The sequence below is a fragment of the Corallincola spongiicola genome (genome assembly GCF_004284785.1).
In the GTDB taxonomy this organism is placed as follows: domain Bacteria; phylum Pseudomonadota; class Gammaproteobacteria; order Enterobacterales; family Neiellaceae; genus Corallincola; species Corallincola holothuriorum.
Map to the genome: position 1 here is coordinate 173015 of NZ_SHLY01000004.1, position 57671 is coordinate 230685.

Consider the following 57671-nt stretch of genomic DNA (forward strand, 5'->3'; position numbering starts at 1 on the left):
AAACCTGAGCCCGCAGGGAACGAGATACCGATTGGGAAACGGGTGTGAGAGTCACCACCCGTACCCACGGTATCAGGCAGCAACATACGGTTCAGCCAACTGTGGATCACGCCATCACCTGGACGCAGTGCGACACCACCACGATTCATAATAAAATCAGGCAGGGTATGATGAGTCGTGACATCCACCGGCTTAGGATAAGCCGACGTATGACAGAATGACTGCATGGTGAGATCGGCTGAGAAGCCTAAACACGCCAGATCTTTTAGCTCATCACGGGTCATAGGACCGGTGGTGTCCTGAGATCCCACGGTGGTCATCTTAGGTTCGCAGTATTGGCCTGGACGAATACCGTCTACGCCACACGCCTTACCCACCATTTTCTGGGCTAAGGAGTAGCCTTTGCCTGTATCAGCCACAACCGCTGGGCGGTTAAAGACTTCTGACGCTGGCAAACCAAGGGCTTCACGGGCACGGTCGGTTAAACCACGGCCAATGATCAATGGAATACGGCCACCGGCACGCACTTCATCAAGCAACACATCGGTTTTCAGTTCAAACTCAGAAACCACTTCACCGTTCTTTTCGACCTTGCCAGCGTGAGGATAGATAACGATCTCGTCACCCATCTCCAACTTAGAAACGTCCAGCTCGATAGGTAATGCACCTGCATCTTCCATGGTATTGAAGAAGATAGGCGCAATCTTTCCGCCTAAACAGAAGCCACCACCGCGCTTATTCGGCACGTATGGGATATCGTCACCCATCAACCACAACACTGAGTTGGTGGCTGACTTACGGCTTGAGCCTGTACCAACAACATCACCCACATAAACTAAAGGATTACCTTTAGCCTGAAGCGCTTCAATCTGCTTCATTGGGCCAATGCTACCTGGCTCATCAGGGTTGATCCCTTCACGGGCGTTTTTCAGCATAGCTAACGCGTGCAGAGGGATATCAGGACGGCTCCATGCATCAGGAGCCGGAGACAGGTCATCGGTATTAGTTTCGCCGGTGACTTTAAATACAGTTAGCTTCGCAGACTCAGGGACTTCTGGCTTGCTCAAATACCACTCAGCATCTGCCCAAGACTCCATCACCTGCTTCGCGAAAGCATTACCTGCTTTGGCTTTCTCTTCCACGTCGTAGAACGCATCAAACACCAATAAAGTGTGAGACAACGCCGTCGCAGCCAGCGGAGCCAGTGCATCGACATCCAACAGATCAACTAACGGTTGTACGTTATAACCACCCTGCATGGTACCTAGCAGGTGAGTGGCTTTCTCGGCATCAACAATAGGAGAGCTAACTTCGCCTTTAGCGACGGCAGCTAGAAAACCGGCTTTTACATACGCCGCTTCATCAACACCTGGGGGGATACGGTTTTCCAGCAGGTCCAGTAAAATTGCATCTTCACCTGCAGGTGGATTCTTTAGTAATTCAACCAACTGTGCTGTTTGTTCAGCATTCAGTGGCTTGGGAACAACGCCTTGAGCAGCTCGCTCTTCAACGTGTTTACGGTAGGCTTCTAACACGGTGAGTTCCTCTTGTTAGCTTTAAGTTGCTAGTTGCAGCAACAATCCCTGACGGTTTTGTTATTTTTCCCTCTTATGGGGTGCGGGCAGTATATAGAGTTTTGGTTGAAGAGTGAACTTTCAAACATGCGTTTGAATTGTAGGGTGTGTTCTTAAAAAAGATCGAACAAGTAGGCTAACCGTACAAGTTACCCCAACAGTAGTTTTCACTCGACTTGATATCGACGATATAATTGCTTCACGGCGGGAAATATTTAAACGGTACGACAGTATAAAAATACGGAGCCAGACGATGATGTCGAAAGTGTACTTACCATATTGCCTGCTGACATGGCTAATGCTGAGTTTCGCATCAAATAGTACGACGCTTTACCAATGCGCAGATGGCACATTCAGCGACAAACCCTGCCCTGGCAGCAAGATCATCGAAATACCAGAAACGAATACGGCAAAGTCTGTTAAGCCACTTCCAAGCGTACCTGACGAAACCAGCAGTATCGACGTGAAACAGCCTGTGGACCACAGCGTGCCAGTGATCTGCCGTGATCTCTCAATCAAGCAGCGCCAGCAGATAAAGCAGAGTCTACGTTTTTTAGAGATAGTGCCCTGTATGACGGAGGCACAAGCCAAGCGCATCATTGGTAACAAACAGCACAGTGAAACCATCTACCCAGCGGGTGGGGATAACGTCACCAAAGAGTGGATCTTTACCCCAGCGACGCCACGTTTTCCCAACCGTATCATTCTGGAAAACGGCTACGTCACGCAAACCCAATAAAATCGTGAAGCAAAGATGAAATTGGTCGCAAGCCAGCCTAAGTTTGACTAGGATCCTATGTGTCTGTGCGAGGGAACTGTACCCTGCGCGCCCAACCTTTCAAGATTGCGAGCCCAAGTATGAAACGAGAATTGGCGATTGAGTTTTCCCGCGTAACCGAAGCAGCAGCCCTGGCTGGCCATAAGTGGCTTGGCCGCGGTGACAAGAACGCTGCTGACGGTGCCGCCGTTGAAGTAATGCGCGCTATGTTGAACAAGGTTGAGATCTCCGGCGAAATCGTTATCGGTGAAGGTGAAATCGATGAAGCCCCTATGCTCTATATCGGCGAAAAAGTAGGTCGCGGTGGCGATAAAGTGGATATCGCAGTAGATCCAATCGAAGGGACCCGCATGACCGCGATGGGCCAGTCAAACGCTATCGCTGTATTGGCCGTCGGCGACAAAGACACCTTCCTCAAAGCGCCTGATATGTACATGGAAAAACTGGTTGTTGGCCCCGCTGCCAAAGGGCATATCGATCTTGAGAAGTCGTTAAGTGAAAACATCCAAGCAGTGGCCAAGGCGGTAGGTAAAGAGATTGCTGATCTAACCGTGATCACCTTAGCCAAGCCGCGCCACGATGAAGTCATTGCAGAGATGCAAAAGATGGGCGTACGAGTATTTGCTATTCCGGATGGTGACGTTGCCATGTCTATCCTCACCTGCATGCCCAGCAGTGAAGTTGACATGATGTACTGTATCGGTGGCGCTCCAGAGGGCGTTATCTCGGCAGCGGTGATCCGTGCTTTGGACGGTGATATGCAAGGTCGCCTACTGCCACGCTGCCAAGTGAAAGGCGACAATGAGGAAAATCGGCGACTATCAGCGATAGAAATACAGCGTTGTGAGGAGATGAACATCGAGGTCAATGCCGTGCTGCATCTTGATCAACTGGCTCATAACGACAATGTGATATTTTCTGCCACTGGCGTTACCAAAGGGGATCTGCTTGAAGGGGTGACCCGTCAGGGGAATCTGGCGACGACAGAAACCTTGGTTATTCGCGGTAAGTCACGGACGGTACGTAAGATCCAATCCACGCACTACCTGGATCGTAAAGATCCAGAGATCCGCTCGGTGATCTGCTAGCCCCCTACAGCACAACACTCTGTTTGGTCGGAGCAAGCACAGTTTGCTTCGGCCAGCCAAGCATTTGCGTCAAATTCGTTAGTAAAATAACGCGTCGCAACAAGGTGTTCTTCAGGACGGGCTTTCTTTGAAATACTTTCCATTAACGCATGAGAGACGATGACGGCTTCGTGAGTTAAGCCATTGGCATGGCACCACAGGTTAATCTCCTGCGCCAATACTAAACACTCTGGCGTAAACAGCTCCCATTCGCGAATATCCGACACACAGCACCAAGTTTGCCCGCCTAACTGCGCAACCAATTGCTTAAAAGCATCAAAGCTGTGCTGAACGGTTTGCAGATTCAGGGCACCTTTCACCCTAAACCTGAGTAACCTGCCCTGCCGGGTTAAATTAAACTCACCGTGCTCGCGCATAAATACCACTCCCTATATAAAGCTTAACTATATGAAGCGTCCATCGAATAAAAAACATACAAAAGCCGCTAGCGCGAACGATAGCGGCCTTGGTTAGACCAGTCAATTGAAAATGGTCCTTTCTCACTGAAAAATAACGAAATTTAACAGTGCAACAACCTATGACTTACCAGATTTTCACACGCTTCTCGGGGGCTATATACATCTGATCGGTTTCAGCAACATTGAACGCTTCATAGTACTGAGGCATGTTCGACACGATACCGATCACCCGATAGTGAGAAGGTGAATGTGGATCAGACTTCAAGCGGCTCAACAGCTCTTCTTCGCGATATTTCCGGCGCCAGATCTGTGACCAGCCCATAAAGAAGCGTTGATCGGCTGTTAGCTCATCGATAACCTCAGCATCAGCGCCCGCCAGTGACATCTGGTATGCCTTGTAGGCCACCTGCAAACCACTTAAGTCACCGATATTCTCACCCAAGGTCAATTCACCGTTAACGAAATGCCCTGGCAACGGTTCGTATTGGCTGTATTGCGCAACCAGTTGCTTACCCAGCTTATCAAACGCAGCACGGTCAGCATCTGTCCACCAGTTAGACAAATTGCCATCACCATCATACTTGCTACCTTGGTCATCAAAGCCGTGGCTGATCTCATGCCCAATCACTGCGCCAATCGAGGCGTAGTTCACTGCATCATCGGCATCCATATCGAAAAACGGTGGCTGTAAAATCGCCGCAGGGAACACAATCTCGTTCATCACAGGGTTGTAATAAGCATTAACCGTCTGTGGTGTCATGTGCCATTCGGTATCATCGATCGGCTGACCCAGCTTCGCCAGCATACGCTGGTATTCCCAATTAGCAGCGCGACGGTAGTTCCCCAACAGATCATCGGCTTTCACCTCTAATGTGGCATAGTCTTTCCACTTTTCTGGATAACCGATTTTTGGCGAAAACTTGGAAAGCTTTTCCAACGCTTTAACTTTGGTCTCTTCCGTCATCCATGCGAGATCTTTAATCGAGACTTCAAACGCACCGAGTAGGTTGGTGATCAGCTGCTCCATCCGCGCTTTCGCCTCAGGCTTAAAGGCTTCGGCAACATAAGCCTTACCTAACAGATCGCCAATCTGTTCATCTGCAGCGATCACAGCCTTCTTCCAACGCGGCTTCTGCTCAGTAACACCTTTCAGTTCTGTACCGTAGAAAGCAAATGCACGATCAGAAACCGACTGGGGCAAGTAATCAGAGTAGGCACTCACCAACTGGTGGCGCATATAAGCTTTCCAAGCAGCCACAGGCGTCTTAGCAAACAGCTCGGCAAAGCCAGTCATATAGCTCGGCTGACGCACAATCACTGAGTCCACATCACCTAAACCAGCGGCTTTTGCATACGCAGGCCAATCAAATCCCGGCATGAGTGCCGCTAATTCAGCCAAGTTCATCTTGTTGTAGGTCTTATTCGCGTCACGGCTTTCAACCCGGCTCCACTGTGCACTGGCAATGGCTGTTTCAATGGCTAACACCGAATCAGCCGCAGCCTCTGGCTGCGCTACGCCACTTTGCGCCTGCAGATCCGCAGCTAACAGGCGTAAGCTTTCCCGCAACTTGACGAACTTTTCATCTTCATTGAGGTAGTAGTCACGGTCAGGCATGCTGATACCCGCCTGATACAAATACACGGCATATTGATCTGATTGCTTAGCGTCATTATTGACGTAAAAACCAAACGGCCCAGACACACCGTCAACCAACAATTGTCCCATCAACGCAGCGATCTGCTCATGGGTTTTAGCATTTTCAATGGCATCAAACTGCGCCTGCAATGCTGCCATACCCACATTTTCAACCCGCTCACTGTCCATGTAAGCTTTCCAGAAATCAGCGAGTTTTTGCACATCAGAGCCCGGCGTTGAAGACTGCAACGCAGCGTCTTCCATGATGGTTTTCAACATGGTTTCGCTTTTCTCAAATAGCTCGGTGAATGAGCCATAGTTAGAGCGATCCGCAGGGATCTCGGTGCGCGCTAACCAGCTACCATTAACAGACAGGAAGAAGTCATCCTGATGACGGATATGTTCGTCAAAATTACCTTTATCGATACCGGAAGTCAGTACTTTTGGCGCAACGGGCTTCACTTCGGTCACGGTGGGTACAGGCGCTTCACTCGTCGCAGCTGGTGCTGCTGGTGCAGCCGCTTTATCTTCTGGGGCGTCCTGGCAGGCTGTTAAGCCAAGGCCAAACGCCACGGCTAATGCGGTGGTTGTCAGACGGTTCATCTATTTATCCTCTGGAGTGTACTGGCACGTGGTCGTGCTCTGTTATCAAAACGTTAAACGCATCGATATTACCCAGCTAAGACAAAACTGACCAGTCAGGAGGTAGAAAGTTGCGGGTTCTGAAACCTCTGGTTACAAAACAGCGACTAAAGGCAAGCTTTAGCAGGAGCAAACAGCAAAGAAACCAAATATTGCCTAGTTTTTGCAGCAAGCACAGTGAGAGGAAAACCGCCATGGATGGCGGGAATATCGAAAATGCATGGAGTATTTTTCGACCGTTCGTCCTGAACACAGCGTGCCCCGCGTAGCATTGTGGGTATCGCCACTCCTGTGCATCCGCACACTCCACGAAGTGTATTGGGTGTACGACCGCCATGGATGGCGGGAATGTCGAAAATGCATGGAGCATTTTTCGACCCTTCGTCCTGAACATAAAAAGCCCCGCATTGGCGGGGCTTCGTAATGATAAAATCAACTTACCGACGCATTATTTGCGCTTCTTTGCCTTTGGGTTTGGCAAATCGGTGATTGAGCCTTCGAAGATCTCTGCCGCCAAGCCAACCGATTCGTGCAAAGTTGGGTGAGCGTGAACCGTCAACGCGATATCTTCTGCGTCACAGCCCATCTCAATTGCTAAACAGATCTCGCCAAGCAACTCACCACCATTGGTACCCACGATAGCGCCACCGAGAATACGACCGCTGTCTTTATCAAAGATCAGTTTAGTCATACCGGTATCGGCGTCAGAAGCGATAGCACGGCCGCTGGCCGCCCATGGGAATACTGATGTCTCGTAGTTAATGCCCTGCTCTTTTGCTTCTTTCTCAGTCAGACCCGCCCATGCGACTTCCGGATGGGTATAAGCAATCGATGGGATCACCTTAGGTTCGAAGTAATGCTTCTTACCACCAATCACTTCGGCAGCGACATGGCCTTCATGCACACCTTTGTGAGCCAACATTGGCTGGCCGACGATATCGCCGATAGCATGGATATGAGGCACGTTAGTACGCATCTGGGTATCTGTTGTAATGAAACCACGCTCATCTACCGCGATACCAGCTTTCTCAGCTTCCAGCAGTTTACCGTTAGGCACACGACCAACAGCCACCAATACGGCGTCATAACGGATCGCAGCATTGGGTGCTTTTTTGCCTTCAAATGAGACATAAATACCGTCTTCTTTGGCTTCAACCGCTGTCACTTTGGTTTCCAGCATCAAAGTAAACTTGTCTTTGATTTCGCGGGTGTAGACTTTCACGACATCTTTATCGGCTGCTGGGATCAACTGGTCCATAAACTCGACCACTTCGATCTTCGAGCCTAAAGAGTGATAAACGGTACCCATCTCCAGGCCGATAATACCGCCACCCAAAATCAACATCTTCTCTGGCACAGTTTCCAGTTTCAGCGCATCAGTTGAATCCCAAACACGAGGGTCATCATGGGGAATAAATGGCAACGTCACCGGACGTGAGCCTGCTGCAATAATAGCGTTATCGAAGTTAACGGTGGTGACACCGTCTGACCCTTCTACTGCCAGAGTATTGGCACCGGTGAATTTACCGTAGCCATTGACCACCTTCACTTTACGCATCTTGGCCATACCTGCCAGGCCGCCAGTCAACTTAGTGATAACTTTGTCTTTCCAGATACGGATCTTGTCGATATCTGTGGTGGGTTCGTTGAATACCACACCGTGGGCGCCAAGATGTTTGGCATCTTCGATCACCTGCGCCACGTGCAACAAGGCTTTTGATGGGATACAGCCAACGTTCAAGCAAACGCCGCCTAAGGTATCAAAACGTTCAATCAGAACCGTTTCCAAGCCCATATCTGCTGCACGAAACGCTGCTGAGTAGCCAGCAGGGCCGGCACCGAGTACCACTACCTGTGTTTTGATCTCGTTGCTCATTATGTCCTCTTTAATCCTGTGTGTTCTTTAGCCGGAACATTTGCACTTGTTTCAACAAGTGTCTGCTATATCTTTTGTCCGGTCAGTCTACCTGCCTTACGGCAAGACGAAAACAAGTGATACGAAAAGGGGCGTTACCTTAGTGGCACGCCCCTTTGTCAGCCTATGATTACAGCACTAACCTACGGATGTCAGATAAGACACCGCTGAGTGTTGTAATAAAGCGTGCTCCGTCAGCACCATCAATCACCCGGTGGTCATATGACAATGCTAATGGCAACGTCAGTTGTGGGACGAACTCTTTGCCGTTCCACTTTGGCTTCATCTCAGAACGAGATACGCCAAGAATAGCCACTTCTGGTGCATTGACAATTGGCGTGAACTGCGTGCCACCGATACCACCAAGGCTAGAGATAGTAAAACATCCGCCCTGCATATCTTTGGCCGTCAGCTTGCCTTCGCGTGCCTTGGCGCTGACTTCAAGCAGCTCTTTCGACAACTCAAACACGCCTTTCTTGTTGACGTCGCGGAACACTGGAACCACCAGGCCGTTAGGCGTATCCACTGCCACACCGATATGAATATATTTCTTCATCACCAGTGACTCGCCATCTTCCGACAGTGAGCTGCAGAATTTAGGATGCGCTTCTAATGCCTTCGCTGCGGCTTTCATGATGAATACCAGCGGTGTGATCTTGAAGCCCAACTTCTGCTTCTCTGCGATCACATTCTGCTCTTTACGGAACGCTTCTACAGAGCTGATATCCGCTTCATCAAACTGGGTAACATGAGGAATGCTCACCCAGTTGCGATGCAGTGCCGGGCCAGAAATTTTCTGGATCCGCGACAGTGCAACCTCTTCAATCTCACCAAACTTGGAGAAATCTACTTTTGGTTGTGCCGCAACGGCCAGCCCAGACCCTGTCACTGCACCCGAGGTTTTAGGACGAGACAGTTCGAACTTCACAAACGCCTGAATATCTTCTTTCAAGATCCGGCCTTTGCGACCCGAGCCCTTCACCTTACTCAGGTCAACACCGAACTCGCGAGCAATACGGCGCACCGAAGGCGTCGCATGTGCCGCACCTTTACCCTGCGTCTTCGCCGCATGGGGATGATGTGGCACAGGGTCAGCTTTCGCAGCAGGCGCTGGCGTAGCTGCCGGAGCAGGTGCAGACGCCGGTGCTGCAGCGGGTGCTGGGGCAGCAGCTGATGCTACCGTCTCAATCAAAGCAATGAGCGTACCTTGCGACACCTTATCGCCGGCAGCAATCTTGATCTCTTTCACCACACCAGCAAACGGTGCTGGCACATCCATCGCCGCTTTGTCGCCTTCGATAGTCAACAGACCTTGATCGGCTTCAACGGTGTCTCCTACCGCAATCAATACGTCGGTGACATCGGCGCTATCAGCACCGATATCCGGCACGGTGACTTCTTTTACTTCTGCCGCAGCGGCAGGTGCAGGAGCAGCAACCGGTGCTGCCGCAGTGACTGGCGCCTCAGCAGCAGGGGCCGCACCCGATTCAACCAGCAGGATCAAAGTACCTTCCGACACTTTGTCACCCACGGCAATCTTGATCTCTTTTACCACACCAGCAAACGGCGCAGGTACATCCATCGCCGCTTTATCGCCTTCAATGGTGATTAAGCCTTGATCCGCTTCAATGCTGTCGCCTACGGCAACTAACAGATCGGTAACATCGGCGCTGTCTGCGCCAATATCAGGCACGGTCACTTCCTGCACCGCACCACCGCCAGCAGGCGCGGGGGCCGCAACGGGGGCAGGAGCAGCTACTGGTGCAGGAGCCGCCGCGGGCGCTGCCGCAGCTGGTACTTCTGCTACTGGCGCATCAGCGCCTACAGCTTCCACTACCAAAATCAAAGTGCCTTCAGACACTTTGTCGTCCACAGCGATTTTTATCTCTTTCACCACACCGGCAAACGGTGCAGGTACATCCATCGCGGCCTTATCGCCTTCGATGGAGATCAAACCCTGTTCAGGTTCGATAGTGTCACCCACAGCCACCAGGATCTCGGTGACGTCGGCGGAATCGGCACCAATATCCGGTACCAGAATCTCTTTGATGTCGGCCATCAGTCTCTATCCTCTATCAAGCGAACAGTGGGTTAACTTTGTCAGCATTGATCTCGAACTTGGCAATTGCTTCCGCAACCACTTTCTTGTCCAGATCACCTTTTTGCGCCAACTCAGTTAAAGCAGCCAATACCACATAGCGATGGTCGACTTCGAAGTGTGCACGCAAGTTTTCACGGCTGTCAGAGCGACCGAAACCATCGGTACCTAACACACGGTATGATGCCGGAATGAAGTTACGCAGTTGATCCGCATGCACCTTCATGTAGTCAGTCGCCACAACCACTGGCACGTCAGCTTCAAGTGTCTTAGTGACGTATGCCACTTTCTGCTCAGCTTCCGGGTGCAACAGGTTGTAACGGTCAACATCCAGACCATCACGGGCCAACTCGTTGAATGAAGTCACAGAGTAAACATCAGAATCGACACCGTACTCTTCAGCCAACACTTTTGCTGCTTTTTGTACTTCCAGCAAAATCGTACCGGCACCGAGTAGCTGTACCTTGGTCTTACCTTTGCCAGCCACAGCATCCAACTTGTAGATACCCTTGATGATGCCCTCTTCCGCACCTTCTGGCATCGCAGGATGAACGTAGTTTTCGTTCATGGTGGTGATGTAATAGAACACATCTTCCTGCTTCTGGCCGTACATACGTTCCATACCGTTTTGTACGATCACAGCGATTTCGTAACCGAATGTCGGATCGTAGCTGATACAGTTTGGAATGGTGTTTGCCATGATATGACTGTGACCATCTTCGTGCTGCAGACCCTCGCCGTTCAATGTAGTACGACCTGCTGTGCCACCGATCAGGAAACCACGAGCACGGGCGTCACCTGCCAACCAAGCCAAGTCACCAATACGCTGGAAACCAAACATGGAGTAGTAGATATAGAACGGGATCATCGGTGTATCATTTACCGAGTAGCTAGTGGCAGCAGCCACCCATGAAGACATCGCACCGCCTTCGTTGATCCCTTCCTGCAATACCGCACCGGTTTTGTCTTCGCGGTAGTAAGCCACTTGATCTGCGTCTTGTGGTACATATTTCTGACCACCATGGGCATAGATTCCCACTTGACGGAACAAGCCTTCCATACCAAAGGTACGTGCTTCATCAGGAATGATTGGCACGACGCGCTTACCGATATTTTTATCTTTCAGCACTGCAGTCAACAAACGGCCTAACGCCATGGTTGAGCTGATTTCACGACCATTAGAGCCTTTTAGTAAGGCATCAAAACTTTTCAGTCCTGGGATATCCAGCTCTTCAGAGAACTTCACCCGGCGGCGTGGCAGATAACCGCTGAGAGATTCACGGCGCTGACGCAGGTACTGCATTTCAGGGCTGTCTTCTGCCGGACGGAAGTACGGGATATTTTCAATCTCGTTATCATCTACCGGAATGTTGAAACGATCACGGAAATGCTTGATCGCGTCAATGTTCATCTTTTTCACGTTGTGCGCAATATTGCGACCTTCACCGGCATCACCCAAACCATAACCTTTTACGGTTTTCGCCAGGATCACAGTCGGACGACCAACGGTCTTCACGGCACGATCGTATGCAGCATATACTTTTGAAGGATCGTGACCACCACGGTTCAAGCGCCAGATATCTTCATCAGACATATTGGCCACCATCTCGGCAGTTTCAGGGTACTTACCGAAGAACTTCTCGCGCGTGTAAGCGCCGCCTTTGGCTTTACAGTTCTGATACTCACCGTCAACGGTCTCTTCCATCAACTGCAATAACTTACCTGAGGTATCACGGGCCAATAGCGCATCCCAGTAACGACCCCAAACAACTTTGATCACTTCCCAGCCAGCACCACGGAAAGAACCTTCCAGCTCCTGGATGATTTTGCCGTTACCACGTACAGGGCCATCGAGACGCTGCAGGTTACAGTTCACAACGAAGATCAGGTTATCTAAGCCTTCACGTGCAGCCAGGCCAATGGCGCCCAATGATTCTGGCTCATCGATTTCGCCGTCGCCCAGGAATGCCCACACCTTTTGACGTGAGGTATCCATGATGCCACGGTCATTCAAATATTTAAGGAAGCGCGCTTGGTAGATAGCCGTCAGCGGGCCTAAACCCATCGATACAGTCGGGAACTGCCAATAGTCAGGCATTAACTTAGGATGCGGATATGAGCTGAGACCCTTACCTTCAACTTCCTGACGGAAGTTATCCATCTGCTCTTCGGTCAAACGACCTTCAAGAAAAGAGCGGGAGTAGATACCCGGAGAGATATGTCCCTGGAAATAGATAAGATCGCCACCATCAATATCATTTGGCGCACGCCAGAAGTGGTTGAAACCCACATCATATAACGTGGCAGAAGAAGCGAAGCTGGAGATATGTCCACCCAGGTCCAAATCTTTCTTTGAAGCACGCTGTACCATCGCCAACGCATTCCAACGGATGTAACCACGGAGCTTCTGCTCCATCGCCATATCACCTGGCATTTGTGGCTCTTGTCCAGGAGGAATGGTGTTCAGATACGCTGTCGTAGCGTCATACGGTAAGTGAGCGCCGTTACGACGGGCCTTGTCAATCAGCTTCTCCAACAGGTAGTGAGCACGTTCAGTGCCCTCTGCCTCAAGAACGGCTTCCATAGCTTCAAGCCATTCTTGCGTTTCCTGTGGATCCACGTCGTGATTGATAATGTCAGACATGGCGGGTTCCTTATCTTCTAGGTTCAATCGTTAGTGATTAAATAGGTTCATATACGATAGTTCAGAAATACCGCGATAACGGCAAAATAGCCCTATCACTCAGTATTACTTTCACTTTCATCCTGCTGCTGCATTCGCCGCAACGAACGCTGCTGACGGTTACTTTCTTGCCCCAACAACAGCAGTGTCTCTTCGATATACGCCAGATGACTTAATGTCGCCTGACGGGCTTGCTCTGGCTGCCGCTGGACAATCGCTGCCAACACCAACCGCCTGTGTTCTGCCAGTGTCGAGGCCACGCCTGACTTCCGGTATAACACGTGTAAATTTTGTTCCACATTACCCAGTAGCAGTGGCCGCATCGCTAACACCAACTGCAAAATAACGACGTTGTGTGACGCTTCAGCGATACGCTCATAAAATGCAATCACTGCTTGCGCTTCAGCCTGGGCGTCGCCCTGCTCATGCGCTTGATTAATTGCAGCAGAACAACTTTCCAGCTGCGCAAAATCAGCCTCGGTACCACGAACCGCCGCGTAGTATGCTGAAATGCCTTCCATCGCTAAGCGGAATTCAAGCAGATCAAATTGCGCTTCCGGATTCTTTGCCAACAATTCAAACAGTGGCTCGCTGACAGAGTCTCTAAGTTTTTCAGCGACAAAGGTTCCCCCCCCTTGTCGACGAACCAGCAAACCACGCGCCTCTAACTTTTGGATAGCTTCTCGCAGCGATGGTCTTGAGACTTCAAACTGAGCGGCCAGTTCTCGCTCAGGCAACAATTTCTGTCCAGGCTTCATGGAGCCTTCAAGGATCATCTGCTCTAGCTGCTCAACAATCACATCAGCGATTCGAGGCTGTTTGATTTTTTGAAACGTCATCTAAGCAGGGTTCTCACTGACTAATTAGGTACTGGCACAACCGATTTATCAAAATATCTTTGCGCCAAGTCAATTGGTCTTACCAATTGACACAATTGGTAGCAGAAACTAACAGAAGAAAAGGTGGGAGTCCATACCGCTAAAGGGCAAAAAAAAGATTGAGCTGGCTCAATCTTTGGTTAGAAAAGAAAAAAGCCGCTATCTATGCGGCTTTTCTACGATTCAAGTAATTGGTCTGACCAATTATTGAAGTGGATTTAGCTTATCACGATAACCAACCATAAAGCGTCAACACTGAAATCATTGCTAGCATCATCACAATATTTCGCTTCACAAGCGATACCATGTGGGTGGCCTCAGCAACGCAAACAGCAGATGACGCGTCCATATCTCGCGTACTATCGCCGACTTTATAGACAAACTCTCGGGCTGATAATTTCATATCCAACAGGTGTTCTAACCAGATCGGAAACGCTCGATTAAAATGTCCAACCAGCGCCATACCTAATGTGACAACTCTTACAGGTAACCAATCCATCCAATGCATGAGATGAGAAATAGAGCGCTGCGCATCTGATGGCGCGACCACGGTCTCGAGTTCAACAACTTCCTCGCCCGCATTATCGTCAACAGGCACATCAGCCAGCTCCGCATCACCGCTATGCTCGTTGTCGCTCTGCGCTAAATAGTAACGACAACCGCAGTAGAATACGGCACCAGCGGGGCCTAGCAACACCACCCAGCAGATCAGCGCGCCATAGTAGCGATAGTTAATCCAAGCCAAGCGTTGACCCAATGATGCGGGTAAACTGCGATGATCTTGCTCATTGACGGTGTGTTCAATGACTTTCGCAAACTCAAAACAGGCCTGTTCGTCGCCTCGGCAACTCGCCTTCAAGTAACTTTTATACTGTCGACGGTAAAAGCCACAGCCAAAACAAACCAGCAAAACCACCATCCAGCTCATCAACGTTACCAAGCCAAACAGCATCCCTTCCACCAAGCGCAGCCAAACCAGTACAGCAAAGGCAGGTAGAGCAATAACCACCAGCGTACCAGCAAAACTATCTTTCAGTTTTGCCAACGCCGAGAGTTGGCCAATGCGATCCATATAATGTTGCATATACCAATGGAACTGCCATTGCGGCCCCAAATGCAGTACACGCTCTAAAAATATTGCTAACAGCAAGCAGAACAACACCATGCTGCTCAATCCTTATCGGTTAATCATCCAGTAAAGAGAAGAAGTAGTCCCAGTCGAAAGCTTGCCCCGGATCCGTTTTTCTGCCCGGCGCGATATCACTATGACCCACAATTCTTTCCCGCGTGATCATAGGATAGCGCGCCATGATCTCCTGTGTCAGCATAACTAGCGCACGATATTGAGATTTTTCATAAGCAACCGTGTCGGTTCCCTCCAATTCAATACCGATGGAAAAATCATTACAACGCTCGCGACCGGCAAATGATGACACACCCGCATGCCAGGCGCGTTTATCAAACGGCACATAGTGCACGACTTCGCCGTCACGGCGGATCAAGCAATGGGCAGAAACTCGCAGGCCTGCAATCTGTTGAAAGAAGGGATCCGCTTGCGGGTCTAAACGCCCCATAAACAGATCATCGATATAGGCCCCACCAAACTGACCTGGCGGCAGGCTAATGTTATGGATCACCAACAAGGATATGTTCTCTCCTGCTGGACGCTCATCATGGTGTGGGCTGATCTTTGGCAAACTCGATGACTCCCCTGTCGTATGCAGTATTTCTAGTTAGCAATCTCTAGTTAAAAGCATCTGCACAGAAACAAACTATTTGAGCAGCACCCCATATAAGAGAAGACTGTAACGCCCTATATCTGACCTAGACAGTGTAATAGAGCAAAACATGTTTCTCTCCTTAATAGAGGAAACTTGGCTACCAGTCCCTCATGTGATCTAACTAAGAAATGGAACACTGCAGGACGCTCAGCGTTTGATTCATCGCCCGAAAGCAAACAATAACCACTCATGTAAAGCAGAAACCGCTACTTTACAGGCAACAAATACGTGGAATTTCCATCATTCCCTTCAATAACCCTTGCTAATGCCATTAGAATACACAGCAAATCAGATACCGTTTCCGGTGCTATTATTAACACCACACATCAATCATTACTAAACGATTGATTCTGTTCATATAGCCGACTAAGCATACAAGAGAAGCCATTGAAGACGCCACACTCCCTGCCAGCAAACAAGATCCCAGCCCATATCATCACAGATAACGTACGCATGGCGTTAAACGAAGATCTCGGTGGCTCTTTAGCGCTGCATACTGCAGCAGAAAACAACTATTCCGCAGATAACGACATCACCGCACAACTTATTCCAGCAGAAAACATGGCCGAAGCACGGGTGATCAGCCGTGAGCGAGCCGTGTTTTGCGGTCAACCTTTTGTTGAGGAGGTGTTTGCCCAATTAACGGCAAATCTGGCGGAACAGGTGAAAATTAAATGGTTGGTTAAAGATGGCGAACGCGTCGAGGCAAACCAACCCCTGTTTATGCTCAGAGGCTCTGCTCGGCTATTGCTCACAGGTGAACGCGCAGCACTGAATTTCGTGCAGATGTTGTCGGCAACCGCCACCGCCGTTCGCGCTTACATCGATAAGTTGCAAGGTTTAGAGAAGCCGCTGGCACTGCTTGATACCCGTAAAACTATTCCCGGCCTAAGGGCTGCACAGAAGTACGCCATCGCCTGTGGTGGTGGCCACAACCACCGCGCCGGTTTGCATGACGCTTATCTGATCAAAGAGAACCATATCGCCGCTTGCGGTGGTATTGCTCAGGCCGTCGACAAAGCCAAACAACTCAATCCAGAGAAGCCGATAGAGATTGAAGTCGAAACCATGGATGAACTTAACCAATCCATCGATGCTGGCGCCGACATCATTATGCTGGACAACTTTGATCTAACCACTATGCGTAAAGCCGTAGAGCTGACGGCGGATCGCTGTTTGTTAGAAGCATCAGGTAATGTAAATCTGGACACGGTGAGATCGATCGCAGAAACCGGCGTTGACCGTATATCTGTTGGGGCAATCACCAAACATGTGCGCGCGATCGACCTTTCTATGCGCTTCCTTTGATAGATTCCGCGCCATAGCATTGTGCTATGACGTGGTTTTTGATCACAAAGTTAACAATTGTTATCAAAATGTTATTGATTGCAGCTAAAACTTTGATCAAAACTACAGTTCTCGCTGAACTAGGCAACTACAATCTGCCCCGTAACAGCAAGATTTAGCAAAACCCTGAGGGAGACATCCAAATGAAAGCAGTACAAAAAGGTTTTACATTGATTGAATTGATGATCGTTGTAGCGATCATCGGTATTTTGGCAGCAATCGCGTTGCCTGCTTACCAAGATTACACTGTTCGTGCTCGTGTGAGTGAGATCGCTGTGATCGCTTCAGGTATGAAGGCAACCGTCGGTGAAAACATTGCAAATAATGGCGCTATTGCAGTAGGTAGCTGCTTAGGCGTAACGAACATCTCGGTCGCAACTAAAAACGTCGCGAGCTCAACTTGCACCGATACAACTGGTGTTATTGCAGTAACTGGTAGCGCATCATCTAAAAGTGTGGCACTTACTTATACACCTACCCTTAATGCTGATGGGGTTATAACTTGGGCTTGTACCGTTAACAACCCGGCAACAAACAATAAGTATGCTCCAGCCGAATGTCGTACTGCTGCTGCAGCGCCTTAAGCGAATTGCAGTAAGGCAGAGTAAAAGGAGGCTTTCGCCTCCTTTTTTGTTACCTCGACCTTAGTTTTCTCATTCAATTCGCACACTCATCGCAGTAAAATGATAAGTTAATGCAACTTAACCATTTTTATGTCGCTTTATGTCTTATAACGCCAACAGTTCACTCGCCTCACTGCTTGCCCGAAAAGGGTTGATCGAAGAAGCTGATGCAAAAAATCAAGCGCTACTCGCTGCCGAGAACAAGCAATCCTTTATTCATTATCTGCATGAAAAAAGTAAGATTGACGGCTCCAAAGCACTCGAAGTTCTGGCGGATAGCTACGGTATTCCCACCTGTGACCTGAGTGACTATGACCACAAAACACTGCCTGAAGAATACGTTAACGAAAAACTAATCGCTCAGCATCATGCCATCCCCTTTGAGGTGCGCGGTAATCGCCTTTTTATTGCCCTCGCCGACCCGACCAATCTAGCTGCGCTAGAAGATTTTCAGTTCAGCACAGGTATTCGTACTGAAGCGCTGCTTGCCAATATTGCCCAACTCGCCCCTATTATCGAAACGATTATCGAAGGGGATATCGCCAACCTGGATATGGGTGAGATGGGCGACGGTGACTTCGGCAGTATGGAAGTCGCCGATACTGAGCGTAAAGATGAAGAGGGCTTGGTTGGCGAAGAGAAAGATGACGCACCCATCGTTGTCTATATTAACAAGCTGTTGATGGATGCGATCCGTAAAGGCGCATCGGATCTGCACTTTGAACCCTATGAAAAATCGTACCGGGTACGCTTTCGTATAGATGGTATTTTGCACGAAATATCTTCACCACCCGTCTCCTTATCTGGTCGCTTATCTGCTCGCTTAAAGGTGATGTCTAAGCTGGACATTGCGGAACGCCGGGTACCTCAAGATGGGCGGATTAAACTGCGGTTATCTCGCAATAAGTCAATCGATTTTCGTGTATCGACACTGCCGACGATTTGGGGAGAAAAAGTAGTACTCCGTATTTTAGATAGTTCCAGTGCCATGCTAGGCATTGATGTGCTTGGGTACGAAGCCGATCAAAAAGAGATGTATATGGCGGCATTAGGTCAACCGCAAGGGATGATCCTAGTCACCGGGCCAACAGGTTCGGGTAAGACCGTGTCCTTGTATACTGGCTTGAATATCCTGAATACACCTGAACGAAATATCGCCACAGCAGAAGACCCGGTAGAAATTAACTTAACTGGGGTCAATCAAGTACATATGAATCCCAAAGCAGGGTTAACCTTCTCCAGCGCCTTACGTTCATTTCTTCGTCAAGATCCCGACGTGGTGATGGTCGGTGAGATCCGAGACTTGGAAACTGCAGAAATCGCCATTAAAGCAGCACAAACCGGCCACTTAGTTCTATCAACTTTGCATACGAACTCAGCACCTGAAACTTTAACGCGCTTACTCAATATGGGTGTGCCTTCGTTTAACGTCGCCAGCTCAATCTCCCTGATTATCGCCCAACGTTTGGGACGAAAGCTCTGTGGTGAATGCAAAGCCCCAGAGGAAATTTCACCAAAGGCACTGAAGGAATTGGGCTTTAACGACGACCAGATCGCCCAAGACTTCACAGTTTACAAGCCTGTAGGTTGCGACAAGTGTACCGGTGGGTATAAAGGGCGAGTAGGTGTTTATGAAGTGATGAAAATCAGTGATGCCATTGCCAAAATAATCATGGAGGATGGCAACTCACTGGATATCGCCAAACAAGCGGAAACAGAAGGGGTCGATGATCTGCGTAAATCAGCCCTAAAGAAAGTGATGGCAGGGTTACTCAGTATTTCAGAAGTTGAAAGGATCACTTCCTTCTAAATCTAACAATACCTATTAATTATATAGCCAACGGATATATAAGAGAGAGTTAGTTATGGCTGTAGCTGCAGCAAGTAAAACAAAGAAAAACAAAGGACCGGTATCCGAGCTGTACGTCTGGCACGGAGTTAATAAGAAAGGCGACAAAGTTTCCGGCGAATTGCGCGGCGCTAGCCCTACGGACATCAAAGTTCAGCTTCGTAGCCAGGGGGTCACGCCATCAAAGGTAAAGAAGAAGCCCAAATCATTATTTGGATCTAGCGGCGGTTCAGTCAAAGCAAGCGATATAGCGGTGATCACTAGGCAGATCGCCACCATGCTTTCTGCAGGCGTTCCACTTGTGCAATCTATCGAGATGATCGCAAAAGGCCATGAAAAGCAAGCAATGCAGTCTCTACTAACAGGGATTTTAGTGGAACTTCAGGCCGGTCGACCTTTTTCCGAATGTTTAAAGCAATATCCAAAATACTTTGATGATCTCTATTGCGACTTGGTCGATGCCGGTGAACAGTCGGGGGCTCTGGATACTATTTATGACCGTATTGCCACCTACAAAGAGAAAGCTGAAGCACTTAAATCTAAAATAAAGAAGGCGATGTTCTATCCTGCAGCAGTACTCGTTGTCGCACTTATCGTTACCAGTATTTTGCTGATCTTTGTTGTGCCACAGTTTAAAGATATCTTTGACGGTTTTGGCGCTGAACTACCAGCATTTACACTGATGGTTATCGGTATTTCCGAATTTATGCAGGCCTATTGGTACATAATCCTCGGCGGCATAATTGTTGCCGGATATGCATTCAAGCAAGCCCATGGGAAGTACCAAAGCGTTCGAGATAAGACCGATGAAACTATCGTCAAACTCCCCATCATTGGCTCAATTCTCCACAAAGCCGCAATTGCTCGTTTTGCTCGCACTCTATCGACCACCTTTGCTGCTGGTGTGCCGCTGATCAGTGCGCTGGAGTCTGCTGCAGGCGCCTCTGGTAATGCTGTTTATCGTCGTGCCATTATGTCGATCCAGAAAGAGGTACAGACCGGCATGCAGATGAATGTCGCCATGCGCATGACCGGCATCTTCCCTGATATGGTCACTCAGATGGTGATGATTGGTGAGGAATCGGGAGCCTTGGATGGGATGCTGGCAAAAATCGCCAACATCTATGAAATGGAAGTGGACGACGCTGTCGATGGTTTAACCTCTCTGCTTGAACCCTTAATCATGGTGGTGTTAGGTACGCTTGTAGGCGGACTTATTGTGGCCATGTACCTACCTATTTTTGGCATGGGCGCTGTTGTATAAATCATGCTTAAAGAATTTATCTTGTTATTTGAACTATACCCAGCAGCCTATTGGCTGCTGGTTGCCGTTATGGGTCTGCTCATCGGCAGTTTCCTCAATGTTGTTATCCACCGTATGCCGCTGCTGATGGAGCGACAGTGGCGCCGTGATATCCGCGAAAGCTATCCGGAAGCGACATTGCCTGATAACGATATTGATAAGCTACCTACCCCTTATAATCTAGTCGTGCCTCGTTCTGCTTGTCCGCACTGTGGTCATCAAATCACAGCGCTAGAGAATATTCCTGTCGTTAGCTGGTTGTTGCTGTTAAGAGGCAAGTGCAGCCAATGTAAAGCGGCTATTTCCAAACGTTACCCTGCCATAGAGCTACTCACCGGCGTATTAAGCGGCTATGTCGCCTGGCAGTTTAGTTTTACTGCCGAAGGGATCGGTGCACTGCTGTTCTTATGGTTACTGCTACCGATGATTTTTATCGACATCGATAAAATGCTTCTGCCGGACCAATTGACCTATCCACTGTTATGGTTAGGTTTACTGTTTAATCTGGATGGCACCTTTGTTTCTCTAAACGATGCAGTGGTTGGTGCAGTTGCCGGTTACTTAGCATTGTGGAGCGTCTATTGGGGCTTTAAGCTGCTAACAGGCAAAGAGGGGATGGGTTATGGTGATTTCAAACTACTGGCTGGACTCGGCGCTTGGTTAGGTTGGCAACAACTGCCGCTGATTATATTACTCTCCGCTGGTGTTGGTGCCGTTTTGGGTATCACTATGATCATGGTGCAAGGCCGAGACAAAGCGCAGCCAATGCCGTTTGGCCCTTACTTAGCTATCGCTGGCTTTATCGCTCTACTCTGGGGCGAACAGATCACCCAGTGGTACCTGATGAGACTCTAGTCAGAGCATGTTCGTCGTCGGCTTAACAGGCGGTATCGGCAGCGGTAAAAGTACCGTTGCCGCTGAATTTCAAAGACTGGGTATTGATGTTGTCGATGCTGATCTCGTCGCCAGAGATGTTGTTGCCCCCGACAGCCAGGCACTGCAACAGATCCAAGATTATTTCGGTGATAATGTCATCCTCGCTGATGGCAGTTTAGATCGTGCGGCACTGCGCGCTGCTGTTTTTAACAATGAACAACAGCGCCAGTGGCTAAACCAGCTACTCCACCCATTGATAAGCCAAGAGATGCAAGTCCAGTTAAAGGCTGCTTCATCACCTTATGTGCTTTGGGTTGTGCCACTATTGGTCGAAAACAAGCTATACCAACAAGCAGACCGAGTGCTGGTCATTGATCTCCCCGTCGAACAACAAAAGCTTCGCGCCGCTTCTCGTGATCGGCAATCTATAACGCAAATAGAGCAGGTCCTCGCTTCCCAGGCGTCACGGCAACAACGTCTTGCCGTTGCTGATGACGTAATCGATAACAGCCGCCCGCTTTCTGAGGTAAAGAGAGATGTTTCCACGCTACACCAACGCTACTTGAAGCTTAGCCAACACTAAATAGTCACAAGACGATTAAAAAATACGTTGTGACGCGCTATCATTATCCCATAACCCTTATCTGCAGGACGCAGCCTTGCTGTTTGAATACCCCCTCAACGAAAAGATCCGCAGCCAACTCAGAGTGGAGTATCTGGTCCATCAGATGCGAGACGCTGGTGCCGAGACCAGTAGCGCCTGCCTGGGATTCTTTCGCGCCGTATTTGAACTGCTCGAACTACTGGAACGCGGCGACTTACGGCAGGAGCTAATTAAAGACCTGGAGAAACAACAGATCGGCCTCGAACGATGGGAAGGCACCCCGGGCGTAGATCAGCATGCCTTGCAACAGCTAAAAGGTGAACTACAACAGCTGATCACAGGTTTACGCGCCGAGCCACGACTAGGTCAGTCACTGCGAGAGGATAAATTCCTAGCAGCGTTACGACAACGCTTCGCAATCCCCGGTGGACACTGCTGTTTCGACTTACCGCAACTACATCTTTGGCTGCACCAGCCTCAGGGCACGCGCAGCCAACAGATGGCAGAATGGTTAAGGCAATTGTCTCTACTTAGCCGAGGGATCGCGCTCAACCTCCAGTTGATACGAGAGAAGACCAATTTAGCGGCCACCATCGCCCGCTGTGGGTTTTATCAAGCCAGCGCAGAAGATGTGCAAATGGTCAGAATTCAATTGCCGCAGGATCTCCATTGTTACCCTACGGTCAGTGGTAACCGCCTAAGATATACGATCCGCTTTCATCAACTCGATGATGAAAACCAGCGGGCGCTGGAGCAAGATGTTAACTTTCAGGTCGCGGCCTGCTAACACCTAGGACCATCTATAGATGTCGAAGCAACCAATAGTTGTCGATTGCCCTAACTGCGCCAAAGCAGTCATTTGGGGCAACGAAAGCAAGTACCGCCCCTTTTGCAGTAAACGCTGTCAATTGATAGATCTCGGACAATGGGCTGATGAAGAACACAAAATTGCAGCCAAAGAAGACAACCCTATGGCTGATCTGCTTCAGGATGTTGATGCCATGAGCGAGGAACAGATAGAAGCGTTAGCGGCCAAGCTGCTTCATGGCAAAGGTGAACAGTAGGTTTAGACAGCAGCGATGAAAGTTGAACCCGCTTTACGCAGTTTAAGCTCATTTTACTGGTAAGAGAGAGTTAATCCCGCCCAAGATAAGCCTGTAACTTTTCAATAATAGGTTGATTGGCTGCTGGTACATCCAGCTCTGCCAGTTCAACCATATTGACCCAAGCTATGCGTTGCCCTTCTGCTCCCACCGGCTCACCATCAAGCTGAGTGACCAGATAGAAGCTTAATGAAACCTCACGCTCCGGATAACGATGATTAATCTGGGTAAACAGCTCAAAATGTGTCGGCTTAACCGCCAGCTCCTCAGAAAATTCACGAACTAATGCGCTTTCGGGTGATTCTCCAGAATCTATTTTTCCCCCGGGAAACTCCCAGCTCCCAGCTAAATGGCTGCCCTGTAGCCGTTGCGCCACGAGCACCTCCATACTATCGGTTTCGCGAATAGCGATACCAACTGCTATCTCTATCGTTTTCATATCGCTCTCGATTTGTTCTGGCGGTGCTCGTCTAGCGTCATTGATATATTGCTGACAAATCCCAGATATAAAAAACGGCGGGATAAGCCGCCGTTTCTATTCAGTTCCTTGCAGAAAGCCTATTTAGCTCAACTTGCCGTGGCACTGTTTATACTTTTTACCTGATCCGCACGGACAAGGCTCGTTACGGCCGACCTTCTTGTCTTCGCGAATAAACGTACCATGCTGTCCGTCTGCTGCGGCGTTCTGATCTTCAGCAATCGCTCCCGCCTGGGCATGCTGATAGCTACGACGTGCCTTCTCTTCATTCTCTCGACGCTTGGCTTCAACGGCATCAACATCTTCCTGAGCACGCACCTGCACCTTACTGATGATGGAGACAACGTCGCCTTTCAGCGCTTCCAGCATGTTAGAGAACAGCTCGAACGCTTCACGCTTGTACTCCTGCTTCGGATTCTTTTGCGCATAGCTGCGCAGATGGATCCCTTGACGCAGATGATCCATGTTCGCCAGGTGTTCTTTCCAATGACTATCCAGGCTTTGCAACATGATAGCTTTTTCGAAGTGGCGTAAAACATCAACACCCACCATCTCTTCTTTCTTGTCACAAGCTTCAACAATGGAACTCATGATCCGCTCACGCAGCGAATCTTCATGTAGTTTGTCATCTTCATCCAGCCACTGCTGCAGCGGCAGTTCGATGGCAAAGTCCGCTTTCAAGCGTTCGCTTAAGCCAGGTACATCCCACATCTCTTCCAGAGATTGTGGCGGGATATACTCACTAATCACACCATCAACGACACTTTCACGGATCGCATCAATAGTCTCTTTAACATCACCCTCGTCAAGTAGTTCGTTACGTTGCTCGTAAACCACCTTACGCTGATCATTTGAGACATCATCAAACTCGAGAAGCTGTTTACGAATGTCGAAGTTACGCCCTTCAACTTTACGTTGTGCATTTTCAATCGCACGGGTGACCCATGGATGTTCAATCGCTTCACCATGTTCCATACCCAACTTCTTCATCAAACCGGCAACCCGGTCCGAAGCAAAGATACGCATCAGGCTATCTTCCATCGACAAGTAGAAACGGCTTGAGCCAGCATCACCCTGACGGCCTGAACGGCCTCGTAGCTGATTATCGATACGGCGCGACTCATGGCGCTCGGTGCCAATGATATGCAGACCGCCTGCAGTCAGCACCTCTTCGTGTACCTTCAGCCATGCAGCTTTAATATCTGAAACTTGCGCTTCAGTGGGCTGATCTAAACTATCGATCTGCGACTGCCAGTTGCCCCCAAGTACGATATCGGTACCACGGCCTGCCATGTTGGTCGCAATGGTGACGGCACCCGGTAGGCCCGCATCGGCAACGATCTGCGCTTCTTTCTCATGGAACTTGGCATTAAGCACCTGATGCTTAATCTTGGCCTTGTTTAATAAGCCAGAAAGATACTCAGAGATCTCAATAGAGACGGTACCCACCAATACTGGCTGACCACGCTTCACACAGTCCTGAATATCTTCAATGATGGCGTCAAATTTCTCACCAGCAGTCAGGTAAACCAGATCAGGGCGATCATCACGCACCATAGGTAAGTTGGTCGGAATAACGATGGTTTCTAAGCCGTAAATGCTCTGGAATTCAAAGGCCTCAGTATCAGCCGTACCCGTCATACCCGATAGCGTGTTGTACATACGGAAGAAGTTCTGGAACGTAATCGAGGCCAGCGTCTGGTTCTCATTACGAATATCCACGCCCTCTTTTGCTTCTACCGCTTGATGCAGACCTTCAGACCAACGGCGACCCGGCATGGTTCGACCGGTGTGCTCATCAACAATCACCACTTCGCCGTCCTGAACGATGTAATCAACGTCGCGATGGAACAGCACACTGGCACGCAACCCAGCATTAATGTGATGCATCAATGAGATGTTGCCCGCCGAATAAAGCGAGTCATCCTCTGCCAGCAGACCTTTCTCTTTCAATAACTCTTCAACGCGTTCCTGGCCCTGTTCGGTCAGGAAAACTTGCTTACCCTTCTCATCTACCGTGTAATCACCTACGGCACGAGCTTCTTCACTGTCATCCTCAGGGGCTTTTTCTAGCAGCGGAATCAACTTGTTGATCTGACGGTACATTTCCGAGCTATCTTCTGCAACACCGGAAATAATCAACGGCGTACGCGCTTCATCGATAAGGATTGAATCCACCTCATCGACAACCGCAAAATTCAAACCGTGCTGAACACGATCGTCAGGTGCGAAGGCCATGTTGTCGCGAAGATAGTCAAAACCAAATTCGTTATTGGTACCGTAAGTCACGTCCGAAGCATACGCCTCACGCTTAGCGGCACTATCCATCTGTGACAGGTTACAACCAACGGTCATCCCCAAAAACTCAAACAACGGACGATTCCAGTCTCCATCACGGCGAGCCAGATAATCGTTTACCGTAATTACGTGCACACCGTTGCCGGTAAGTGCATGCAGATAAGCAGGCAACGTGGCAGTCAGCGTTTTACCTTCACCGGTGCGCATCTCAGCAATTTTGCCTTCGTGTAACACCATGCCACCGATCAGCTGAACGTCGAAATGGCGCATACCAAATACCCGGCGGCTGGCTTCTCGAACCGTTGCAAACGCTTCCGGCAACAACTGTTCTAACGTTGCACCATCAGCGAGACGTTGACGATATTCTTCTGTTTTCGCCTTCAGGGCGTCGTCAGATAGTGCTTCGACATCTGCTTCAAGGGCATTGATTTGATTAACAACTTTGCGATAACGCTTGAGCACGCGCTCATTCCGGCTACCGAATAATTTGGTAAGTGCTTTTACGAACATGGGTGTGATTACTAATAGTTATAGCGTTCAAACCAGAAGGCGACGCCGGGTTATCCCTAATAAAATAAAAAGCCATGGCAGCCTAGCAACCATGACTAGCGCATTATTATTCTAATTACTTAGCCTTTCGATAGACGTATTTTATCGGGTCTATCTGACGACCATGTTTGAGTACTTCATAGTGCACGTGAGGCCCTGTAGAGCGTCCTGTGCTGCCCATGCGAGCAATCACTTGCCCTTTGGTCACCACATCACCCACATTCACTAGCAGTGTCTGATTGTGACCATAACGCGTGGACAATCCCGCGCCATGATTGATCTCAACCAGCTCACCATAACCCCCACGATGTGCAGACCATGTGACAATGCCAGCACCCGTCGCAACAACCTCACCGCCCTCTTTGCCCGCGAAATCGATCCCTTTATGGTGGGCTGGTTTACGGGTGAACGGATCGGTACGTGTGCCAAAATACGATGATAACCATCCATCGCTGATTGGGCGACCAGAAACATAGCTCTCGTCAGAGATCTGGTGATTCAGTAATAGATTTTCAAGTAGTGCAAGCTGACGAGTACGATTATTTAACTGAGATGAGAGTTCATCGATTTTGGCCAACAGCTCCCCGAGCTGCTCTCCAGGCTCAATCACCTCATCCGCAGTATCAATATTGATTGGACCACCAACAGGGGGCTCCGCCGCAAAATCAAACTCAGTTGAATCCAACTCATGAAGATCGGTCAATCGGCTACCCAGCGCTTCCAAGCGTTGGGTATGAGCTTGTAATAGCCCGACACGACCAGCTAACTGTTGCAACTGACGAGCGGTCGCTTGACGCAACTCATCCAATTGCACAACTTGAGACTCGTTTTCGATACGCTTTTCAGCAACTTTCAAACGGATTGGGTCCAGCTGGTTAAGCTGGGTGCTCACAAACGTGGCAGCAAGCAACACGACAGCCACAAAAAATCCACCTATGTGCCAGGCACCTAGATTTAAGTGGTACTCGCGATTTCGCGTTTTTAAGGATACTGATACACTCATAACGACTACTTCTATCTATACCTTGTAACTCGGCAAATGCCCGATAAACCATTGGTAACTAGGCAGGTACCTTTATTGTGATGCGCCCTAAACGCCCCAAAGAGCTGGCACAGCTGATAAACCTTAACACAGGTGCGCTGGCGAAACTTCAACACGGCGCACAACAAATCACTCAAATAAACCAAGCTGTGAGAGCCTTGCTGCCTGAGCTAATTAGCAAACAAGTCACTGTTGCCAATTATCGTGAAGGCATTCTTGTACTTACCGTTCCCTCTGCCGGGTGGGCTCAACGACTGCGTTTTGCCCAAAGTATGTTGCTCAGCCAGTTACGCAAGCAACATCTGCCGGGGCTTAGCACCATCAATGTGCAAATAGTGCCAAACAAGTCGATAGTTCCTAAAAGAACGCAAGTTACGGGCCAATCGAGAATGATCTCACCATCAACAGCCGAACAGTTGCGCGCGCTCGCCGATCACGCACCAGCAGAGCTAAAAAAACAATTACTCAAGTTAGCCAATCGCGAAAAATAGCTTTCGCCAAAAACTATGCGGCTAAAACAACAAAACCAGCCTTTCGGCTGGTTTTAATATTAACTCACTGATTTGTCAGGCTAAACTTGGCATCATATATGATACAGGCGCTTCTTCTGTGTCTTCGAAAGTCACAAACTCCCACGCCTCCTGCTGCTTCAACAACGCTTGTATCAACATGTTGTTAAGCGCATGGCCTGATTTATATGCTGTCACTTCACCAATGATGGAATAGCCGCCAAGGAAGAGATCGCCGATCGCATCAAGGATCTTATGTTTCACGAACTCATCGTCATAGCGCAGACCGTCTTCATTCAGGATCCGATATTCGTCAAGCACGATAGCATTTTCAAAGCTACCACCCAGAGCAAGATTATTGGCTCGTAGGTACTCAATATCCTTCATGAATCCGAAGGTACGAGCCCGACTGATCTCTTTGGCAAATGAGCATGCGCTTAAGTCCATAGACAAACGCTGCTTCTCACCGTCAATCGCCGGGTGTTCGAAGTCGATGGCAAAATTCACGCGGAAGCCATTATGGGGTGAGAACTCGGCCCACTTATCGCCATCTTCCACACGTACCGTCTGCTTAATACGGATAAACTTCTTCGCTGCACCTTGCTCTTCGATACCCGCTGTTTGCAGCAGATATACGAAAGGGCTGGCACTGCCGTCCATGATCGGAATTTCCGGCGCATCCACTTCGACAATCACGTTATCAATGCCGAGACCTGCCAACGCTGAACATAAATGCTCTACGGTAGAAAGTTTAACGCCATCATCCGTGATCAAGCAGGTACACAGCATGGTGTCTCGCACCAAGGCTGGGTCTGCTGGAATGTCTACTACTGGGTCAAGGTCAACACGACGAAATATCACGCCGGTGTTCACAGGCGCAGGGCGCAAAGTCAGTGAGACTTTGTTACCTGAGTGCAAACCAACACCAGTAGAACTGACACTCTGTTTTAGAGTTCGCTGTCTGATCATACAGTTACCCGCTATAGCTATCCTTCAAAGTATAGAACAGCCGCTTAAAATGGCCGCATATTTTATCGATATGCTGACTAAATTTCAAGCTTTTACTCTAATCCTAGTCTGCCTGCTTGCGTAAGAAGGCTGGAATATCTAAGTAATCCAACTCTCCCTGACCGCCTGTGGCTGGGCCATTTACAACCTTTTTCTCTGGCATCACCTGATCTGAGACCATGTTTGCAGACAGAGGTTCAATGGTCGGTGCAGGCTTGCTGACAGGTTCCACTGCTGGTGTCGGACGGCTCACTAAAGTGATATCCGGCTTACGCTCCGCACCGATACCGGTAGCAACAACGGTCACACGCAGCTCTTCACTCATCTCTGGGTCAATAACAGCACCAACAACCACTGTGGCGTTTTCAGAGGCAAAGCCTTTAACCGCATTACCGACAGTTTCAAACTCTTCGATACTGATATCTAGGCCAGCAGTGATATTTACCAGAATACCGCGTGCCCCCGCCAAATCAACATCTTCGAGCAGCGGGCTAGAGATTGCCGCTTCAGCAGCTTCTTCTGCACGATCTTCACCGGACGCAATACCGGTACCCATCATAGCGGTACCCATTTCTGACATCACGGTTTTGACATCGGCAAAATCGACGTTAATCAAGCCTGGGCGGGTGATCAACTCGGCGATCCCTTGTACGGCACCATTCAATACATCGTTGGCAGCTTTAAAAGCATCCAACAGACTGGTACGCGGCCCAAGTACCTTCATTAACTTGTCATTAGGGATAGTGATCAACGAGTCAACATGGTCACGCAACGCTTCAATACCAGCATCGGCATATTCCATGCGCTTCTTGCCTTCAAATGGAAACGGCTTAGTCACCACGGCGACGGTAAGGATCCCCATCTCACGCGCGACTTCAGCCACTACTGGTGCAGCGCCAGTACCGGTACCACCACCCATGCCCGCGGCAACAAAGATCATGTCAGCGCCTTCAAGGGCTTTCTTGATATTTTCACGATCTTCCAGTGCTGACTGACGACCAACTTCAGGATTGGCACCTGCACCCAAACCTTTAGTGATCGCGCCACCAAGCTGAATTTTGTGCTCAGCCGCATTGCTGCGCAACGCTTGCGCGTCTGTATTGGCAGCGTAAAAATCTACGCCTTCAATGGTGTTTTCAACCATATGCTGGATAGCATTACCGCCACCGCCCCCAACACCTACGACCTTAATAACAGCGTCATTACTATGACTTTCCATGAACTCAAACATGATGCGATCTCCGATTTATTTTGTTCTCACCCAGAACGTTTTAAAACTCACCCTTAAACCAACTATGCACTCGCGACCACAGGCCTGAAACACCTTCGCTTGCGCGCTTTTCCCGGCGTTGTCCCAGCAAATCATCTTTGCCGTAATGCAACAAGCCAACAGCAGTGGCATATACCGGGTCATCTACATAATCTGTTAATCCCTTAATTTCGAGCGGTGTTCCTAGCCGCACGGGCATCTGAAACACATCCTCAGCAAACTCGACAGTTCCCTCCATCTTCGCTGTACCTCCGGTCAATACGACCCCCGCAGCAATCTGGTCTTCCATACCACTGCGCTTCAACTCTTCCTTTACCAAATCAAACAACTCGTGGTAACGGGGCTCTACAACTTCAGCCAATGTGTGACGGCTCATAGTACGAGACGGTCGCCCCCCCACACTGGGTACTTCAATACTGTCTTCCAAACTCACTAACTGGCGCAGCGCACAGGCATACTGCACTTTGATCTCTTCGGCATGGGACAGTGGCGTTCTAAAGATCTTAGCGATATCGCTGGTGACCTGATTCCCAGCCACAGGGATCACCGCGGTATGGCGGAGCGCGCCGGCGGTAAACACCGAGATATCCATGGTACCGCCACCAATATCTACCAGGCAGACTCCCAGCTCTTTCTCGTCATCGGTCAACACCGAATAGCTGGATGCCAACGCCGCGAAAATCAGTTTATCGACCTTCAAGCCACATCGTTCAACACACTTCACAATGTTTTTTGCCATATCGTTGGCACAAGTGATGATATGAACCGTGGCTTCCAAACGCATGCCCGACATACCTATTGGGCTCTTTATCCCTTCCTGCCAGTCGATAGCAAATTCCTGTGGCAACACGTGTAAAATGCGTCGTTCATCGGAAATAGGCACAGACTTAGCGGTATGGATCACCGCATCGACATCCTCTTGTGTCACCTCTTCCTGATTAATTGACACCATGCCATTTTCATTCTGACATTCGATATGGCGGCCACTGATACTCAGAAACACAGAAGCGATCTGGCATCCGGCCATCAGCTCAGCTTCATCTAACGCTCGCTGCACAGCGCGGGCGACAGAATCAAGATCATTCACACCGCCCTTATCCATGCCCCGAGATTGATGACTACCCAGCCCGATGACACTTATTTCACCATCGGCCATTACTTCACCTACCACGGCGGTCACTTTCGACGTGCCGATATCTAGGCCAACAATCAATCTCGCATCGGTGGTTTTACTCATTCCCACACACTCGCCATCTATTCCGTATCATTTTCGGTAAGCCAACCTACCGCCATGCCTGTGTCGTAACGCGCATCGACATAAGCGATTTTGTTTTTCGCCTCTGCAGGCAATGCCTGATAGAGATCTATAAATCTTTGTAAACGAGCAATCTCATCTTCTCGCCCTAAACGCAATTCCAGGTTAGGTGCTAAAAGCAGTTTCCATGCCTGTCGTGTACTCATGGTTAACTCAAGCAACTCGAGCTGGTGGTAAGCCAGCAACGAATCGAAGCGCTTAAAATAATCCAACACCCGTTGCTCGGTACCATCCGGCCCCTGCAACAAAGGCAAAGGCTCCGCCAAAGCCGGCTCTGGCACAGTAAATAGCTCACCCCGTTGATTCAGCAAGCGACCTTCATCCCATTGCGCCAACGGTTGCTGCTCGGTAATAAACAACGTCAAACCATCGGGCCAAGACTTTCTCACCTGCACAGCATCCACCCACGGCAACTCCACAACGCGACGCTGAACATGGGCGACATCTTGCATCATCAACGAATCCAGCCCTGCACCCGATTCGAGCGCACCGCGGATCTCCTGATCGGTGGTAAAACGCCGCTCACCAATAATTTTAAGCTGCGCGATCGGTAGCACTTCACGATCTGCCACCGCCTCACTCAATTGATAGATGCCATAGCCCAACGCCAACAGAGTGAGAATAAAAAACACCAAGCCGCCCCAGTGCTTACTGGTCGCCTCATGTTCTGGTGTCATCTCTGGCTCTGTCGTCATAGCTATCGCCATTTAGTCCGCCGTTTGCAATATTCGCAACGTCAATTCGGGAAAGCCAATACCTGCAGCCTTTGCTGCCATCGGCACCAAGCTCTTTTCCGTCATGCCCGGTACGGTATTTACTTCCAGTAGAAACACTTCACCGGCGTCATCAATCATCAGATCAACTCGACCCCAGCCTGATGCCGCCACCGCATCAAATGCCCGAACCGCAATCTCCCCAAGTTCAGCTTCAAACTGCTCATCCAAACCGCAAGGGCAATGGTACTGAGTCGTATCACTCTGATACTTCGCCTGATAATCATAAAAGGTGTTGGGCGTCTCCATCCGGATCATTGGCAACGCTCTACCCTCCAGGATCGCCACGGTATACTCTTTGCCAACAACATACTGCTCCAACAGAACCTCGTTGTCGTACGCAAAAGCCGCAGCGACTGCATCTGTCAGTGCATCTGCTGTATCAACCTTGGCCATGCCGATGCTGGATCCCTCGTTGGCAGGCTTAACCATGACACACCCACCCAACTCAGTAAGATAGGCCGCAAGCAGCTCAGGGCTGCACTGATCTTTTATCGCAACGCGGTAGCCCGCCGTCGGTAGCCCCAAGCTCTGCCATACCTGCTTGGTTCTCACTTTATCCATCGCCAATGCGGAACCCAATACACCACTGCCGGTATAGGGCAGCTGCAACAGCTCGAGCAACCCCTGCATGGTGCCATCTTCACCACCGCGCCCATGCAAAGCGATAAACACCTGGTCGAAACCATGCTTATGTAAGCTGCTAACTGGCTGATGTTTTGGATCAACACCGTGGGCATCAATTCCCGCAGCATGCAGGCCTTTTAGCACGGCCTCACCTGACTTGAGCGACACCTCACGCTCTGCCGAAGTTCCGCCATAAAGCACGGCCACTTTTCCAAACTGCTTAGAGGCCATCACCGCCCTCCCCGGTTGCCTTCATTGCGGCAATATCCAACTTTAATTCTGCTAAACGCTTGGCGACGGCACCAACGTTTCCTGCACCCTGAGTCAACACCAGATCACCGTCCTGCAGCAGCTCACCAAGTTGTGCAGGAAGCTGTTCCGGCGTCGCCACAAACACCGGATCGATATTGCCGCGCTGGCGAATTGAGCGACAGAGTGCACGTCCATCAGCTCCAGGGATCGGCTTCTCTCCTGCCGGATAAACATCTAACAACAGCAACAGGTCGACTTGCGACAGCACATCAGCAAAGTCTTCGTAAAGGTCTCTCGTCCGGGTATAGCGATGAGGCTGAAATGCCAATACCAAGCGCCGTTCAGGCCAACCAGCACGAGCCGCCTTGATCGTCATCTGTACTTCTGATGGATGGTGACCATAGTCATCAACGAGCATCGCTTTGCCATTGCCTGTATCGAACTCACCATAGTGCTCGAAACGGCGGCCAATTCCTTCGAACGCGCCAAGTGCACGAACAATGGCGTCGTCAGCGACACCATCTTCGGTCGCCACAGCAATAGCCGCCAACGCATTCAGCACATTGTGTTGCCCTGGCAAATTCAGAGTCACTTGTAAGCTGCTATGCCCTTTCCTGTTAACCGTGAATTCAGAGCAATGGCCCCGTTGTACAAAATCAACGGCTCGCACATCTGCGTCGTCACTAAACCCATATGTTGTGATATGACGACTAACCCGAGGCAGTAATTCGCGTACCACCTCATCATCAATACAAAGTACGGCTAGTCCGTAAAATGGCAAATTATGTAAGAACTCAACAAAAGTACTTTTTAATTGTTCGAAATCGCCGCCATAGGTATCCATATGATCAGCTTCAATATTGGTGATCACCGCCACCATAGGTTGCAGATGGAGAAATGACGCATCACTCTCATCTGCTTCCGCGATCAGATAACGGCTACTGCCCAGCCTGGCATTGGTTCCAGCACTGTTAAGCAGGCCTCCGATGACAAAGGTCGGGTCAAGCCCCCCTTCGGCAAACAACGTCGCGGTCAAACTGGTAGTGGTCGTCTTGCCGTGGGTACCGGCTATCGCCACGCCGTGACGATAACGCATCAATTCCGCGAGCATTTCGGCGCGCCTTACCACGGGGATCCGCGCAGCATTAGCTGCCAATACTTCTGGGTTATCCGCCGCAATCGCCGTAGAGACAACCACCACACTGGCACCGTCGATCTGTGCAGCGTTATGGCCAATAAACACCTCAGCACCCAAACCAATTAGTCGTTGAGCTGATTGGTTAAGGCCGATATCCGACCCCGTGACTTTATAGCCCTCATTCACCAATACCTCGGCAATCCCAGCCATGCCGGCACCGCCAATCCCAACAAAATGGATGCGACTAACGCGACGCATCTCCGGCACCCATTGCCTAATCTGGCTAATCTGTTGTTCGTTTAATACTGCCATCGCCTAATGTCTCCTAGCCCGTTCGCTGATGATATTTGCCACATCAGCGGTCGCGTTTGGCGTGGCAGCACTTTTTGCTGATTCACCCATTTCAACCAACACTTCCGGTTTATCCAACAACGCAGTTAACTGCTCGTTTAAACTCACTGCATCAAATTCTTTTTGCGGCATCAAAATGGCCGCCTTCGCCGCCACCAAATACTGTGCGTTTTTAGTCTGATGGTCATCAACCGCATGGGGCAAAGGCACAAAGATACTGGCAACACCGGCCATGGCTATTTCTGACACCGTCAGCGCTCCGGCGCGGCAGATCACAAGATCAGCCCAACCATACGTCGCAACCATATCGTCAATAAATTCGCTTACCTCTACTTGGGCCTGCGCTGCCGCACGGTAGCGTTCTAACACTTCAGCATGCTGGCCCTTACCTGTCTGATGCTTGATCACCAGTGGACGGTCCAAATTAACCACAGCAGCTGGCACTACTTCATTCAGCACTCGCGCTCCCAAACTGCCACCTACGACCACTATCTGCACTGGACGCTTTGTGATATCCGCTTTACGCTCTCGTGGTGAGGCTAACTCTGCAAACGCAGCTCTCACCGGGTTGCCTACCACCTGCTCAATCCCAGGAAATGCACCGTTGAAAGCAACGAGCAGATCGCTGGCGAAACGGGCGAGCAAACGATTGGTCATTCCGGCGGCGGCATTCTGCTCATGCACCACCAACTTCTTACCAGTGAGCCACGCGGCGATGCCACCCGGGCCGCTGGCGTATCCGCCCATCCCCAAAACCACGTCAGGTTGGCGTTGCTTTATTACCCGGCGCGCTTGGTAAATCGCTTTACCGATCTTAAATGGCGCCGCCAGCAACCGAACGAGGCCATTGCCTCTCACGCCCTGAACATCGATATAATCGATGGCATATCCATACTTCGGCACTAATTGCTCTTCCAGACGGCCACGGGTACCCAACCAGCTTATTTGCCAGCCCCTCGCTGCGAGGTAGTCAGCCACAGCCAATGCTGGAAATACGTGACCGCCAGTGCCACCAGCCATAATTAGGAGTCGGCTAGCCATCAGCTTTCCTCCGCTGGGACAGCATCTGCTTTTTTTGCCGGCTTGGCTTTGTTCGGCACGCGCTTGGTTTGGCGCAGTTCCATCCTGACTTCATGCTCAATCCGCACCAAAATCCCGACAGTCACGGCTAAGGTCAGCAAACTACTGCCGCCGTAACTGATCAGTGGCAAAGTCAGTCCTTTGGTCGGGAAAAGCCCCGAGCTCGCGCCAATATTGACCGCACCTTGAAACGCCATCCAAATCGCAATGCCGTAGGCAAAATAGCCCTCAAAGGTACGATCTAAATGCAATGCCTGACGACCAATCAGCAACGCCTTCACCACTAACGCCAACAACAGGCCAAGTACCAGTGCTACGCCAACAAAGCCGAGCTCTTCTGCCAATACAGCAATAACGAAGTCGGTATGGGCTTCCGGCAAATATTCAAGTTTTTGGATACTGTTACCCAGGCCTTCACCAAACCAACTGCCGCGCCCAAATGCCATCAAAGATTGGGTGAGCTGATAACCACTACCAAACGGATCTGCCCACGGATCCATAAATGAAGTAATACGGCGCAATCGATACTCTGACGTCACAGCCAGTACGCCGATGGCCAATATGCCCATCAGCGCTAAGGAGAAGAATTGCCACAATTTAGCGCCCGCCAAAAACAGCATGCCGACCGTGGTCATAAACATCACCACCACGGTGCCAAGATCCGGTTCAAACAACAGCAATACCGCAATAACAAAGAACACTGCCAGAGGTTTAATAAAGCCTTTAAGGTTCTCCCGCACCTCATCACGGCGGCGTACCAAATACCCCGCCAAGTAGCAGAAGAAAAACAGTTTGGCTGGCTCTGCGGCTTGAATAGTGATCGGCCCCAATGCAAGCCAACGGGAGCTCCCGTTCACCTTACGCCCCACGATCAAAACCGCCACCAGCAGCACGATAGCCACCAGCAGCAACATCATGTTGGCCTGCTGCCAGCGTTCCATCGGGATACGAATGATGGCAAACAGCGCAGCCACACTCAGCACCACATACACCAGATGACGCAACAGGAAATGAAATGGCTGACCATACATCCTTTCTGAAATGGGCATAGATGCCGATGCCACCATCACTAAGCCTAATGACATCAAACTGAAAATCAGTACCAACAATGTCCGATCATAGGGCGCATCATCATTGCGGTCGCTTTCAAGCCAGCTCAAAGGTAAGCGCATTTGGGCAAGCCACTGACTCATACGGTGGCCTCCTGTACCAACTGGGCAAAACGCTGCCCACGATGCTCAAAACTTTGGAACTGATCGAAGCTGGCACAAGCGGGAGACAATAAAACAACATCACCCGGCTGTGCTATGTGACACGCTTTGGCGACGGCTTGCTCCAACACGGCCACCTCGTGACTACCAGGCTTCAACGCTGCGATCTTTTCACCATCACGGCCAAAGGTGATCAGGCAATCCACCTGCGCCAGTGCCGCTTGCAGCGGGGCGAAGTCTGCACCTTTTCCATCACCACCAGCCAATAGAATTAATTGACCATCAATGCTATCAACTAAACCGGAGATCGCCGCTTCCGTTGCTCCCACATTCGTCGCTTTCGAATCGTTGACGTAAATAACACCATTGCGTTCACACACAAACTCGCAACGATGGGCAAGGCCTTTAAACGAGCGCACAGCTTCTTTCATCGCCGACAACGGGATCCCGGCGAGGGTTGCCAACGCCATTGCCGCGGCCACGTTGGCGAGATTATGGGCTCCCAGCAATTTAAGCTCTGAAACGGCTATCAATGGCTTATCACCACGCATCAGCCATCGCGCCCCTTGATGCTCAGCAATACCAATGGATTCACTATCTCGTGGCGCGTCCAAACCATAGCTGAAGCGGCAACCATGGGTGAGGAACCGGCTACACCAGGTCTGACTATCGGCACGGTTAAATACGATATTTTCGGCATGGGCATAGACACGTTGTTTCGCCAGGCTGTAGCTGGCCAAATCATCATATCTGTCCATATGATCTTCTGAAACATTGAGCACGGTGGCGGCAATACAGTTCAAACTGGACGTGGTTTCCAACTGGAAACTCGACAGTTCAAGCACATACAGCTCTATTTCAGGCGAAATTTGATCCAACGCTGGGATACCAATATTTCCTGCGATGGCAACTTTCAAGCGTGCTGCATGGGCCATCTCACCGAGCAATGTGGTCACGGTAGACTTGCCATTGGAGCCGGTAATGGCGACGACAGGTGCGGTCACTTCTCTGGCAAACAGCTCAATATCACCCACCACATCGATACCAGCCGACATGGCTTTACTTAATGCCGGCAGTTTCAGTGACAACCCTGGGCTGACAACGATCAGCTCGGCACTCAGCAACATATCTTCATTAAGACCGCCAAAGCAGGTGGGTAAGCCTTGCAGATCGGGGGCATTAACGTAAGCGGCAGGCATTTCACGCGTGTCCATTAACAGCGGACAGGCACCGCGCGCGCGCAAAAAGCGGGCACAAGAGACCCCACTCTGCCCGAGCCCTACGATGACTATCTGTTGTCCGCCGTAATCAATCATTAACGTACCTTCAATGTTGCCAAACCAACCAGAACGAGGATCAACGAGATGATCCAAAAACGCACAATAACGCGAGGCTCTGGCCAGCCTTTTAATTCATAGTGGTGATGTATCGGAGCCATGCGGAAAATACGTTGCCCCCGCAGCTTAAATGAGCCCACCTGCAGGATCACCGACACCGTTTCCATCACGAACACCCCGCCCATGATGATCAACACCAACTCTTGACGCACCATCACAGCAACAGCGCCTAAAGCGGCACCCAAGGTTAACGAGCCAACATCACCCATAAACACCTGTGCTGGATAGGTATTGAACCAAAGAAAACCGATACCGGCCCCAGCAATGGCCGCACAGACCACCACCAGTTCACTGGTATAAGGGATATATGGGATCTGCAGATAAGCGGAGAAGTTAACGTTACCTGTGAGGTACGCAATAAAGGCCAGTGCAGACGCCACCATGATCGTGGGTACAATCGCCAAGCCATCTAACCCATCAGTCAAGTTCACTGCATTACTGGTACCGACAATCGCAAAGTAAGCGACCACCAGATAGAACAGCCCCAGCTGCGGCAGCACATCCTTAAAGAAGGGTACGACCAATACCGTTTCAGCATCTAACTGCGCGTTATAATAGAGAAATCCCGCAATGGTCAGTGCCGCGACCGACTGCCAGAAGTACTTCCAACGGGCGATCAAACCCTTGGGGTCTTTGCGAACCACTTTACGATAATCATCAATCAAGCCGATCAGGCCAAATGACACAATCACAAACAGCATCACCCAGACATAGTGATTGGACAGATCGGCCCATAACAAAACACTGGTCAGTACTGAGCCTAAGATCATCAACCCGCCCATGGTCGGCGTACCCGATTTTGACAGGTGGCTCTGCGGACCATCATCGCGCACGGTCTGACCGATCTGCAGTAACTGCAGTTTTCTGATCACCCAGGGTCCCATCATCAGTGACATTACCAGTGCCGTCAGTACACCTAAAATCGACCGCATCGTTAGATACGAGAAGACATTAAAGCCCGTGTAGTATTGGGTCAGGTACTCCGCCAGCCAAACTAGCATCCTGCAACTCCTATCATCTCTTTTTCTTGTTCCAGTCGTTGCAGAAGATCCGCAACCACTTTATCCATATTTGAGCTGCGAGATCCTTTCACCAGCACAGTCGTCGGACGACCTTGATTGAGCAGCTCCCTCAGCGCATCAACCAAACGCGCTTTATCGTTAAAATGGTGGCCGTTACTGTGACGACCAGCAGCACAACCACTAAGTTCGCCCACAGCGTAAAGCGCACTAATCCCCTGTTGCTGAGCAAATACACCAACGCCTTCGTGTAACTCTTTCGCTTGCGCCCCCAGCTCTTTCATATCGCCGAGCACCAATACCTTTTCACCGGGGTAGCGTGCGAGCAACTTGATCGCCGCTTTGACCGACGCTTCATTGGCGTTATAAGTGTCATCTATCAGGCGGATATCATCGCTGGGGTGATACACATTGAGCCGACCTTTTACCGAGGTCATATGGCCCAAGCCATTGGCGATCGTCTGCGCATCGATACCTAGGCCATAGCAAGCGGCAGCGGCAGCCATAGCGTTACTAACATTGTGCTCACCAGGTACCGTCAAATGCACCTGTGCCTGCTGCGCTGGCAGATTCAATATAAAGCTGGCACGCCCCTCGTTATCAAAATCGATATCGGTGGCAAAAACAGTGGCATCAGGCTTGTCGATGGAGAATCCTAGAACAGGGTGTTCGCCACAGCGCCCCTGCCAATAGGCCAGATCCGGTGAATCGAAATTCAACACTGCATTACCGCCCTGCTCAATACCATTCAGTATTTCGCCCTTTGCTCTAACCACACCATGCAAACTACCAAAGCCTTCCAGATGAGAGGCTCCGGCATTGGTTATCACGGCGACATCTGGCGCCGTTAACCCAACGGTATAGGCGATTTCACCGATATGATTGGCACCGAGTTCGATCACTGCGAACTGATCATCTTCAGTCAGGCGTAACAGGGTTAGCGGCACACCAATATCGTTATTAAAGTTGCCCTGGGTCGCCAACACTTGGCCTTGCTCTGCCAAGATCGCCGCGGTCATCTCTTTAACCGTTGTTTTACCTGTACTACCGGTAATAGCGACTACCTGCGGATTAACCGAACGGCGCACCAAAGCACCCAAATCACCCAAAGCGATGCGGGTATCTGTCACCACAATTTGTGGTACAGGCAGGTCTAATTCGTGATCCACAACCAAGGCCACAGCACCATCACTCACCGCCTGCCCGGCAAATTCATGGGCATCAAAACGCAACCCTTTCAAAGCAACAAACAGATCGCCTTTGCCAATGGCGCGGGTATCGGTACTCACGTTATCAATGGTGAGCTCATCACCGACTAAACGCCCATTTAGCGCATTGGCAATCTGGCTCAATTTCAGGGAGATCATAACGCCTCCTCCATTAAGCGGCGGGCAACCAAACCATCATCATGATGTAAGGTTTGCTTACCAACCAATTGGTAATCTTCATGGCCTTTACCGGCAATCAATATCAGATCAGCCATCGCCGCTTGACTAAAGGCTTGTACGATTGCCTGGCTGCGGTCTTCCACGACAGAGATCTGCTCAGGGAAAGCAAATCCAGCCAGTATATCTTGGGTAATTTGGTGCTGCGGTTCGCTACGGGGATTGTCCGCAGTAACCACCACATGATCAGCCAACTGCTCGGCCACTTTCGCCATCAATGGACGTTTGCCAACGTCACGATCTCCACCACAGCCAAATACGCACCATAGTTGCCCATGGCAATGATGACGACAGGCGGCCAAGGCTTTTTCCAACGCATCTGGCGTGTGTGCATAATCAACCACCAGGCCAGGATGCCCCGGTTTGTGTATCAGTTCCATGCGGCCAGCGGCAGGTTGTAGCTTTGCCGCCATAGCCACCAGCTGCTGGAAGTCATAACCTTCAACGCACAAAGCCGCGAGAGCGCAAAGAAAATTACGAAGATTAAAATCACCGATCAATGGCAGATATAAACTCGCCTCGCCCCAGTGGCTCGATAACTCACAGCGCATACCATCAGAAAAGTGAGACAACTCTTGATAAGCGATGAACTGGGCACAACCCAGTTCGGACAACGCGGCGGCATCCCCCACCACACAACAGTCCAGCGTCTCCCGCAATTCAGCAAAGAGAACGCGCCCTTCGCTATCTTCCACGTTGATCACCGCCCGTTTTACACTCGGCAGTGAAAATAGGCGCTTCTTAGCGGCAAAATAACTCGCCATATCTTCATGGTAATCAAGGTGATCACGAGATAGATTGGTAAAAATTGCCGTACTGAACGGTACAGCATCTGCGCGCCCTTGCATTAAGCCATGGGAAGAAACTTCCATTGCCACCAATGACATCTGTTCGTTTCGCATCGCCGCTAGCATCTGTTGCACAGAGACGCAGTCGGGAGTGGTATTTGCCGTTTGCTGCAACTGATCTACCGCGCCCCATCCCAGCGTACCGACCACCCCACCCTGTTCATCACACAGTTGTGCCAACTGTGCACACATGGAACAAACTGACGATTTACCATTGGTACCTGTAACACCAATCACTTTCATCTGCTGACCTGGCTCACCGTAAAACTGGGCAGCGACCTGTGGCAACCGACGTGCTAAATCAGGCACGCGGATCTCTGGCACCGCCCCCGCACCTTTTGCCTGGTGCCAAACCAGTGCTTCTTCGTCGCCCGCGGCCAGAATAGCGGCAGCTCCAGCCGCCACAGCACTCGCAATATATTCACGGCCATCAACCAGATGCCCAGGGATAGCAGCAAACAGATCACCAGGACGAATTTGTCGACTGTCCAGATGCATCTGTGCCAGCGATATCGCTGGCAACGTAATAGAGTAATTTGGGAGCAGTTCAGCGAGCTGAGCCATCAGGCTTTCCTCCACTGAGCACCGCAATACGGCTATCCTCCACCGCATCAGGGCTAATATTGAGCGCCCTCAATGCGCCCGCCATCACTTTACCAAACACCGGCGCGGCAACATCACCACCATAATATCTATCTCCGGCGGGCTCATTGACGACCACCACGATCGCTAATCGCGGGTTATCCAAAGGTGCCACTCCGGCAAATGACGCAACATAGTCATCGCCATACCCCCCGGCCACCGCTTTTCTTGAGGTACCCGTCTTACCCGATACGCGATAACCGGCAACTTGTGCGGCAATACCTGTACCACCCTCTTCGGTCACGGCATTCATCATAGTGAGAACACTGCGGGCAACCTGCTGATCCAGCACACGTTTGGCGGGCAATGGCTCATCGGTTTTGATAATCGAAAGTGGACGCAATAAACCGCCGCTTCCTAATACCGCGTAGGCTTGGGCTAGCTGCAACGTGGTCACCGTCAATCCATAGCCAAAACTCAGGGTTGCCACTTCAAATTCCGACCAGCGACGGCGCTCATGGATCACACCACTGCTTTCACCCGGCAGCCCCAAGCCGGTATCACTACCGAAACCTAAGCTGTAAAAAGTGCCAAGCAGCTGTTCTACAGGCACAGAAAGTGCCAGTTTGCTAACGCCAACATTGCTAGACTTTTGCAGGATCCCTGCCAAATCCAGCTCACCATAATCACGGGAGTCTCGTACCTGACGACCTCCAATACGCATCCAACCAGGCGACGTATCAACCACAGTATCTGACTGCACTGAACCAGCATCCAAGGCACTGATAACGGCCAGCGGTTTAACTGACGAGCCAGGTTCAAACGTATCTGTCACGGCTCGGTTACGGGTACGGTGATTCTTCAAGCCTTTGCGGTTATTAGGGTTATATGAAGGGGTATTGACCATTGCCAACACTTCACCGGTCCGCACATCCAACACCACCACCGATCCCGATGTTGCGCGATGATACTCCGTGGCTTTCTTCAACTCTTGATAAGCCAGCGCTTGAATCCGCTGATCAATGCTAAGCACGAGATCGTGGGGCGTTTCCGCTTGCTCCAGCACTTCCAGAGATTCGATCACCCGTCCGCCACGGTCCTTACGAACTTTTCGCTTACCGTCGGTACCCGTTAACCACTCATCATAACTGCGCTCAAGCCCTTCAAGGCCCCTGTCATCAATGTCGGTAAAACCAATCAAGTGAGCACTGACTTCGCCTGTAGGATAGAAGCGGCGTGACTCGGATTTCAGGTAAACCCCCGGGATCTTGAGATTCTCGACATAGCCAGACATTGCAGGTGACAGCTGACGCTGCAGATAAACAAAACGTTTACCTTTACTCCCCTGCATCCTCGCCATCACTTTATCGAAATCGAGGTCTAACACATCACACAATGCTTGCCAGCGACGGGTCATCGACAAGCCATCTTTTTCAAACAGAATTTTTGGATCTACCCAGACCGCTTCTACCGGCACGCTCACCGCAAGTTCGATGCCATTCCGATCCGTGATCAAGCTGCGCTGAACAATTTCAGTCTTGGTGCGCAATGAGCGATTATCACCCTCCATACGCAAGCGATCCGGATCCAGTACCTGGATATAGGCAGCACGAGACAAAAGCGCAACGAACAACAAAGACACTGCACCCAAAACGCAATAGAAGCGCCAGGCGAAGTGTTGATGTCCCTTATTGGCTTTTGCCTGTTTACTCATGGCAGTCTCACCACTTTTTCAGACTCAGGGCTTGGCCTGATCATCTGTAATCGGCTGCTTGCAAGGCGCTCAATGCGACTATGCTCGGCCAACGAATTCTCTTCCAGCAACAGATGGCGGTACTCGACCTTCAGCTGATCCTGACGCTCCAGTAGCTGCTCCAAAACGATGTTGCCTTGACGGGCGTGGTGCACGGTTAGGATCACCGCAAACGCACAACACAGATTAATCAGCGCCATGCTGAATAACCCTTTATGCCGCCATAGGTCCTGAAAGACCAATAGGCTGAGGCTGCGCTGGCTATCTGTCATAGCGGCACCTCAAGGCGCTCGGCAATGCGTAGCACTGAACTGCGTGAGCGAGGGTTGGCCTCAACCTCTGCAGCACTGGGCTTGATCGCCTTACCTAATGTTTTCAATTTACAGCGCCCCGCCAGCTGCGCTTCTGTCAGGGGCAATCCCCGAGGGATCGGCTCCCCTTTACTCTGCAAGCGCATAAACTGCTTAACGATGCGATCTTCCAGCGAGTGGAAGCTGATCACCGACAACCTGCCGCAGGGGGCTAACACTTCCATAGCTCCAGCAAGCACTTCGTGGATCTGTTTGAGTTCCTGATTGATCTCAATACGGATAGCCTGAAAGCTGCGGGTTGCAGGGTGTTTATGCTTTTCGCGATTCGGCGTAATACGCTCAATCAAAGAGGCCAGTTGTGATGTCCGTAAAAACGGTTTTTCATCGCGGTCATGGACAATGGCGCGAGCAATTTTGCGAGCAAAGCGCTCTTCGCCATACTCTTTCAACACTCGAGCGATCTCGTCTGCTTCCGCGACAGCCAGCCACTCAGCTGCTGTTTGGCCACTGCTGTTGTCCATCCGCATATCCAGCGGGCCATCTTTGATAAAGCTAAAACCGCGTTCACCGTCATCGAGTTGCGGAGATGACACGCCGAGATCCAGCAGTACACCATCGATTTTACCGCTCAGATCTCGTTCATCCATATAGGCCGCAATTTGGGAGAAAGTGCCGTGAATAATCTCGAAACGGGGGTCATCGAACTGCTCAGCCACAGCGATCGCGGTGGGGTCACGATCGATAGCGAGCAGGCGGCCTTGGGGGCCAAGCTGTGAAAGAATGGCACGGGAATGTCCGCCACGGCCAAATGTGCCGTCAACGTAGATCCCATCAGGTTTAATTGCCAGTCCGTCTACCGCTTCGCGCAGTAATACGGTTTCATGCACCAATGCCATTGCCTCTAGTTAGAGAGAGAAATCCTGCAGTCGTTCACTGAATGGTTCAGTGCCCGACAGCTCGAGTTCTTTATCCGCTTCAACCTGATCTGCCCAGGTCTGTTCATCCCAGATCTCAAATTTATTGAGCTGGCCCACCAGCATCAGCTTTTTATCCAAATTGGCGTGCTGACGCAGTGGTGCGGAGAGTAGTAAACGGCCATTTTTGTCCATTTCTACTTCGGTGGCGTAACCAAGCAGCAAGCGCTGCATGCGCCTTTCGGCGGGGTGCATACTGGAGAGTTGTTGCAACTTGAGCTCAATCGCTTCCCAAGCTGGCAACGGATAGAGCAATAGACAAGGATCTTTGATATCGATAGTGCAAACCAGTTGCCCCTGACAGCGTTGCATAAGGGTCTCACGATACCGAGTTGGCATCGCAAGGCGACCTTTGCTGTCAAGATTGATGGCATTAGCACCGCGAAACATGATCAGATTGGCTCCCTGTTATATTGCCTTTAGATCCACAATTATCCACTTTCCCCCACGGTGCTAAAGTGTAGGGGGGGTAAACAACCCTTGTCAAGCAGTCACTACCATGCTGTGAGGCCAGTCACCATGGGGTTTTTGTAGCAAAATCGAAAGCCGTTGATAAAGTGGATAAAAGTGGTGGTGAAATGCCGTTCCAGCCCAAAATTTATTTTTACAGTGCTGAAATCAGAGAGAAGAGAGAGGCATCAGGCAAAAAGTGGTTATTTTGCGCCATCACTCGCCCCTGATGGGGCGAGAGAAAAGTTGGGGGAGTTGGCCGATAAGCCGGGTTCTGTCGTGGATGATCATTCCTCTAGGCCTGCAATCGCTCACAGGCTCAAGCAACCTACCCGCTTCCGATATGGGCCATACCGTAAGGAAGCCTATTTGGTCTTGCTCCGGGTGGAGTTTACCGTGCCACGAACTGTTACCAGCCGCGCGGTGCGCTCTTACCGCACCCTTTCACCCTTACCTGTGCGATTATCCGAAGATAAAAGCCATCGGCGGTATACTCTCTGCTGCACTAGTCGTCGGCTTGCGCCGCCCAGGCGTTACCTGGCACCCTGCCCTATGGAGCCCGGACTTTCCTCCCCCGCTATAAATAACGGCGGCGATCATCTGGCCAACTCCGGCGGCGGAGTCTAGCAGAGTTGCGCGGTTTCAGCTAGCGACCCTGCAACTTCAAACCCAGGTCATAAACCAGCTTCTTCTTCACATCGTACATTTCAGCGACCAAAGCGGCTGCTTTCTTCAATGGTAACTCAGCGATAAGAAGCGCTAACCAACGCTCAGCTTCCGCAGGCAAGCCCTCCCCCTCTGGCACCTGATAGCCCCCAATCACCAAAACAAACTCGCCCTGCTGACGCTCTGGCTCAGCCTCTAACCAGTCAATTAAGCCAGCTAAAGTCGATTGGACAACCGATTCAAAGCGCTTGGTTAGCTCTTTTGCCAATGTCGCCTCACGCTCGGCACCAAAATGCTCAATCATCGCGGTCAAGGTCACTAGCACCCGTCGTGGTGACTCATAAAACACCATGGTGCGAGGCTCTTTTGCCAATCCATCGAGGCGACTGTTCAGTGCACCAGATTTGGCAGGCAAAAAACCTTCAAAACTAAATCTGTCGGTTGGCAAACCGGCTGCACTTAACGCCGTAATTGCTGCACATGGCCCAGGCAAAGGGATCACATTGACACCAGCATCACGACAAGCACGCAACAAAGGATAACCGGGGTCACTAATCAGGGGTGTGCCAGCGTCAGATATCAGCGCGACAATTTGCCCAGCCTGCACCCTTTCGATAATCGCAGCACTGCGCGCCCGTTCATTGTGCTCATGCAACGACCAAAGATGGCCACTGATGCTGTAAGCATCCAATAAACGTCGGCTATGGCGGGTGTCCTCAGCGGCGATCAGATCCGCTGCTGTCAGCACTTCAATGGCCCGCTGTGTCATGTCTCCTAGGTTACCTATGGGAGTAGGGACAATATAGAGTGCACTCGCTAAGCTCATTGGGCTGTTTTCCGTTGTTTGTTAAGATGAAAGGGTAAAGGTACACTAAGCCCACTTAAATTAAAGTTACGCCTACTAGACGAGACCGGTAACCTAACCTGATGAGTATTCTACCACGCCTAAGCTGGCCACTTGCCATTCTCTTCACCATTGCGGCCTGTGCTCCGACACCAAAACCGGATCCTAAACCCGAAGAGGTTGCCATCGTTGCCGTAGGGGTGCCAACGGCACCCGCTGCCGACTATTTACTCAAAGCACAAGAGACATCAGGAACGGCTCGCCAAGCCTATCAACTGTTGGCATCACGCGCCCACTTGCTTGAAGGTCAACTGGAGTTAGCCCGCTCAGTCTATGGCAACATTGAGATCCCACTTTCGCGCGATGATCAACGACTGGAGTACACGCTGTTAGGTGCCGAGTTTGCTATCTATCGTGGCGCACCAGATCAAGCCATTGAGATCCTAGGCTCAATCAAGAAAGATAAGCTGAGTAGCGAAGATAAGTTGCGCACCTATCAATTGCTAGCTCGCGCTCAATTGGCCCGTGGCAACCGGGTCGAAGCCGCCAGATCACTGGTGCAACTCGATCCTTCACTGGATCCAGAACAGCAGGTGGAAAACCACAGTTATATCTGGAGCTATCTCAAGCCTCTGACCCCCTTCTCGCTACAAACTTTTGAGCAAGCGCCGCCACCAGACGCCTTTACAGGCTGGTTACGACTAATGGCGTTGACCAAAACCATGTCAACCCACCCGGCTGCGATGATCGATGCCCTAGAGCAGTGGCGCATAGAGTTCCCCAATCACCCTGCAGCAGCCAGCCTGCCGTTGGAACTGCAAACCGCACTAGAAACCCGCCCATTCACGCCAAAACGGATTGGCGTTTTGCTGCCACTCACTGGACGCTTTAAGAGCCAAGGTGAGGCGATACGTGATGGCATGGTATTTGGCTACCTGAAAACAGCCATGCCAGACCTAACGGTGACATTTTATGATACGGCAGCGGAAGGCGCACTGCAGGCGCTGGAACAGGCCCAACTCGCTGCAAGCGACTTTATTATCGGTCCGTTGCTAAAAGGTAACGTTGAGACATTGCTCAACGAAGCCACATTAACCACTCCACTACTCGCACTAAACCGTATCGACGGTACTGTGGACAACGCATCACTATTTTTCTTCCCGTTGGCACCCGAGGATGAAGCCGTACAGGCTGCCCAACGAATGTGGAATGACGGCCACCGTTACCCCTTACTATTACTGCCTAAGGGCGGTTTAGGTAGTCGCATTGCTGCTGCGTTTGAAGAGAGTTGGATGCAGTTAGTCAGCAGCAATCAGCTTGATCCAAATGATGACACCAAGCAGAGTGTTGAGGTGCGTTATTACAGTGACCGCAAAGCGATGCAGAAAATGGTCGAACAAGCGCTCGGGGTTAACGAGAGTCAGGCTCGGATCCGACATATGAAAGGGCTATTCGGCTCTAAGTTGGAAGTTGAGCCGCGCAGTCGCCGAGACTTAGATGCCGTCTACCTGTTCTCCAACCCAATAGAGACTCGCCTACTCAAGCCTTTTGTCGATGTCACCGTCAGTCCGTTTGCGGACCAACTGCCGATCTATGCCAGCTCTCGCAGCCATGAAAAAAGCTTGGCACAAGGTCAGGCACGGGAATTAACTGGCGTGATGTTCAGTGAGATCCCCCTGTTACTGCCTGCCTCCGAAGAGCAATCAAGCACTCGTGACGCCAGTAAGGCTCTGTGGCCTCAGCGCAGCGCCTCTGAGCAGCGCCTATTCGCCCTTGGACTCGACGCCTACCAACTGATCGGTCAGTTGGCCCAGATGCGCGCATTCCCAGGTTTTAGCGTGGAAGGTATGACAGGTAGACTGCAAGTCTCAGAAGATGGCCAGATAAAACGGGAATTGAACTGGGCAAAAATGCGCAATGGTAGCGCGGAGCTTATGCCAAGGCAGGCAACAGAAGATGAAATGGTTACTCAGCCATAGGGCGATTGGTGAGGCCTATGAGCAGCGGGCCAGAGCCTATCTAGAGCGCCATCAGTTGAAGTTTGTCACCGCAAACTTCCATTGCCGTGGTGGTGAGATAGATCTGGTGATGCGAGAAGACAACACTTGGGTGTTTGTTGAGGTAAAGTATCGAAAATCTGGCAGTCACGGAGGCGCTTTAGCCGCAATCGATGAAAAGAAAATTCATCGATTAAGGCATACAGTGCAACTTTTTCTGCAACAAAAGGGGTTAGACGAGAGTCTGACCCCATGTCGAATTGATGTGGTTGCCATTACCGGCGACCAGTATGAATGGATCCGTAACGCGATCTAAGTCCAAAGATAAGGGCCAAACAATGTTGAGTCGCATTGAAGAAAGCTTTAAAGAAAGCATACAAACCAAAATAGCAGCGGCAGAAGCGATGCCTCCAGCCATAGAAAAAGCTGCACAGATGATGGTGCAGTGTCTGCTATCAGGAAACAAGATCCTCACCTGTGGTAACGGCGGCTCTGCTGGCGACGCACAGCATTTCTCCTCTGAGTTATTAAACCGGTTTGAGCAGGAACGCCCTAGCCTCCCTGCCATCGCCCTAACCACCGATAGCTCGACCATCACCTCCATCGCTAACGACTACAGCTATGACGAGATCTTTTCCAAGCAGGTTCGCGCATTGGGTAACAGTGGCGATATTCTGCTAGCGATTTCAACCAGTGGTCAAAGTCGTAATGTGATTAAGGCGATGGAAGCGGCGCTGTCACGAGATATGACAATTGTTGCCTTAACCGGTAAAGACGGCGGGGAGATGGCTGGGCTTTTGGGTCCAAACGATGCTGAAGTACGTGTACCATCTACCCGCACGGCACGAATTCAAGAGGTTCACCTGCTGGCTATTCACTGCCTCTGTGATCTCATCGACCGCACTTTATTCCCACAAGATGAGGAGTAATCATATGATGCCACATCGTCGCCTGCTGGGTGTCGTTTTGGCCGGCACTCTCGCCCTTCAAGGGTGTGCAGCAGTGATCATAGCGGGCGCCGCGGGAACCGCAGCAGCCATCGATGACCGTCGTACCTTGGGCTCTCAGATTGATGACAATGCCATTGAAATCAAGGCAGTCGGTCGTCTACGGGAGCGCAAAGATATCTGGGATCACAGTCGTATCAGTATCAGCAGCGTGAATGGCACCTTGCTATTGGTAGGACAAGCCCCGACCGCACATCTGCGAAACGAAATAAGCCGTGTGGTTGAAGGTATACCCAGCGTCAAAACAGTGCACAATGAAGTTAAAGTAGGTACACCGATTAGTCTTACTACCCAAAGTAATGACGCTTGGATAACCACCAAGGTCAAAGCTGATCTCATTGGTGATAAAGAGGTAAACGGCAACCAGGTCAAAGTGGTTACCGAGAATAGTGAGGTTTACCTGCTCGGATTATTAACCAAACAGGAAGCAAGTAAAGCCACCGAAATAGCTCGTAATGTCACTGGGGTTAAGCAAGTGGTGCGCGTGTTTGAGTACACCAGCAAATAGCCTGAACAGCTTTCCTCAAAATACAAAAAAGGAGCCTAACGGCTCCTTTTTTATATCAAGGTCTAACGTGACTACTTCACCACGCGCAAGCTAGGGCGCCCACCAGAAGGTGGTGTCGGCTTATCGTCATCCGTCACCGGGGATGTCACCAGTGTTGGTTGCTCTTCCAGATCAGCCTCTGGTGCAATATCATCTGCAAAAACGGTTCCTGCGCCATTTTCTCTGGCATAAATCGCCGTCACCGACTCAATAGGCAGATAAACAGACATAGGCGTCCCCCCAAAACGAGCACTAAACGATACCGCATCATTGCCCAACTCTAGCTGCCCTACTGCATGGGGCGCTAAGTTCAATACAATCTGGCCATGTTTGACGAACTGCGTAGGTACCTTTACTGCATCTACCGTCGCATCCACGACAACGTGGGGCGTCAAGTTGTTATCAACTAGCCACTCATAGAATGCGCGCAACAGATAGGGACGGCTTGGGGTCATCGTTTAAAAACCTACTCGCTGTTCTCTTTCCGACTCAGTCAAAGAAGCCTGAAAGGAGTCGCGTTCAAAAACGCGCTGCATATAGGTTTTGATCTCTTTAGAACCACGCCCTGTCAGCTCAATACCTAAACTAGGTAAGCGCCACAACAGCGGGGCAATGTAGCAATCAACCAAACTAAATTCTTCACTCAGAAAATAGGGTGATTCTGCAAACACGGGCGCCAGTGCAATCAAGCTCTCTGTCAGCTCTTTACGTGCTGCATCAGCATTGTTGCCACTGATGATGTTATCAACCAAGACATACCAGTCATTCTCGATGCGGTGCATCATGAGGCGACTATTACCGCGCGCAACTGGGTATACAGGCATGAGAGGCGGATGAGGAAAACGCTCATCAAGGTATTCCATGATGATGCGAGCGTTATAGAGTACTAACTCGCGATCAACCAAGGTAGGTACCGTGTTGTACGGGTTATACTCGATCAACTCTTCTGGAAGGTTGCTCGGATCAACCTGATTGATCTCTACACTTACCCCTTTCTCAGCCAGCACGATACGCACTTGATGGCTGTACAGATCGTTCGCACCTGAAAACAGGGTCATCACAGAACGTTTATTGGCAGCAACGGCCATGGGGCCTCCATATTATCTTTTAGCAAAAACAGGAGACAGGGTAACCCCTGTCTCCCGACAAACATTATCTTATCAACAACCTAACTAGTGTAGATCGCGAAAGAACTCTTTCTTCAGCAAGTACGCCAGGATAGTGAAAATCACCAAAAACCCTAACACCCACCAGCCCATAGAGCGTCGCTCAAGGGTCACAGGCTCTGCTGAGTAAACAAGGAAATTGACCAAATCGAGTACGGCATGGTCATACTCATCTGTGCTCATTTCACCAGAACCATCAGCTCTTATACCGACATAAACATCTTGCTGTTCACCGTCAATCAGCCGAGATTCATAGGTTTTACGTGGCACCCCTTGTAGCTCTTGCAGTACATGGGGCATACCCACGTCTTTAAAAACCACATTGTTCACGCCAAATGGGCGAGTCGGGTCTTCATAGAAGCTACGCAAATAGGTGTATAACCAATCAGCGCCACGAACTCTGGCAACCAAGGTTAAGTCTGGCGGTGTTGCGCCAAACCACTTAGCACCCAATTCATCTGACATTGCATTTTCCATCAAGGCACCAATTTTGGTTCCCTCAATAAACATCAGATTTTCCTGCATCAAAGCTGCTGAAATACCCAAATCACGCGCAACACGTTCGTAACGCTGATACTTAGTTGAGTGGCAACCTGAACAGTAGTTCATAAAAAGCTTCGCACCTGTTTGCAGCGACGCCTTATCGGTCAAATCATAATTTGCTTTATCAAGGTGGACGTTACCACCCGCAGCCATTACCAAGCTTGGTAGAAGCGCCACCAGCGCTATGATCATCCTTTTCATCAGGTCAGCCTCTCTGGTAGCGGTTTAGTATTTTCATTTTTGCTATAGAACCAAAGCAGTACGAAAAAACCGAAATACAAGAAGGTAAATATCCGCGCATACATAGTGTAGGTTTCAGTCGCTGGCAGAGCACCTAAAATGCCCAATGCCACAAAACTCACAGAGAATTGAGCAATGTTTAGCTTGTGCAAGCCACTACGGTAGCGAATTGAACGAACCTTACAACGATCAAGCCAAGGCAACAGTGCCAACACGACGATCGCCAGCCCCATGAAAACAACCCCGCCGAGCTTATGTGGGATAGCACGAAGTACGGCATAGAACGGCGTGAAATACCAGACTGGTGCAATATGCTCAGGTGTCTTCAGTGGGTTAGCCGCCTCAAAGTTAGGTGGCTCAAGGAAATACCCGCCCATCTCTGGGTTAAAGAAGATGACATAAGCAAAAAAGAATAAAAACACACCGATACCGATGAGATCTTTCACCACAAAATAGGGGAAGAAAGGCGCCGCATCGATAATATCTTTTTTACTGGTGTAGTACTCGTGGAACTTGAACTTAGGCTTATCAGCGTCCGCAACAGACCCTTTTGGCCGTTTAATTTCGACACCGTCAGGGTTGTTAGAGCCCACTTCGTGGAGTGCGACCAGATGCAAGAAGACCAACACCACCAGTACCAGTGGTAATGCGATCACATGCAGGGCAAAGAATCGATTCAGTGTTGCACCTGAGACGACATAGTCGCCACGGATCCAAAGGGTCAAATCGTCACCGATGACAGGTATCGCGCCAAAGAGCGAGATAATCACCTGTGCGCCCCAGTAGGACATCTGACCCCAAGGCAGCAGGTAGCCCATGAAGGCCTCAGCCATCAGGGCAATAAAGATAAACATACCAAACAACCACAGCAGTTCACGTGGTTTTTGGTATGAGCCGTAGATCAACCCACGGAACATATGCAGGTAGACAACGACAAAGAATGCTGACGCGCCGGTGGAGTGCATATAACGCAGCAACCAGCCATATTCGACATCTCGCATAATGTATTCAATCGATGCAAACGCGCCTTCAGCCGAGGGCGTGTAATTCATCGTCAACCAAATCCCGGTCAGGATCTGGTTCACCAATACCAACATCGCCAAAGAGCCGAAGAAATACCAGAAGTTAAAATTCTTAGGCGTCGGGTACTGAGCAAGGTGCATATTCCATACACGTTGCATAGGTATCCGATATTCAATCCATTCGAGTAATGAGCGGAACATTACACAGTCCCTCCGTCAACGCCGACCAAGATGGTTGTATCGTCTTTAAAATGGTACGGGGGAATAACCAAGTTTAACGGTGCTGGTACGTCTTTATAAACCCGACCAGCCATATCAAACTTAGAACCATGACACGGACAGAAGAAGCCGTAGTTAACGCCTTCAACCTGTTCTCCAAAAGAACCAGGAAGGTAAGTTGGCGAACAACCTAAATGAGTACATAAGCCGACCGCAACAAATAGTTCAGGCTTCACTGAACGGAATTCGTTTTTGGCGTATTCAGGTTGCTGATCAACTTCGCTGGACTGAGGGTCCTTAAGTTTATCTTCGTTGGCTTTCATCTCTTGTAATACAGAATCAGGACGCAGCACCACCCAAACAGGCTTGCCACGCCATTCAACACGTATTAGCTGTCCCGGTTCCAATTTACTGATATCCACTTCCACCGGAGCACCAGCGGCCTTGGCTTTCTCACTTGGATTCCAAGATTTTATAAATGGGACAGCAGCAGCTACTGCTCCCACACCACCTACGACAGCTGTCGCGGCAGTTAGAAAGCGACGACGGCTGTTATTGACAGGCGCATTGCTCATCCAGTTATCTCCCACATACCATCCGCTTTTATCTGCGGCTTTGGAGCGCGACGAACCGCCTCATCAGGAGAATTCCCGAAAAAGAAAACGGTACGCTGCAAAAAAGAGTCAAGATTGTAAAAAAAACACCCTGCGCTGGCAAGGATACTCGTCATACAACCCTAATCTAAAAAGGAAAAAAAAGCCCCGAAAAACGGGGCTTTTTTTGCAAAGACGTTGACGAACGCCCAGTACCAGCGAATTAACGCTTGGAGAACTGAGGACGCTTACGTGCTTTGTGAAGACCAACTTTCTTACGCTCAACACGACGTGCATCACGAGTAACGAAGCCAGCTTTACGCAGGTCGCTACGCAGAGTCTCATCGTATTCCATCAGTGCACGGGTGATACCGTGACGGATAGCGCCTGCTTGACCGGTAGTACCACCGCCCTTCACAGTTACGTTGATGTCCAGCTTGCCAACCAGTTCGGTTAACTCGAGCGGCTGACGAACAACCATACGAGCCGTTTCGCGGCTGAAGTAAACATCCAAAGGACGTGCATTGACGGTAATAGCGCCACTGCCCGCTTTGATGAATACGCGTGCTGTTGAGCTCTTGCGGCGGCCAGTACCGTAGTATTGATTATCTGCCATGATGGACTGAACCCCCAATTAAAGTTCTAAAGCTTGAGGCTGTTGAGCAGCATGACCATGCTCAGCACCTGCGTAGACTTTCAGCTTACGGAACATTGCGCGACCCAGAGGACCTTTTGGCAACATACCTTTCACTGCTTTCTCAAGAACACGCTCAGGCGCTCTCTGGATAAGCTTTTCAAAGCTCATCTCTTTCAGACCGCCCGGGAAACCGGTATGGCTGTAATAGATTTTGCCTTTCGCTTTGTTACCAGTTACCTGGATCTTCTCAGCATTCACGATGATGATGTAATCACCAGTATCAACGTGAGGAGTATATTCTGGCTTATGCTTGCCACGCAGGCGAAGCGCTACTTCTGTCGCCAGACGACCCAGAGTTTTACCATCTGCATCAACAACGAACCAATCGCGTTTTACAGACTCTGGCTTTGCGGTAAATGTTTTCATTTATCCAAACCTAAAAAATTCGTTTACACCACGTCTCAACGCATTGAGACATCACAAAAATCACCGCATGGTATCCCTTCGAATACACCTGTCGGTCTATGTCAGCACTGCCGATATGGCAGCTGGCAACGTGGGCGGAGCGGGATTATAGACAAAGCGTGGACAAAGATCACCCACTTTCTCACTTATATTTAAGGAATATGTGGGCGCTTGAGGTACTCATGGGATTGCATTTCCAACAAACGGCTCTGGCAACGCTTAAACTCGAAGCTCAATCGCCCATCGTCGTAGAGTTTCTCCATTTCACTTTCAGCTGAAATAATCAACTTCACATTGCGTTCATAGAACTCATCAACCAAGGCGATAAAACGCCTCGCGACGTCGTCATTGTGCACGCCCATCTGCTTGACGCCATGTAGGAGTAAAGTATGAAACTCTTTTGACAGCTCAATGTAGTCAATCTGGCTGCGGGCGCTTTCACATAACACCGCAAAATCAAACATCACCACACCATCTGCCAACCATCGCGTGACTAACTGACGATTATTCACTTCAATTGACGCCCCAGCCTTACCCGGTTCAGGCGCTAACGCGGCAAAGTACTGTTCGAGATTGACTAGCGCAGCGGCGTCTAAAGGATGGTGGTAAATCTCTGCGCGTTCCAGTGTACGCAAGCGATAGTCGATACCAGAATCAACATTGACGATGTCGCAATGTTGGTTCAACAAAGCAATGGCCGGTAGAAAACGCGCCCGTTGCAAACCATTGCGATATAGCTCGTCAGGGGGGATATTAGACGTAGTCACAAGCGTTACTCCCCGCTGGAAGAGACCTTTCAGCAAATTACCTAAGATCATCGCGTCGGTGATATCCGACACAAAGAACTCATCCAGGCAGATCACCCTAGCCTCTGCAGCTAACCGCTCTGCGACACTGTCCAAAGGATCTGATTGGCCAGACAACGCCTGCATCATCTGATGAACCCGATGCATAAACCGGTGAAAGTGCAGCCTTAACTTATTCTCTGCCGGCAGGCATTCAAAAAAAGTATCCACTAAATAGGTTTTACCGCGCCCAACCCCGCCCCAAAAATAAAGTCCTTTCGCCGTTGATGTCGGTGCTTTTGTTAAACGTTGCCAAAATGAACGTTGCGGCGGCTGACTGAGACGCTGATACAGCTCTTGAAGATGGTCAACCGCATTCGCTTGTGCGCTGTCCCTCACAAAACCACTCTGTTCCAGCGCTTTTTCATAACGCGCCAGCGGCGTATCTGACATCTTCTGCCCACCTTTGACAAATAATTGTTTACACTTGCAATGGTACCATGGTGATTCTGACCGAGGTATATTGTGATCCTGGGCATAGCCTACTGAACGAAACGGAGTACGCGCTGAATGATCTGGTTAGTTGGAATTTTATCTATAGTCGTAGGCTTCTTGGCGGGTTGGTATTTTTCACGCTCCACCAATGAAGGTTCCGGTAAAGCTTCGGTTGAAAAAGCACTGGAAGCGACCCAATTTGAATTAGAGCAATATAAGCAAGAAGTGTCGGATCATTTCGCCGCGACGGCTGAATTGCTTGAACAGGCCAATGACAATTACCGCAAATTATGTGGTCAGTTGACCGAGAGTGCTCATGCCCTGCTTGATGAAAAGAGCCGGGCCGAGTTACCTGAGCTAGAAGCGCTGGAGCAACAAAACAAAGCGTTAACAGCAGAAGATGACGAAGAGTGGCAGCAGCCTCGAGATTACTCTGGTTCACCGTCAGGCCTGATCAGTGGTACGGAAAAAGACAAACAGAAAGAGCCTGTAAGTTAACCAAAGCGGGGAACTTATCCCCGCTTCCCTC

Annotated in this window: 53 protein-coding genes and 1 other RNA gene (1 of these 54 cut by a window edge); 16 read left to right on the top strand and 38 right to left on the bottom strand. The window is 50.2% G+C overall.

The annotated features are described in order from the left end of the window. Positions 1 to 1535: the 5' portion of a bifunctional aconitate hydratase 2/2-methylisocitrate dehydratase gene (gene acnB, locus EXY25_RS12935; protein WP_114338202.1), read on the bottom strand. 1060 nt of this gene lie to the left of the window's left edge; only the first 1535 of its 2595 coding nucleotides appear in the window; it begins with the start codon at positions 1533 to 1535; its stop codon lies off the left edge, out of view. 292 nt (positions 1536 to 1827) lie between these two features. Here acnB and EXY25_RS12940 point away from each other — a divergent pair, with 292 nt between their 5' ends. Next, complete coding sequence (locus EXY25_RS12940; protein WP_130567095.1) at positions 1828 to 2313, top strand: hypothetical protein; 486 nt, start codon at positions 1828 to 1830, stop codon at positions 2311 to 2313. 119 nt (positions 2314 to 2432) lie between these two features. Further along, positions 2433 to 3440 (top strand): class II fructose-bisphosphatase, encoded by a 1008-nt coding sequence (gene glpX, locus EXY25_RS12945; protein ID WP_114338197.1) that lies wholly within the window; start codon positions 2433 to 2435, stop codon positions 3438 to 3440. Here glpX and EXY25_RS12950 read toward each other — a convergent pair. From EXY25_RS12950 to ampD, 8 genes are all read right to left on the bottom strand, one after another. Further along, a complete protein-coding gene (locus tag EXY25_RS12950; RefSeq protein ID WP_130567096.1) occupies positions 3437 to 3856 on the bottom strand; it encodes a hypothetical protein in 420 nt (139 codons plus the stop codon). The genes glpX and EXY25_RS12950 overlap by 4 nt on opposite strands. A gap of 166 nt (positions 3857 to 4022) precedes the next feature. Next, on the bottom strand, positions 4023 to 6137 hold the full coding sequence (locus EXY25_RS12955; RefSeq protein ID WP_130567097.1) for a M13 family metallopeptidase: 2115 nt from the start codon (positions 6135 to 6137) through the stop codon (positions 4023 to 4025). A gap of 487 nt (positions 6138 to 6624) precedes the next feature. Then, positions 6625 to 8052, bottom strand: a complete 1428-nt coding sequence (lpdA, locus tag EXY25_RS12960) for a dihydrolipoyl dehydrogenase (protein ID WP_130567098.1) — start codon at positions 8050 to 8052, stop codon at positions 6625 to 6627. Positions 8053 to 8221: 169 nt separating this feature from the next. After that, positions 8222 to 10150, bottom strand: coding sequence for a pyruvate dehydrogenase complex dihydrolipoyllysine-residue acetyltransferase (aceF, locus tag EXY25_RS12965; protein WP_130567099.1), 1929 nt, complete (start codon positions 10148 to 10150; stop codon positions 8222 to 8224). 16 nt (positions 10151 to 10166) lie between these two features. Then, on the bottom strand, positions 10167 to 12833 hold the full coding sequence (aceE, locus tag EXY25_RS12970) for a pyruvate dehydrogenase (acetyl-transferring), homodimeric type (RefSeq protein WP_114338192.1): 2667 nt from the start codon (positions 12831 to 12833) through the stop codon (positions 10167 to 10169). Between the two features lie 95 nt (positions 12834 to 12928). Further along, positions 12929 to 13711 (bottom strand): pyruvate dehydrogenase complex transcriptional repressor PdhR, encoded by a 783-nt coding sequence (pdhR, locus tag EXY25_RS12975; protein WP_114338191.1) that lies wholly within the window; start codon positions 13709 to 13711, stop codon positions 12929 to 12931. A gap of 265 nt (positions 13712 to 13976) precedes the next feature. Next, positions 13977 to 14915 (bottom strand): beta-lactamase regulator AmpE, encoded by a 939-nt coding sequence (gene ampE / locus EXY25_RS12980; RefSeq protein ID WP_130567100.1) that lies wholly within the window; start codon positions 14913 to 14915, stop codon positions 13977 to 13979. Positions 14916 to 14934: 19 nt separating this feature from the next. After that, positions 14935 to 15447, bottom strand: coding sequence for a 1,6-anhydro-N-acetylmuramyl-L-alanine amidase AmpD (gene ampD / locus EXY25_RS12985; protein ID WP_246019556.1), 513 nt, complete (start codon positions 15445 to 15447; stop codon positions 14935 to 14937). Between the two features lie 537 nt (positions 15448 to 15984). Here ampD and nadC point away from each other — a divergent pair. The 8 genes from nadC to yacG all read left to right on the top strand — a co-directional run bounded on the left by nadC (position 15985) and on the right by yacG (position 23197). After that, the gene (nadC, locus tag EXY25_RS12990; protein ID WP_130567175.1) at positions 15985 to 16839 is read left to right on the top strand and encodes a carboxylating nicotinate-nucleotide diphosphorylase; all 855 of its coding nucleotides are present in this window, start codon (positions 15985 to 15987) and stop codon (positions 16837 to 16839) included. Positions 16840 to 17021: 182 nt separating this feature from the next. Beyond that, positions 17022 to 17462, top strand: coding sequence for a pilin (locus EXY25_RS12995; RefSeq protein WP_130567102.1), 441 nt, complete (start codon positions 17022 to 17024; stop codon positions 17460 to 17462). 139 nt (positions 17463 to 17601) lie between these two features. Beyond that, complete coding sequence (pilB, locus tag EXY25_RS13000; RefSeq protein WP_130567103.1) at positions 17602 to 19311, top strand: type IV-A pilus assembly ATPase PilB; 1710 nt, start codon at positions 17602 to 17604, stop codon at positions 19309 to 19311. A gap of 55 nt (positions 19312 to 19366) precedes the next feature. Further along, a complete protein-coding gene (locus tag EXY25_RS13005; RefSeq protein ID WP_130567104.1) occupies positions 19367 to 20614 on the top strand; it encodes a type II secretion system F family protein in 1248 nt (415 codons plus the stop codon). 3 nt (positions 20615 to 20617) lie between these two features. Further along, positions 20618 to 21508 (top strand): prepilin peptidase, encoded by an 891-nt coding sequence (locus tag EXY25_RS13010; RefSeq protein ID WP_130567105.1) that lies wholly within the window; start codon positions 20618 to 20620, stop codon positions 21506 to 21508. A gap of 7 nt (positions 21509 to 21515) precedes the next feature. Further along, positions 21516 to 22112: a dephospho-CoA kinase gene (gene coaE / locus EXY25_RS13015; RefSeq protein ID WP_130567106.1), complete on the top strand. Its 597-nt coding sequence runs from the start codon at positions 21516 to 21518 to the stop codon at positions 22110 to 22112. A 76-nt stretch (positions 22113 to 22188) separates the two neighbouring features. Further along, positions 22189 to 22920 carry a cell division protein ZapD gene (gene zapD, locus EXY25_RS13020; protein WP_165419360.1) on the top strand — a complete coding sequence of 244 codons (732 nt, stop codon included), beginning with the start codon at positions 22189 to 22191 and terminating at the stop codon, positions 22918 to 22920. 19 nt (positions 22921 to 22939) lie between these two features. Then, positions 22940 to 23197 carry a DNA gyrase inhibitor YacG gene (yacG, locus tag EXY25_RS13025; RefSeq protein ID WP_130567108.1) on the top strand — a complete coding sequence of 86 codons (258 nt, stop codon included), beginning with the start codon at positions 22940 to 22942 and terminating at the stop codon, positions 23195 to 23197. Positions 23198 to 23267: 70 nt separating this feature from the next. Here yacG and mutT read toward each other — a convergent pair whose 3' ends face one another. The 3 genes from mutT to EXY25_RS13040 all read right to left on the bottom strand — a co-directional run bounded on the left by mutT (position 23268) and on the right by EXY25_RS13040 (position 27564). Beyond that, positions 23268 to 23675 (bottom strand): 8-oxo-dGTP diphosphatase MutT, encoded by a 408-nt coding sequence (gene mutT, locus EXY25_RS13030; RefSeq protein WP_130567109.1) that lies wholly within the window; start codon positions 23673 to 23675, stop codon positions 23268 to 23270. 123 nt (positions 23676 to 23798) lie between these two features. Then, on the bottom strand, positions 23799 to 26522 hold the full coding sequence (gene secA / locus EXY25_RS13035) for a preprotein translocase subunit SecA (RefSeq protein WP_130567110.1): 2724 nt from the start codon (positions 26520 to 26522) through the stop codon (positions 23799 to 23801). Positions 26523 to 26637: 115 nt separating this feature from the next. Then, positions 26638 to 27564 (bottom strand): M23 family metallopeptidase, encoded by a 927-nt coding sequence (locus EXY25_RS13040; RefSeq protein WP_130567111.1) that lies wholly within the window; start codon positions 27562 to 27564, stop codon positions 26638 to 26640. Between the two features lie 80 nt (positions 27565 to 27644). Here EXY25_RS13040 and EXY25_RS13045 point away from each other — a divergent pair, with 80 nt between their 5' ends. Further along, on the top strand, positions 27645 to 28094 hold the full coding sequence (locus tag EXY25_RS13045) for a DUF721 domain-containing protein (protein ID WP_240695179.1): 450 nt from the start codon (positions 27645 to 27647) through the stop codon (positions 28092 to 28094). A 75-nt stretch (positions 28095 to 28169) separates the two neighbouring features. Here EXY25_RS13045 and lpxC read toward each other — a convergent pair whose 3' ends face one another. From lpxC to rsmI, 18 genes are all read right to left on the bottom strand, one after another. Next, the gene (lpxC, locus tag EXY25_RS13050; RefSeq protein ID WP_114338177.1) at positions 28170 to 29081 is read right to left on the bottom strand and encodes a UDP-3-O-acyl-N-acetylglucosamine deacetylase; all 912 of its coding nucleotides are present in this window, start codon (positions 29079 to 29081) and stop codon (positions 28170 to 28172) included. 103 nt (positions 29082 to 29184) lie between these two features. Continuing rightward, entirely contained in the window at positions 29185 to 30351 is a 1167-nt protein-coding gene (gene ftsZ / locus EXY25_RS13055; RefSeq protein ID WP_114338176.1) for a cell division protein FtsZ, read from the bottom strand. Positions 30352 to 30391: 40 nt separating this feature from the next. After that, positions 30392 to 31627 (bottom strand): cell division protein FtsA, encoded by a 1236-nt coding sequence (ftsA, locus tag EXY25_RS13060; RefSeq protein WP_114338175.1) that lies wholly within the window; start codon positions 31625 to 31627, stop codon positions 30392 to 30394. 17 nt (positions 31628 to 31644) lie between these two features. Further along, positions 31645 to 32412: a cell division protein FtsQ/DivIB gene (locus EXY25_RS13065; protein ID WP_130567113.1), complete on the bottom strand. Its 768-nt coding sequence runs from the start codon at positions 32410 to 32412 to the stop codon at positions 31645 to 31647. Continuing rightward, on the bottom strand, positions 32413 to 33336 hold the full coding sequence (locus tag EXY25_RS13070) for a D-alanine--D-alanine ligase (protein WP_114338173.1): 924 nt from the start codon (positions 33334 to 33336) through the stop codon (positions 32413 to 32415). Then, positions 33326 to 34807, bottom strand: a complete 1482-nt coding sequence (murC, locus tag EXY25_RS13075; RefSeq protein WP_130567114.1) for a UDP-N-acetylmuramate--L-alanine ligase — start codon at positions 34805 to 34807, stop codon at positions 33326 to 33328. The genes EXY25_RS13070 and murC overlap by 11 nt, the downstream gene beginning before the upstream one ends. Positions 34808 to 34810: 3 nt before the next feature. Then, positions 34811 to 35887 (bottom strand): undecaprenyldiphospho-muramoylpentapeptide beta-N-acetylglucosaminyltransferase, encoded by a 1077-nt coding sequence (gene murG, locus EXY25_RS13080; RefSeq protein WP_130567115.1) that lies wholly within the window; start codon positions 35885 to 35887, stop codon positions 34811 to 34813. After that, positions 35887 to 37098: a cell division protein FtsW gene (gene ftsW / locus EXY25_RS13085; protein WP_246019560.1), complete on the bottom strand. Its 1212-nt coding sequence runs from the start codon at positions 37096 to 37098 to the stop codon at positions 35887 to 35889. The genes murG and ftsW overlap by 1 nt, the downstream gene beginning before the upstream one ends. Before the next feature lie 17 nt (positions 37099 to 37115). Further along, positions 37116 to 38453, bottom strand: coding sequence for a UDP-N-acetylmuramoyl-L-alanine--D-glutamate ligase (murD, locus tag EXY25_RS13090; protein ID WP_130567117.1), 1338 nt, complete (start codon positions 38451 to 38453; stop codon positions 37116 to 37118). Further along, a complete protein-coding gene (mraY, locus tag EXY25_RS13095; RefSeq protein WP_114338168.1) occupies positions 38453 to 39535 on the bottom strand; it encodes a phospho-N-acetylmuramoyl-pentapeptide-transferase in 1083 nt (360 codons plus the stop codon). Before mraY ends, murD begins: the two co-directional genes overlap by 1 nt. Continuing rightward, positions 39529 to 40920 (bottom strand): UDP-N-acetylmuramoyl-tripeptide--D-alanyl-D-alanine ligase, encoded by a 1392-nt coding sequence (locus EXY25_RS13100; RefSeq protein ID WP_130567118.1) that lies wholly within the window; start codon positions 40918 to 40920, stop codon positions 39529 to 39531. Before EXY25_RS13100 ends, mraY begins: the two co-directional genes overlap by 7 nt. Then, entirely contained in the window at positions 40917 to 42410 is a 1494-nt protein-coding gene (gene murE / locus EXY25_RS13105) for a UDP-N-acetylmuramoyl-L-alanyl-D-glutamate--2,6-diaminopimelate ligase (RefSeq protein ID WP_165419361.1), read from the bottom strand. The genes EXY25_RS13100 and murE overlap by 4 nt, the downstream gene beginning before the upstream one ends. After that, on the bottom strand, positions 42394 to 44142 hold the full coding sequence (locus EXY25_RS13110; RefSeq protein WP_130567120.1) for a penicillin-binding transpeptidase domain-containing protein: 1749 nt from the start codon (positions 44140 to 44142) through the stop codon (positions 42394 to 42396). Before EXY25_RS13110 ends, murE begins: the two co-directional genes overlap by 17 nt. Beyond that, positions 44139 to 44453 carry a cell division protein FtsL gene (gene ftsL, locus EXY25_RS13115; RefSeq protein WP_114338164.1) on the bottom strand — a complete coding sequence of 105 codons (315 nt, stop codon included), beginning with the start codon at positions 44451 to 44453 and terminating at the stop codon, positions 44139 to 44141. Before ftsL ends, EXY25_RS13110 begins: the two co-directional genes overlap by 4 nt. Then, a complete protein-coding gene (gene rsmH / locus EXY25_RS13120; protein ID WP_130567121.1) occupies positions 44450 to 45388 on the bottom strand; it encodes a 16S rRNA (cytosine(1402)-N(4))-methyltransferase RsmH in 939 nt (312 codons plus the stop codon). Before rsmH ends, ftsL begins: the two co-directional genes overlap by 4 nt. A gap of 9 nt (positions 45389 to 45397) precedes the next feature. Continuing rightward, positions 45398 to 45856 (bottom strand): division/cell wall cluster transcriptional repressor MraZ, encoded by a 459-nt coding sequence (mraZ, locus tag EXY25_RS13125; RefSeq protein ID WP_114338162.1) that lies wholly within the window; start codon positions 45854 to 45856, stop codon positions 45398 to 45400. 307 nt (positions 45857 to 46163) lie between these two features. After that, positions 46164 to 46528, bottom strand: an RNA gene (gene rnpB / locus EXY25_RS13130) — RNase P RNA component class A. Between the two features lie 34 nt (positions 46529 to 46562). Further along, positions 46563 to 47408, bottom strand: coding sequence for a 16S rRNA (cytidine(1402)-2'-O)-methyltransferase (gene rsmI, locus EXY25_RS13135; RefSeq protein WP_114338161.1), 846 nt, complete (start codon positions 47406 to 47408; stop codon positions 46563 to 46565). A 101-nt stretch (positions 47409 to 47509) separates the two neighbouring features. Here rsmI and EXY25_RS13140 point away from each other — a divergent pair, with 101 nt between their 5' ends. Genes EXY25_RS13140 through dolP form a run of 4 tightly spaced genes read left to right on the top strand, consistent with a single transcriptional unit; the run spans position 47510 to position 50938 of the window. Then, on the top strand, positions 47510 to 49405 hold the full coding sequence (locus EXY25_RS13140; protein ID WP_130567122.1) for a penicillin-binding protein activator: 1896 nt from the start codon (positions 47510 to 47512) through the stop codon (positions 49403 to 49405). Next, on the top strand, positions 49383 to 49739 hold the full coding sequence (locus tag EXY25_RS13145) for a YraN family protein (protein ID WP_114338159.1): 357 nt from the start codon (positions 49383 to 49385) through the stop codon (positions 49737 to 49739). Before EXY25_RS13140 ends, EXY25_RS13145 begins: the two co-directional genes overlap by 23 nt. Before the next feature lie 22 nt (positions 49740 to 49761). After that, positions 49762 to 50352: a phosphoheptose isomerase gene (locus EXY25_RS13150; protein ID WP_114338158.1), complete on the top strand. Its 591-nt coding sequence runs from the start codon at positions 49762 to 49764 to the stop codon at positions 50350 to 50352. Between the two features lie 4 nt (positions 50353 to 50356). Beyond that, positions 50357 to 50938 carry a division/outer membrane stress-associated lipid-binding lipoprotein gene (dolP, locus tag EXY25_RS13155; RefSeq protein ID WP_233496464.1) on the top strand — a complete coding sequence of 194 codons (582 nt, stop codon included), beginning with the start codon at positions 50357 to 50359 and terminating at the stop codon, positions 50936 to 50938. A 71-nt stretch (positions 50939 to 51009) separates the two neighbouring features. Here dolP and EXY25_RS13160 read toward each other — a convergent pair whose 3' ends face one another. From EXY25_RS13160 to zapE, 8 genes are all read right to left on the bottom strand, one after another. Then, a complete protein-coding gene (locus EXY25_RS13160) occupies positions 51010 to 51432 on the bottom strand; it encodes a ClpXP protease specificity-enhancing factor (RefSeq protein WP_114338157.1) in 423 nt (140 codons plus the stop codon). A 3-nt stretch (positions 51433 to 51435) separates the two neighbouring features. After that, the gene (gene sspA, locus EXY25_RS13165) at positions 51436 to 52065 is read right to left on the bottom strand and encodes a stringent starvation protein SspA (RefSeq protein WP_114338156.1); all 630 of its coding nucleotides are present in this window, start codon (positions 52063 to 52065) and stop codon (positions 51436 to 51438) included. 84 nt (positions 52066 to 52149) lie between these two features. Then, entirely contained in the window at positions 52150 to 52887 is a 738-nt protein-coding gene (locus EXY25_RS13170) for a cytochrome c1 (RefSeq protein ID WP_114338155.1), read from the bottom strand. Next, the gene (locus tag EXY25_RS13175; protein ID WP_114338154.1) at positions 52887 to 54149 is read right to left on the bottom strand and encodes a cytochrome b; all 1263 of its coding nucleotides are present in this window, start codon (positions 54147 to 54149) and stop codon (positions 52887 to 52889) included. The genes EXY25_RS13170 and EXY25_RS13175 overlap by 1 nt, the downstream gene beginning before the upstream one ends. After that, positions 54149 to 54742 carry a ubiquinol-cytochrome c reductase iron-sulfur subunit gene (petA, locus tag EXY25_RS13180; protein WP_114338153.1) on the bottom strand — a complete coding sequence of 198 codons (594 nt, stop codon included), beginning with the start codon at positions 54740 to 54742 and terminating at the stop codon, positions 54149 to 54151. The genes EXY25_RS13175 and petA overlap by 1 nt, the downstream gene beginning before the upstream one ends. A 241-nt stretch (positions 54743 to 54983) precedes the next feature. Beyond that, positions 54984 to 55376: a 30S ribosomal protein S9 gene (rpsI, locus tag EXY25_RS13185; RefSeq protein ID WP_114338366.1), complete on the bottom strand. Its 393-nt coding sequence runs from the start codon at positions 55374 to 55376 to the stop codon at positions 54984 to 54986. Positions 55377 to 55394: 18 nt separating this feature from the next. Next, complete coding sequence (rplM, locus tag EXY25_RS13190; protein ID WP_114338152.1) at positions 55395 to 55823, bottom strand: 50S ribosomal protein L13; 429 nt, start codon at positions 55821 to 55823, stop codon at positions 55395 to 55397. A 191-nt stretch (positions 55824 to 56014) separates the two neighbouring features. Then, positions 56015 to 57100 carry a cell division protein ZapE gene (zapE, locus tag EXY25_RS13195; protein ID WP_130567123.1) on the bottom strand — a complete coding sequence of 362 codons (1086 nt, stop codon included), beginning with the start codon at positions 57098 to 57100 and terminating at the stop codon, positions 56015 to 56017. Positions 57101 to 57217: 117 nt separating this feature from the next. Between zapE and EXY25_RS13200 the strand changes: the two genes are divergently transcribed. Then, positions 57218 to 57640 carry a Z-ring associated ZapG family protein gene (locus EXY25_RS13200; protein WP_114338150.1) on the top strand — a complete coding sequence of 141 codons (423 nt, stop codon included), beginning with the start codon at positions 57218 to 57220 and terminating at the stop codon, positions 57638 to 57640. The last annotated feature ends 31 nt before the right edge of the window (positions 57641 to 57671 follow it).

What these genes read in the sequence shown, in the direction of transcription:
- EXY25_RS12940 (WP_130567095.1), top strand. Translation starts at nt 1,828, where the DNA reads ATGATGTCGAAAGTGTACTTACCATATTGCCTGCTGACATGGCTAATG.
- glpX (WP_114338197.1), top strand. Translation starts at nt 2,433, where the DNA reads ATGAAACGAGAATTGGCGATTGAGTTTTCCCGCGTAACCGAAGCAGCA.
- EXY25_RS12950 (WP_130567096.1), bottom strand. Translation starts at nt 3,856, where the DNA reads ATGCGCGAGCACGGTGAGTTTAATTTAACCCGGCAGGGCAGGTTACTC.
- EXY25_RS12955 (WP_130567097.1), bottom strand. Translation starts at nt 6,137, where the DNA reads ATGAACCGTCTGACAACCACCGCATTAGCCGTGGCGTTTGGCCTTGGC.
- lpdA (WP_130567098.1), bottom strand. Translation starts at nt 8,052, where the DNA reads ATGAGCAACGAGATCAAAACACAGGTAGTGGTACTCGGTGCCGGCCCT.
- aceF (WP_130567099.1), bottom strand. Translation starts at nt 10,150, where the DNA reads ATGGCCGACATCAAAGAGATTCTGGTACCGGATATTGGTGCCGATTCC.
- aceE (WP_114338192.1), bottom strand. Translation starts at nt 12,833, where the DNA reads ATGTCTGACATTATCAATCACGACGTGGATCCACAGGAAACGCAAGAA.
- pdhR (WP_114338191.1), bottom strand. Translation starts at nt 13,711, where the DNA reads ATGACGTTTCAAAAAATCAAACAGCCTCGAATCGCTGATGTGATTGTT.
- ampE (WP_130567100.1), bottom strand. Translation starts at nt 14,915, where the DNA reads ATGGTGTTGTTCTGCTTGCTGTTAGCAATATTTTTAGAGCGTGTACTG.
- nadC (WP_130567175.1), top strand. Translation starts at nt 15,985, where the DNA reads ATGGCGTTAAACGAAGATCTCGGTGGCTCTTTAGCGCTGCATACTGCA.
- EXY25_RS12995 (WP_130567102.1), top strand. Translation starts at nt 17,022, where the DNA reads ATGAAAGCAGTACAAAAAGGTTTTACATTGATTGAATTGATGATCGTT.
- pilB (WP_130567103.1), top strand. Translation starts at nt 17,602, where the DNA reads ATGTCTTATAACGCCAACAGTTCACTCGCCTCACTGCTTGCCCGAAAA.
- EXY25_RS13005 (WP_130567104.1), top strand. Translation starts at nt 19,367, where the DNA reads ATGGCTGTAGCTGCAGCAAGTAAAACAAAGAAAAACAAAGGACCGGTA.
- EXY25_RS13010 (WP_130567105.1), top strand. Translation starts at nt 20,618, where the DNA reads ATGCTTAAAGAATTTATCTTGTTATTTGAACTATACCCAGCAGCCTAT.
- coaE (WP_130567106.1), top strand. Translation starts at nt 21,516, where the DNA reads ATGTTCGTCGTCGGCTTAACAGGCGGTATCGGCAGCGGTAAAAGTACC.
- yacG (WP_130567108.1), top strand. Translation starts at nt 22,940, where the DNA reads ATGTCGAAGCAACCAATAGTTGTCGATTGCCCTAACTGCGCCAAAGCA.
- mutT (WP_130567109.1), bottom strand. Translation starts at nt 23,675, where the DNA reads ATGAAAACGATAGAGATAGCAGTTGGTATCGCTATTCGCGAAACCGAT.
- secA (WP_130567110.1), bottom strand. Translation starts at nt 26,522, where the DNA reads ATGTTCGTAAAAGCACTTACCAAATTATTCGGTAGCCGGAATGAGCGC.
- EXY25_RS13040 (WP_130567111.1), bottom strand. Translation starts at nt 27,564, where the DNA reads ATGAGTGTATCAGTATCCTTAAAAACGCGAAATCGCGAGTACCACTTA.
- EXY25_RS13045 (WP_240695179.1), top strand. Translation starts at nt 27,645, where the DNA reads ATGCGCCCTAAACGCCCCAAAGAGCTGGCACAGCTGATAAACCTTAAC.
- lpxC (WP_114338177.1), bottom strand. Translation starts at nt 29,081, where the DNA reads ATGATCAGACAGCGAACTCTAAAACAGAGTGTCAGTTCTACTGGTGTT.
- ftsZ (WP_114338176.1), bottom strand. Translation starts at nt 30,351, where the DNA reads ATGTTTGAGTTCATGGAAAGTCATAGTAATGACGCTGTTATTAAGGTC.
- ftsA (WP_114338175.1), bottom strand. Translation starts at nt 31,627, where the DNA reads ATGAGTAAAACCACCGATGCGAGATTGATTGTTGGCCTAGATATCGGC.
- EXY25_RS13065 (WP_130567113.1), bottom strand. Translation starts at nt 32,412, where the DNA reads ATGGCGATAGCTATGACGACAGAGCCAGAGATGACACCAGAACATGAG.
- EXY25_RS13070 (WP_114338173.1), bottom strand. Translation starts at nt 33,336, where the DNA reads ATGGCCTCTAAGCAGTTTGGAAAAGTGGCCGTGCTTTATGGCGGAACT.
- murC (WP_130567114.1), bottom strand. Translation starts at nt 34,807, where the DNA reads ATGGCAGTATTAAACGAACAACAGATTAGCCAGATTAGGCAATGGGTG.
- murG (WP_130567115.1), bottom strand. Translation starts at nt 35,887, where the DNA reads ATGGCTAGCCGACTCCTAATTATGGCTGGTGGCACTGGCGGTCACGTA.
- ftsW (WP_246019560.1), bottom strand. Translation starts at nt 37,098, where the DNA reads ATGCGCTTACCTTTGAGCTGGCTTGAAAGCGACCGCAATGATGATGCG.
- murD (WP_130567117.1), bottom strand. Translation starts at nt 38,453, where the DNA reads ATGATTGATTACGGCGGACAACAGATAGTCATCGTAGGGCTCGGGCAG.
- mraY (WP_114338168.1), bottom strand. Translation starts at nt 39,535, where the DNA reads ATGCTAGTTTGGCTGGCGGAGTACCTGACCCAATACTACACGGGCTTT.
- EXY25_RS13100 (WP_130567118.1), bottom strand. Translation starts at nt 40,920, where the DNA reads ATGATCTCCCTGAAATTGAGCCAGATTGCCAATGCGCTAAATGGGCGT.
- murE (WP_165419361.1), bottom strand. Translation starts at nt 42,410, where the DNA reads ATGGCTCAGCTCGCTGAACTGCTCCCAAATTACTCTATTACGTTGCCA.
- EXY25_RS13110 (WP_130567120.1), bottom strand. Translation starts at nt 44,142, where the DNA reads ATGAGTAAACAGGCAAAAGCCAATAAGGGACATCAACACTTCGCCTGG.
- ftsL (WP_114338164.1), bottom strand. Translation starts at nt 44,453, where the DNA reads ATGACAGATAGCCAGCGCAGCCTCAGCCTATTGGTCTTTCAGGACCTA.
- rsmH (WP_130567121.1), bottom strand. Translation starts at nt 45,388, where the DNA reads ATGGCATTGGTGCATGAAACCGTATTACTGCGCGAAGCGGTAGACGGA.
- mraZ (WP_114338162.1), bottom strand. Translation starts at nt 45,856, where the DNA reads ATGTTTCGCGGTGCTAATGCCATCAATCTTGACAGCAAAGGTCGCCTT.
- rsmI (WP_114338161.1), bottom strand. Translation starts at nt 47,408, where the DNA reads ATGAGCTTAGCGAGTGCACTCTATATTGTCCCTACTCCCATAGGTAAC.
- EXY25_RS13140 (WP_130567122.1), top strand. Translation starts at nt 47,510, where the DNA reads ATGAGTATTCTACCACGCCTAAGCTGGCCACTTGCCATTCTCTTCACC.
- EXY25_RS13145 (WP_114338159.1), top strand. Translation starts at nt 49,383, where the DNA reads ATGAAATGGTTACTCAGCCATAGGGCGATTGGTGAGGCCTATGAGCAG.
- EXY25_RS13150 (WP_114338158.1), top strand. Translation starts at nt 49,762, where the DNA reads ATGTTGAGTCGCATTGAAGAAAGCTTTAAAGAAAGCATACAAACCAAA.
- dolP (WP_233496464.1), top strand. Translation starts at nt 50,357, where the DNA reads ATGATGCCACATCGTCGCCTGCTGGGTGTCGTTTTGGCCGGCACTCTC.
- EXY25_RS13160 (WP_114338157.1), bottom strand. Translation starts at nt 51,432, where the DNA reads ATGACCCCAAGCCGTCCCTATCTGTTGCGCGCATTCTATGAGTGGCTA.
- sspA (WP_114338156.1), bottom strand. Translation starts at nt 52,065, where the DNA reads ATGGCCGTTGCTGCCAATAAACGTTCTGTGATGACCCTGTTTTCAGGT.
- EXY25_RS13170 (WP_114338155.1), bottom strand. Translation starts at nt 52,887, where the DNA reads ATGAAAAGGATGATCATAGCGCTGGTGGCGCTTCTACCAAGCTTGGTA.
- EXY25_RS13175 (WP_114338154.1), bottom strand. Translation starts at nt 54,149, where the DNA reads ATGTTCCGCTCATTACTCGAATGGATTGAATATCGGATACCTATGCAA.
- petA (WP_114338153.1), bottom strand. Translation starts at nt 54,742, where the DNA reads ATGAGCAATGCGCCTGTCAATAACAGCCGTCGTCGCTTTCTAACTGCC.
- rpsI (WP_114338366.1), bottom strand. Translation starts at nt 55,376, where the DNA reads ATGGCAGATAATCAATACTACGGTACTGGCCGCCGCAAGAGCTCAACA.
- rplM (WP_114338152.1), bottom strand. Translation starts at nt 55,823, where the DNA reads ATGAAAACATTTACCGCAAAGCCAGAGTCTGTAAAACGCGATTGGTTC.
- zapE (WP_130567123.1), bottom strand. Translation starts at nt 57,100, where the DNA reads ATGTCAGATACGCCGCTGGCGCGTTATGAAAAAGCGCTGGAACAGAGT.
- EXY25_RS13200 (WP_114338150.1), top strand. Translation starts at nt 57,218, where the DNA reads ATGATCTGGTTAGTTGGAATTTTATCTATAGTCGTAGGCTTCTTGGCG.